The organism is Marinobacterium sp. xm-g-59, from assembly GCF_013283315.1.
In the GTDB taxonomy this organism is placed as follows: Bacteria; Pseudomonadota; Gammaproteobacteria; order Pseudomonadales; family Balneatricaceae; genus Marinobacterium_E.
Genome location: NZ_WBYR01000001.1, coordinates 173,014 through 230,684, shown reverse-complemented (window position 1 = coordinate 230,684; position 57,671 = coordinate 173,014). Strand labels below are relative to the sequence as shown.

Genomic DNA, 57,671 nt, shown 5'->3' with positions numbered 1-57,671 from the left:
ATTTCGTTGTTCTCAATCGGCTGCTCAGCGTCAACCATCATGCCCGCGGCAATGGTTCTATTGGTTAAGCGGTCAATAACAACAAAGGATCCGGTCGAACCATTTTCTAGGTAGGGATCCATCTGAATCGCGCGATCGAGTTGCAGACTGACTTCTGCAATCTCATTAAGCGTCAATGAATCTGCAGGCAAGGCCTCTTGGCTATTCACATCCACTTTGAAATGAATATCAGTGACTCGACCAGAGGATTTCGCTGCTGTTGTTTTAATGAGAAGGTTGTTGCCTACCTTAAGGGGAGATTGGTCCATCCAGATCAGTTTGGCTCTAAAGGCGTTAATGGGCTCGACCTCATCATTCGCCAGCACCAGCGTGTCACCTCGTGAGATATCGATTTCATCTTCAAGCGTCAGCGTGACGGCCATCGGAGCGAAAGCACGTTCAAGATTCCCATCCATCGTAACGATCGATTTAACCTTGGATTGCTTATTACTGGGAAGGACTTTGACCTCTTGACCTACCTCTATGGAGCCTGATGCGATGGTTCCTGCATAGCCACGGAAGTTTAAGTTAGGGCGACTGACATACTGTACGGGGTAGCGAAAAGCCTCAGACGTTGCACGTCCAGTATCTACATCCTCTAGCAACTCCATAAGGGTTGGACCTGAGTACCAGGGAGTGTTGATGGATGGATCGACAACATTATCACCCTGCAGTGCAGATATAGGGCAGAAGTGAATATCGGATAAGCCCAGTTTATCGGCCAAAGCGAGATACTCTGCCTGAATCTCGTTAAAACGATTCTGATCGAACTCTACGAGATCCATTTTGTTGATCGCGACGACAATGTGTTTAATACCCAGTAGGGAAACGATGTAGCTGTGGCGACGTGTCTGTGTCTGAACGCCGTATCGGGCATCGACCAGAATAATCGCCAAATCCGCTGTTGATGCGCCGGTCGCCATGTTTCGTGTGTACTGCTCATGACCGGGTGTGTCGGCAATGATGAACTTACGTTTTGCAGTAGAGAAATAACGATAAGCGACATCAATGGTGATGCCTTGTTCACGCTCGGCCTGAAGGCCATCGACCAACAGCGCTAGATCAGGTTGATCGCCGGTTGTGCCAACACGCTTACTCTCTTTATTGATGGCAGCAAGTTGGTCCTCATAGATCATTTTAGAGTCGTGAAGCAGGCGGCCAATCAAAGTGGACTTGCCGTCATCGACGCTGCCACAGGTGATAAAACGGAGCAGCTCTTTATTCTCGTGCTGCTCAAGGTATGCGTTAATATCACTGGCAATAAGGGATGATTGATGACTCATAATATCTATCCTAGAAATATCCTTCGATTTTCTTCTGTTCCATGGACCCTGCACCGTCATGGTCTATAGCGCGGCCCTGCCTTTCAGAGGTGGTAGCCAATAGCATCTCTTGAATGATCTCAGGCAGTGTTGTGGCTGTAGATTCAACGGCGCCCGTTAATGGATAGCAGCCTAGGGTTCTAAAACGGACCGATTTTTGTTCAGGTACTTCACCGTCATTAAGTGGTAAACGCTCATCATCGACCATGATGGTCATGCCATCTCTCTGAACCACTGGACGCGGCTTAGAAAAGTAAAGTGGTACTAAAGAAATATTCTCTAAGTATATGTATTGCCAGATATCTAGCTCTGTCCAGTTCGATAAAGGAAAGACACGAATGCTCTCGCCTTTATTGATCTCAGTGTTGTAGATATTCCACAGCTCTGGCCTCTGGTTTTTTGGATCCCAACGGTGGTTTTGGTCCCTAAATGAGAAGACGCGTTCCTTGGCGCGAGACGCCTCTTCATCACGACGAGCACCCCCAAATGCGGCATCAAACTGATACTTATTTAGAGCCTGCTTAAGGCCTTGAGTCTTCATGATGTCAGTATGTTTTGCGGACCCATGGACAAAGGGGTTGATGTTCATATCGACGCCCTCCTGATTGATATGAACCAACAGCTCCATACCCGCATCTTTTGCCATCTGATCTCTAAACTCGATCATCTCTCGGAATTTCCAAGTGGTATCGACATGAAGCAGTGGAAAAGGAGGATTGCCAGGGTAAAAAGCCTTACGGGCTAAGTGCAGCATGACTGATGAATCTTTACCGATAGAGTAGAGCATAACAGGGTTATTAAACTCAGCAGCCACTTCACGAATGATGTGAATGCTCTCTGCTTCAAGCTGTTTGAGATGGGTCAAACGATCCGAGCTAATAAGATTCATAGCGCCTCCTTAATTTCGAAAACGCATTATGCATACCAATTTATATAACCCAAAAGAATATATAAAAATTAAGATAGCAGTTTTGGTTATATAAAATTTATCATCTATAAATATTAGCTATATAACTGATTCGGATAATATTACGACTAAATATTATTTTGAGTTATATAGAAAGGTATATATATTCCATTTCGTAATTTATATTCTTATCTTTATAACGGAGCAACCACATGGAATTTGGATACTCTTTTGCTGGCCTTTTGGTTGGTTTCGTTATTGGTTTAACCGGTATAGGTGGTGGCGCGTTGATGACGCCTATATTAATTGTCGGTTTTGGTGTGCCTTTAATAGTGGCTGTGAGTACGGATCTTCTATACGCCGCATTTACTAAAGCGGGTGGCATCATTAATTACGCAAAGAGACAGTTGGTCGAGTGGCGTGTAGCGGCACTGCTGTTGTTGGGGAGTTTGCCAAGCTCATTTTTGACGCTGATTCTTCTCAGTCAGGTTGATTCGGTGGCAACTCTCGAATCAACCATCAACTTAACGCTTGGGATCTCTCTGTTACTCACCTCTATTGCAGTCTTCTTTCGTGAGGCAATTCGTCGTTTTTCAGACAAGCAGTCCGATACGACTTTTGCGCAAACACTTGTAAAGTTGCGTCCCTATCTAACGGTGCTATGTGGTCTCTTTTTGGGTGGGTTGGTCACACTTTCATCAGTAGGGGCAGGTGCGCTAGGAACCGCCATGCTGATCTTGCTCTATCCGCGTTTTTCAATGGGTACGATCGTTGGAACGGACTTAGTCCATGCCGTCGTGCTCACGGCTTTCTCAGGGTTTGGTCACATGCAGATGGGTACAGTGGATTTGGAGCTTTTGGCCTACCTATTAGTGGGCTCACTGCCCGGGGTTTGGTTAGGCAGTCGATTAGGGGCGAATCTATCTCCTAAATTGATGCAGCCGATTATCGGCAGTCTGTTAATGGCGATAGGTATCCGTTTCGTTTTAGCGGTTTAAAAGAATATTTCAGTAAAGGGTTAGGGTAGACGATGTATATCTATAACGACGTTGATCAAAAGATCGTTGATGAGCGTGTTGAACAGTATCGCGATCAAACCAAGCGGTACCTAGAAGGGAACTTGAGTGATGACGAGTTTCTAGCACTCCGTCTGATGAATGGTCTCTATATCCAGAGACAGGCACCTATGCTTAGGGTAGCTATTCCCTATGGAACGATGACCTCGACTCAGTTAAGAGCTTTGGCTGCGATCTCTAGAAAATATGACAGAGGCTATGGTCACTTTACGACGCGTACCAATATTCAATTTAACTGGCCAAAACTTGAAGAGGTGCCTGATATTTTGGCGGATCTCGCAAAGGTTCAGCTGCATGCGATCCAGACTTCAGGCAACTGTATTCGAAATACGACCACTGATCACTTTGCTGGCGTTTCCGCAACTGAAATTTCTGATCCTAGACCCTGGTGTGAGCTGATTCGACAGTGGTCGACTCTGCATCCTGAATTTGCCTATCTTCCACGAAAATTCAAGATCGCCATTACCTCAGGGCCAGAAGACCGTGCAGCCACTCAAGTTCATGATGTTGGGTTGCACCTCATTAAGAACGCTCAAGGCGAGCTAGGCTTCGAGGTATTAGTTGGCGGTGGTTTAGGGCGCACACCGAAAATAGGTAAGGTGATTCGTCAGTTCTTACCCGCTAATGAGGTGATCTCGTACTTGGAGGCAATCCTAAGGGTTTATAACTTAAAGGGGCGTCGTGATAACAAGTACAAAGCTCGAATTAAGATATTAGTTGATGCGCTGGGTGCTGATGCGTTTCGTGATCTTGTCGAAGAGGAGTGGCAGCATCTCAAAGGGAGTGATTTGCAAATTACTCAAGAGGAGATTGAACGGGTCAGTGACTTCTTCACGCCACATGACTACAACGCTCAAGCGGCTGCTGACACGACATTGGATCACTATCTAGAGACCCATTCAGAGTTTAAACACTGGTATCAGAGAAATACGCATCAGCACAAAGTGCCTGGCTATCGTGCAGTGACCGTCTCCCTTAAGCCGCAGTTAGGGGCGCCGGGTGATATCACAGCTTTGCAGATGGATCTGGTAGCAGAGTTGGCGGATCGTTTCTCCTTTGGACAGATTCGCTCAACGCATCATCAAAATCTTCTATTGGCCGATGTTGATCAGAGAAACTTGTACTCCGTTTGGGTAGCGCTCAGTGATGCAAATTTAGCTCGTGCCAATATCGGCACGCTAACCGATATGATTGTCTGTCCTGGGTTTGATTTCTGTTCTTTGGCCAATGCAAAAACCCTGAACATTGCTCAGCAGATTAATGATGCGTTTGATGATGTTGATTATCTGCATGATCTTGGAGATATACGCCTCAATATGTCGGGATGTATTAATGCCTGTGCCCATCACCATGTGGGCCATATCGGTATCCTAGGCGTCGATAAGAAGGGCGAGGATTGGTATCAAATTACACTGGGTGGATCGAGCGAAGCCGATGCATCACTGGGTAAAGTGCTGGGACGCGCTGTCGCTGCTGATGAGGTGGCCGATACGTTAAAACGTCTTCTAGAAACCTATGTGGAACTACGAAAGGGTGATGAGCTGTTTATCGATTGCGTGCGCCGACTAGGCGTTGAGCCATTTAAGGAGAGAATCTATGCCGTTGCTTAAGTATAAAACCTTAGTCAGTGATGACCCTTGGGTTTTTCAGGAAGAGTTATCAGACGTTACAGAGTCATCCATCGTTGTACCATTTACTCAGCTTATTGAACACGTGACGATTGCACAACCTCAGGAACGATTGGGCGTCAGACTCAGCAGTGAGGAGTCACTGGATGATCTGATTCCACGTTTAAATCAGGTATCGCTGGTTGAAATCTATTTTGAAGCGCTACGCGACGGTAGAGGCTTCAGTTTTGCTCGCCTGTTACGTCGTGAAGGTTTCCAGGGTGAGATACGTGCCAGCGGTGAGGTGAGCCGTGATCGACTGGATTATCTCTATCGGTGTGGCTTTGACTCAGTGCTGTTGCAGGCTCCGATCGATGCTGAACAAGCCCAAACAGCCTATCAAGAAATTTCCGTGCACTATCAGGCTGATGCGCGAAACGACCAACCCATCTATAGGCAGACATTATGAGCTTAGATATTAAAAAGGCTAATCAACAACTCGCCGGTGCAACCCCTCAAGCGATTGTCGAGTGGGCACTAGAGCAGGGTGATAACCCGATTATTACGACCAATTTTCGTCCCTATGAGTCGGTCATTCTGCATCTAGTGACCTCCATTAAACCGGATATTAAAGTGCTTTGGGTTGACTCAGGTTACAACACCTCGGCGACCTACCGCTTCGCCGAAAAGCTAATCCAAGACCTAAATCTGAATGTGATTACCTATGTGCCAGCACAAACAGCAGCGCATCGTAATGTGGTCATGGGTGGCATCCCTGACGTGGATAGCCCACTGCATGAAACCTTTACACAGCAGGTCAAAATCGAGCCATTTCAGCGGGCTCTTACTGATCTGAAGCCGGACGTCTGGTTTAACGCCATTCGAAAAGATCAGACTGAGTTTAGACAGTCACTGGACGTCTTAAGCCAATCAAAAGATGGTGTGCTGAAGGTGGCGCCACTGTTTGAGCTGACAGAGGCTCAACTTGAGTCCTATCTGCTAGAACACAATTTGCCGAATGAGCATGACTATTTTGATCCAACTAAAGCGCTAGAGACCCGTGAGTGCGGGCTTCATACGCAACTGTAGAGCCACTCTTATGGAATATTTACCGCTCTTTTTTGATCTTAAAAACCGACCTGTTCTACTGGTAGGTGGCGGCGACGTGGCTTTGCGTAAAGCACGGCTATTAACACGTGCTGGCGCGCTCATTCATCTTATAGCACCAGAGGTGTGTGAAGAGGTGAAAATGCTGGTTGAGCAGAAGGGTGGTCAGGTTGAGCTAGGTAAGTATCGTAAATCTCTACTGCAAGGCAGAGTCTTGGTCGTCGCCGCGACCGATTATCAGTCGCTCAATGAGTCGATCTCTTTTGACGCGCGTTCTGCTAATGTTCCGGTCAACGTTGTAGACAGTCCTGCACTCTGTACGTTTATCTTTCCGGCTATTGTCGATCGATCCCCAATCGTTGTCGGTATCTCTTCGGCGGGTAAAGCACCGGTCTTAGCGAGAAATCTTCGAGCACGACTGGAGACTCTCATCCCTCAAGGCTATGCCGACTTAGGTGCATTGGTGGGACGGTTTAGACAGCAGGTGAAACAGAAATTTTCCACCGTTGATGGTCGTCGCCTATTTTGGGAGAAGATACTGTCAGGCCCTGTCGCCGAAAAGGTATTTGCAGAACAGCAAGATGAGGCTGAGCAGTTACTTAGGTCAGCGATTGAAGCGGCCGAAGATAAAGCACCAATGGGTGAAGTCTATCTGGTCGGCGCAGGGCCAGGGGATCCTGAACTACTGACCTTTAAAGCACTGCGTTTGATGCAGCAGGCCGATGTGGTGTTGTATGACGCCTTGGTCTCACCGGAGGTGGTGGATCTTTGTCGTCGAGATGCCGATTTAATCTTTGTGGGTAAACGCCGTGATCAACATACCTTGCCACAAGAGGGGATTAACGAGCTGCTAGTCAAACATGCGAAACAGGGTAAGCGAGTGGTCCGCCTAAAAGGGGGGGATCCGTTCATCTTCGGCCGTGGCGGTGAAGAGCTTCAAACCTTGTCAGAGCAGGGAGTGCCTTTTCAGGTAGTGCCAGGCATTACAGCGGCCAGTGCCTGCAGTAGTTACTCGGGTATTCCTTTAACTCACCGCGATTTTGCTCAATCCGTTCGATTTGTAACCGGGCAGTTAAAGAGCCGACAAGCAGAATTAGATTTCTCAGATCTATTAGCTACGAATGAGACGCTGGTCTTCTATATGGGATTGCACACTTTGCCAGAAATCTCTGCGGGATTGATGGGTGCGGGTCGTTCAGCCTCTACACCGGTCGCCATTGTCTCTCGTGGTACCTGTAAGGATCAAAGAGTGTTAACCGGTACACTATCGACAATATCCGATCTACAAGAGAGTGCCCAACTTCCCGCGCCATCCATCATCATCGTCGGCGAGGTGGTTAAGCTTCACTCAGAACTGGCCTGGTTTGGTGAGGTTCATCAAGAGGCTAATCATGCTTTAGAGCAGGTACAGCAACTTTCCGCTTAATAGTTTGTAGGTTGGCATGGCTTTTGCTTAACCCACAGTAGATAGGCATCAAAGTTAATGATGCTCGAAACTGTTTAGGTTAGGTGTTGGATTATTCATGCTGAACTATTGTTTTTATTTATGCGTCGCGTTTTGCAAATATTTTGCAAAAGCTAAATCCCAGTTGTTGTTCTCTCTACTGATCTCAATCCCATTAACAGCGACTTCGGCGTCCCATAAGCCAGTGGATCCTAATCGGATAATGATTCTGTTTACTGGCCACGAACAGATCCCTTTTCAGCAAGAGGTTTTTCAGGGATTTATTGATGAGCAGTATCAGCTGCTGTTTGATCAATCTGAGTTATTCAAAAAAGAGGTTTACATCCACCGATTGGATGCTTTCAGAAGTGAGCCGGATTACCTTCGTCACAATATCGATTCCCTTTATAAAAATTACCCTAAACTACCCGCGACGATCATCGCCGAAGGCAATTTTGCCCTGCGAGTCGCTCAGGGTCTCTCCAGTAAGCAACCCAATGCAATTGACGTTGTTAGTGTTAACACCAACATGTCTGCACTTCCCGGTTTTTCGAAAGGGGAGCTGTTTGATCTAGAGAAAACGCTGGATTCAATCCCAAGGCTATTTCCAAACATCAAAGAGTTGGTTGTTCTTGCCCCAGCCTCACGTAGAGTAGAGGTTGAAGATCTATGGGATTTTAACTTTGCTGATCAGTTTGATTTAACCCTACTTGATGAGTCGTTAAGTTTTGATGAGACCCTATCCAGATTAAAACAGCTTCCTGCAGATCGAGTCATTTTATGGGTAGGGCGTGGTGCTGGTTCGGTCTCGGATGATGGATTGCCGGTACAGCTAATTAAACCGATCGTTGATCTTGATGTAGCCCCTTTGATATCGATGCAGAGTTCAAGCCTTAAGGCCGGTGGTTTAGGTGGCTATATGACCCTTTCTAAAGAGCTGGGTCAAAAGATAGCACTATTGGCTTATGGTCAATCTGAAGGTTATGAACCACCTAAAAAGCGCTTCATTCTAGATTACAACGAGCTAGAGCGTTGGCAGGCTGATACGTCCAATCTTAAGGGGCCAGTCACAATCATCAATGAGCCTCTCTCTATATTTACCGAGAGACACGTTCAGACATACATCGGCTTACTCTTATTGATTGTTGCACTGTTGTCAGCTCTGTTTGCCTGGTGGATTTGGCATCAGTTAACCGTTCGAAATCGTCAGCTATCCAAGATAGAGGCTCTAGACAGACAACTCCATTTAGCATTAACCACCTCTAAATTAGCGCTAATAGAGGAGAACGTTAATCATCAGACGGCTCATTGGATAATTGAACCCCCTAATGAGAATGTTGCTCCATTGGTCGGTAAGGCTAGATTAAATGCTACTGAGCCTAGATATCGCAATCAAATTACAGAAGCGCTTACTCAAATAGGATCGGTCGTTGAGTACCCGCTCTTCATAGAGGCGTTGAATAGAACTAAATGGGTTAGAAATTCGACGATTGCGGAGCACACCAATGCAAAGGGTGAACTGATTCGAATTCAGCTGTCACAGGATGTAACGGATATTAAAGAGAAGGAGCTGGCACTTGCAGAGTCGGTCTAACGGACTGAAAAAGTACTGCAGCAGCTTAACGATGTTTCTGAATATGGTGATATAGGACTCTTTCACAGTGACTTGATTAACGGTGTCGTAACGGCGAATGATGTCTTTAGATCCCTTTATGATCTCCCTAAAGATCAGTATCCAACAATTACTCAAGAGGATATCAACACACGTATCGCTGCGGATAGTGGAGAGGATCAGCTTAAAAATCGACTCCACAATTGGCAATCAAATAATTTTCAAAAGATTCAGAGAGAGTTGTTACTCCCCTCTGGTGAGAGGCGTTACCTTGAGTTGAATGCTCGTCCTGAAGTGAAAGAGGGTGTATTGCAGGGGTTTAGCGGCGCAGTCATCAATCGTACAGATGATGTTCTGCTAAGACATCAACTTGAGGTTACGCTTACTGAGCGCAGTCAGGCTGTTAAGCGGTTAGAAGAGACGCTGCAAAAACAGAAACAGATGTTTGCTGTTATTGGTCATGAACTTCGAACACCGGCTGCGGCACTGAATATGATGTTGGAAGCGGACAATGCGGCGATTACAGAGTCACTTGGTGATATTCGCTCTACCAGTCAGCATCTGCTAGCGGTATTGGATGATTTACGATCGGTGGTTGAACCAGAACTGATTCAAGAGAGAGAGCTCTCTAATGCTCGTCCTATAGAGATAGTAGAGCGATCACTGACACCACTTAAAACGATGCTCGATAATCAACAGATTCGATGCTCGGTTAAATCGAATGATATGGCAGGTCATCAATTCAATCTCGATCAGCGGGGTATTCGACAGGTTTTAACCAACTTGGTTAAGAATGCCGTTGTGCACGGGCAAGGAGGTATGGTTCAAGTTCAGGTCGAAGTAATTACTCCTTCATCAGCCGATGAGGGGGCTATGCATCAGCTTCGTATCTCTGTTGAAGATGATGGTCGTGGTATTCCTACCTCTCAGTATGAGTCGATTTTTGAACCCTTTGAAAGAGGCGATACAGATGCGGATGGAACCGGATTAGGGCTCTCAATCTGTCGTGAGATCATTCAAGCGAATGGCGGAACTCTGAATGTAAAAGAGAGTGAGGCGCTAGGAGGTGCTTGCTTCACAATCAATATGCCGGTTGAGCCTAAGCAGTCAGCAACCCCGGATGAGACAGCATCGATGGTTTCACTCGAGGGATTGAGTGTTTTGATGGCAGAAGACAATTTGATGCTCAGAAAGCTTAGTGAAAACTTACTGCAAAAATTGGGGGCTAACCCTGTTCTTGTGGAAAATGGCCAACTGGCTCTAGATCTGTTTAATGAACAGAAATGGGATCTGATCATAACGGATATCTTTATGCCGGAGATGAACGGTTATGAGTTGGTCGAAGCGATTCGTGCGACAGGAAGTGATGTGAAGGTGTTAGGAGTAACCGCCGCAACGGTCGGTAACGAACGAGATCTGTTGTTAAAGGCTGGCGCTGATGTCGTTATGGGTAAACCGATCACCTCTGAATCTTTGCAAAACGCTCTGTTGCAGTTACAGCTAAGGGTGTGATTATATCTAGGCTCTAATCTTTATTGAGTGCGTTTGGCTTGTCTCACTGGTTTGTTTACGTCGTTCGTTGTTCCGATAAAACCCTCTATACAGGGGTAACCACGGATCCCACTAGACGACTCCGTCAACACAATGGTGAACTGGTTGGGGGCGCTAAATACACACGAGCTAGACGACCTGTGGAGCTTATCTGGCATGAGCAACATGCAGATCGTTCAAGTGCCACGCAGCGCGAATACGCAATTAAGCGGATGACTTTACAGCAAAAAACTCAATTAATAGGGTCGTGTCAGTTAGGATGATCTTAGCTAACTGAATGGAATTTTTTTCAGTTGAACTCCAGACCCATGGGTCTAAACTGAATAGTGAAAAGTCTGAAGCTGATATTCAGCGGTTGGCTTACCTGGCCCGGGTTTGAAGGGTATTACGAGTCGAAATATTGCTTTCGGCTAAGCGGGCGGCAACTCACTGTTTAGAAGTTATGGTTAACAGTAGGAGTGTCGCCCGTTTTCATTATGCGTTAGACGAAATAGCTACCTAAAAGATAACTGCTCAGGTAACCGACTAAAAACGCAATCGATAGATAGACGACGTAGCGTGCATAGCTTCCGAAATTTAGGATATCCACTTTAGACATTGCAACGATGCCGGCTGCTGACCCAATTGCCAACAGCGACCCCCCAACACCCACAGAATAGGTTAAGGATAACCACTCGGCTTTAGACATCTCTACTCCAGACTTGAGCAGTGCCGCTGTCAAAGGTACGTTATCGACAAAGGCTGAGAAGACACCCATCGCAAAGTTTGCAACGGTGATGGGTAGGACCTGATAGATGCCTACTAAACTGTCTAGTGTTCCAATCTCTTTGAGCATCCCCACCAATAGCAAAATACCCAAAAAGAACATCAATGTATCGAACTCGATGCGTCTAACGTAGTCCAACAGGTTTTCACGAGTGTCCTCTTCGTAGAGAAAACGGCCCAGCAGAAACATGGTGGATAGTCCAAAAAGGAAGGTCAAAACCGGTGGGATGCCCGCAACAATATTGAGAATAATGGTCGAAATAATGGTTGCTAGAAATATAACTGCAATGACTTTACCGACCTTGTCGTCCTTGCGAGGGGTAGGGGTAATAATCACCTGACCTACCAAGGGTCTAGAGAGCATGGCCGCTAACAGCATGGTGCTTACGAAGGCTGGTACTGAAAGTAGCAGTAGGTCAGTAATCTCTACCTTGCCGGCTAGAAATACCATTAATGTGGTCACATCGCCGGTAATCAGGGATACACCACCAGAGTTGACTGCAAATACAACAAGCACAGAGAGTCTAAGGGTTTTACGTCTCTCTAAACCTAGCGATAGTACCAAGGCAATGGAGACCAGGGTGGCTGTGATGTTGTCACAAAGACTTGAAAAGACAAAGGAGAAGATGCCGACCAGAAAGATGAGTTTGCGTTCACTGATTTGACTGGGTAGTAGCCGATATATAAGCGTCTCAATCAGTCCTTGATGGTTTAAAAAGGCGACAAAAGTCATCGCGGACATTAAAAATAGCCAAAGCCCTGCGATATCTAAAAGGTTTTCATTGAGCATACCTCTGAGTTGCTCAGGCGTAACACCTTGTTCAGGAAACAGGAAGATCAATATCCAAGAGAGCGTGCCTAGAAACAGAGTCGATTTCGCTTTGTTTAGATGAATCACCTCTTCAAACACAATGGCTAACAGTGCAATCAGAGCAAAAGCGATGAGAGTGTAGTGGAGCATAGATAATCCTTATCTGATATTGGCAAAGCTGTGCCTCTAAAGGATCGTCAGTTTACTACTTTAGTTGGATTTGATTATTAATAAATCAACGTATTAGGTGGGTTTTTAAGACTGGTTTTGCATAAGCTTATAGTTGGGTAGAGGAGGATACTCAGCCCCTTGGGCTGAGTATCGGATACCGTTAGGCTTTTTCTGCGCGTGGTTTGCGATTGCCTTTAGGTTTGCTGTTGCGGTCGCGCGGTGGTCCTTTACGACGCGTTGGTTTACCTGACATCTCATCCTGCCATGGGCGAATCGACAACTGCTTGCCGCAGACACGAGCATCGGCAATTTTCTTCAATTGTGCATGCTTAAGATCATTTGGAAGATCAATCGTTGAGAAGTTCTCGCTGATGCTGATACGTCCAATCAGATCACTGCTGATATTCGCTTCGTTTGCGATCGCACCGACGATGTTGCCTGGTTTAACACCTTGTTGGTGGCCAACGCCGATCCAGTAACGGGTCTTACCTTCGTCTGCACCAGAGTCACGACGAGGTTTACGATCACCTCTTTCACCGCGCTCGCCACGATCAGAGCGTTCACGACGTGGGCGCTCTTTAAAGCTGGGCTCCTTCTCATCAAGATAGAAGGGCTTATCTTTATAGATAAGCTGAAGCGCAGCAGCGGCTAGGGCAGAGGCTGTAATACCGCTCTCTGTCACGAGTTCCGTAATCAAGTTATGGAAGTCAGCCGTCTGTGGTTTATCAATCGCATTAACAAGACGCTCTTTTAGGCGCTGTGAACGCAATTGGTTCAGAGCTTTAGCATCGGGAAGTTCCAGTGTTTCAAGTGTTGAACGTGTGTGGCGTTCAATCGACTTAAGCAAACGGCGCTCACGATGAGTCACAAAAAGAACCGCATCACCTTGACGACCTGCACGTCCTGTACGACCAATTCGGTGTACGTAAGACTCAACATCGTAAGGGATATCGAAGTTAATAACGTGGCTAATACGCTCAACATCAAGACCGCGTGCTACGACATCGGTCGCCACGACAACATCAAGTTTGCCAGACTTTAGACGGCCCACAACGCGTTCACGTTGTGCTTGCTGAATGTCACCGTGCAGTGCAGCAGCATAGAAGCCTGCCTGAATAAGCTGTTCTGATAGCTCTTCAGTTGCTGTCTTAGTTCTAACAAAGATCAGTGCTGCGTCGTGCTCATGCATCTCGAGTAGGCGAGTTAACGCTTGGAACTTAGAGAGCCCGCGAACTTCCCAAACGCGCTGGCGAATGGTGCTGGCTGTCTCAGTCTTGCTTTGAATCTTTACGTGCACAGGTTTTTGTAGGTAACGCTCAGTGATCGTTTTGATTTCACGTGGCATCGTCGCCGAGAAGAGTGCGATCTGACGAGTAGGTGGTGTGTGCTCAAGCACCCACTCTACATCGTCAATAAAGCCCATGCGTAACATCTCATCCGCCTCATCCAGTACCAAACACTTGAGTTTGTCTAGGCTAAGAGTACCGCGACGAACATGGTCCATGACACGGCCTGGTGTACCAATAATGACATGCACACCCTTACGTAGAGAGCGAAGTTGTGTGTCGTAACCCTGTCCACCATAGATTGATAGTGTACGCAGACCAGGGATGTACTTAGAGTACTTTTCACAGGCTTCAGCTACCTGGATGGCGAGTTCGCGAGTTGGAGCAAGTACCAATACCTGTGGGTGGATCTTGCTAGTATCGACGTTCTGTAGAAGTGGCAGAGCGAAGGCGGCTGTTTTACCAGTACCCGTTTGCGCTTGCCCTAGAATATCACGGCCATCAAGAAGGGCTGGAATAGCGCCGGCTTGGATAGGAGAGGGTGTTTCATAGCCTACGTCAGAGAGTGCTTCGAGAATAGGCGTGCTTAAGCCAAGATCACTAAATGTGATCGGCTGATCAGTATCAGACATCAGATTTCCTGCTTTTAGGGGATCCCGTTACCCGCGGCCCATAAGTCAAAAGCAGGTGGAGGATCGTTGAAAGAGGCGCAAATTATACAGACTTTAGGCTAATAAGCCAGCTGTTTATTTTTTAATCAACAAAAAGGCCCGCCATGAAAGCGGGCCTGAACATTATGAGCTAGGCATCTCTAGCCCTTTAGAGACAAAGTCAAAGGACTTCATTCGCTCAATATAAGCGGCCACGTTGGGGTATTGATCAGGTTCTATTTTTTGAAATTCAAAGCGATTCGCCCATGGAAAGATTGCAAAGTCAGCAATCGACAGTTGATCACAAACAAAGTCGCGACCTTCCAGTTGTTTATCCAGAACACCCCAAAGACGATGAGCCTCTTTGCAGTAGCGATCAACCGCGTAGGGGATAGGTTCCGGTGCAAATTTATTGAAGTGGTGTGCCTGTCCAAGCATAGGTCCAAATCCACCCATCTGCCACATTAGCCACTGCATCACTTGCCAGTAGGCTTTAGGTTCTGTGGGCATAAACTGGCCACTTTTCTCGGCGAGATAGAGCAGGATGGCACCGGTTTCAAATAGGGAGATAGCCTCGCCATTAGGACCATCATGATCAACGATGGCGGGTATCTTGTTGTTGGGACTGATGGCTAGAAATTCAGGTTTGAATTGTTCATCGTTAAGAATATCGACTCTATGGAGTTGATATTCGAAACCACAGGCTTCAAGCATGATTCGGATTTTATGGCCGTTTGGTGTGCCCCAGGTGTAGAAATCGATCATCTGATTAGCCTCGTGTGAAGTGTTGGTAAATTTTAATCAGCTCCTCTTCACTATAACTAACAATCACCAACTGTTGACCGGGTTTAATCAGATCTGGATCCTGTCCCAGCATCCCCTGTTGGTAGTTGTAAATGTAGATGTCGTTCACCTTAGAGTAGAGGAACTCGCCTAAGAAAGAGGAGCGCTGATTCTCAAGCACTTCGTCAGCAAGTTCTGGAATCTCTGCGATGAGCGTTTGTCCGTTCTCACCACTGAGCTTGATCCCTTCACGGAAGGTGTTGGTCAGGCCGCGCTGCAATATGCCCCAGAGCCCTTGCATGTCGTTGGGGGTTACCGCATGAATGTAGAAGACACTGCCGGCAGCGATGTCAGGATTAGATAGAAGCTCTTTAAGACGAATTTTGTCTCCGGGTGACAGTGTTTTGGTATTGATAACATTGTCTTCAGCGATGAGTTTCATCATCTGATCAGGCTTCACCGATTCAGTGCTGACGAGTGGCTGCTTAACAACCAGAGTTGAGGTTTGTACACCCTGGGTTTGAGCCTCATCAGTTGCCTCCATAGCTGTCTGAATGGTCTCTACTTGAGCAGCCTCACTCTTCATGTTGGGTAGTTCTAGCAGTTGATCACCGGTAACAAAGTTATTCGCTTGTTTAATATCGAGCGCTTCATCTTTGGTCTCTTCAGTCAGTGTTTTAATGACCTTTTTAGCCGCTTTTTCAGTCTCTGCAACGGTCTGTTGTGAGGGGGTGCTTTGTGGTTGCACACTTTCGCCGGTTTGGGAGTCAGTGGTTATTTCCGGTTTGTTCAGGAAAAGGTAAGTCGATACTGCAATGATAATCAGAATAAGAGCGATAATGACGCGTTGCATAGTGGTGTGTCCTTAACAGGCGACTGATTCGAATCAGGGTTGTTATTCGTTATTACAGCAACAATAATCACTTTATTGACCGGTTTAAAGTCTTTCTGCCGGTTTTGAGGTAATGAGTGTGTCTGATCAAGAGATTACAAACGATTTCACATCGTTAATGCTAGGTGAAGGGGTTAAACCGATTAAGGCAGAGGCTAAGGTCTCTGCGCGCGAGCATTTAAGACGTGGTGATATGCAGGCTCTTGAACAGCGTCGACGCGAGGCTGAAGGGGTTGATGAGCGCTTTCGATTTACTGACAGTCAACTGCTGAACCCTTTGGATCCTGTCGAGTGGAAACGCGATGGCGTTCAAGAGGGGGTCTATCGCAATCTTCGTTTGGGTAAATACACTGTCGATGCGCGCCTTGATTTGATTAACAGAACGCTCTCTGAAGCCTGTGAAGAGGTGCCTAATTTTGTAAAGGAGTGTTACCGATTGGGTCTGCGCACAGTCATGATTACCCATGGACGTGGCAAGCATCTGCAGGCACCTCAAAACAGGATGAAAAGTGCACTGACACTCTGGCTGCCAAACATTGATGAGGTGTTAGCCTTTCATAGCTGTCAGCCCCAGCATGGTGGACTAGCAGCGATCTATCTGTTGTTACGTAAGAATGAAGAGCAGCGCCTCGCCAATCTAGAGCGTCATCGATAGTGGCCATCAACGATCGAAAACTGGTTTGGCTTCAGTGTGAGTCAGAAGCAGAGGCACGTCAGGCGATCAATCAGCTCAAGGGTCAACTCTCTCTCAACTCTATGAAGGGGTTGTTAGTCGGTCAGTCGCAAGAGGGTTTTAGTTCGATTAGAGCCGATCGATTAGCGACAGAGCTTGGTCAATCCATTGACTACCTAATCTTCAATGCTTTTGACGGCTTCACACCTAATGCTCTGGCCCAGGGGGCGGGCCTTGTTCGGGCTCCTGGTGTGCTGATTTTGATCACCCCTAAAGCGTCTGTTTGGCCCAATTATGCTGATCCGTTTTTACAAGCCTTGGTGCAGTCTGAAAGCTATTTTTCAAACTACATACAATTATTAATCAATGGTTTAAATCATAGTAGTAATATTATTTGTGATATTGACGCCGTCGAGCTTAATAGTACAACTAGCACTCAATTATCTGAATCAATAGCCCTAACTGCTGACCAACAGGCTGTGGTGAATAACCTGCTCGATGACTGGTCTCAATCGACCTCTACTAGAGTCATTACAGCAGACAGAGGGCGAGGCAAATCCTCAGCTTTGGGCTATGCGTTAAAGCAGTCTGGTTGGGAGTCCAATCAAGTGATTGTGACGGCACCGGATAAGCGCGCCGTTTACTCTCTCTATCAGCAGAGCGATGAGTTTCAGCCGCGTTTCCTCCATCCTGCAGAAGCCTTACAGGAGCTGCGTACCAACCCCGGTATACGAATGTTGGTGATTGATGAAGCCGCCGCGATTGCAACGCCTCTGCTTGATCAGCTGGTTGAAAGTGCCAATCATCTAGCTGTCTCGACAACGGTTAATGGCTATGAAGGATTTGGGCGTGGTTTCTCTCTTCGTTTTCTACAACGTTTGGGTCTACAACGAGAGGGTGTTAACTACTCCCAGCTGACAGAGCCGGTTCGATGGTCTCAAGGGGATCAGCTTGAAGAGACGATCAATGAACTGCTGTTTCTGACCGAAGACGAGGCTTTTAATGCGTTTTTAGGCTTTGATGACGGTGTGTATGGATTAGAACTTGATGGCCTTGTGAGCCATCCTGATCGATTACAGGCGATCTATCAGCTTCTACACCTAGCTCACTACCGAACCTCACCCAACGACCTTCGAGTTCTGCTCGACTCCCCAGGGCAATCTATTTTCGCTTCAGTGCAGGGCGGAGTGTTGGTTGGTGTTGCGTGGATTTCAGCGGAGGGTGAACTATCCGCTGAGCTCTCTGAGGCGATCGCTCAGGGTGTTCGACGGCCTAATGGCAATCTACTTCCGCAAACACTCATATTCTCTGAGGGTGTTGTCACGCTGGGTATTAAACGCTTCTGGCGAATCGCACGTATTGCGGTCGCGCCAGATTTCAGAAGATCAGGGATTGCCGCGGCTATGCTCCGTTTTATTGAAGCGAAAGCGATTGCGTCCCAGATCGACTTCATGGGGGCTAGCTTTGCTGGATACGAAGAGGTGTGGCAGTTTTGGAAAGCTTCTGGCTACAGAGCGATTCGTATGGGTGATCGTATCGATCCGGTGGCGGGTGAGCCCGCTTTGCTGGTTATGAAAGCGTTAAACGACTCCGCTACAGACGATATTCAGTTTATATGCGAGCAGGCGGTTTCTCGTTATCAATTTGAGATTGAGAGAGGGTTGAGGTCGGCAATGCCAGTCGGTTTTGAGTCTTTACCTAAACCGCTTGAGCAGAGAACTTTATCGTCTCATCAGATTGAGTCTCTAAAGCGCTTTGCTCAGGGCAGTGCGCCACTCACACTAGTAAGACCTTGGATTGAGTTGTTAGATAAGGGGTTTGCGCATAACGAGGTTGATCACCTTGAGCTTAAACCGAACAAGCATCAACTCAAGGCTTTACGAAATAGGGTGTCCCAGTTCATCGACTAGGGTCACTTTATCCCCAAGAGAGACCTTTCCAGGCTTTACCAAGCTAATATTTTGGCCAAAGTTGATCTCCCCATTGGGTCCAGAGTGAATTGCCTGCAGTGTGCGGAGCGGTTCCTGATGGCTATCTTTCAATCCAGTGATGGGGTCGCGTGTGACTAAAACACAGCGTTCGCATGGCTTGCGACGTTCAAATATGGCCTCTCCGATTTGAAACCGACTCCAGCTATCTTCAATCCAGGGTATTGAACTGTCGATGACAAGGTTAGGTCTAAATCGAGCCATTTCAAACAGCCCGCCTGATGCATGGTTAAGAGCATCCAGTGAGGCGGTATTGGTCAGTAGAATAGGGTAACCATCACTGAGTATTGGGCCCCACTCATAGCGCTTTTCTGCAAGTTCTGTTGCCTGACTGTCGTTAAACACTAGGCAGACTTTGCGTTCGAACAGGGAATCCAGCGCCCTGTTATTGAGCCTGATTCGTTGTACTGAGGTAACCCGACTCCAAACAGTGACGCTGAGTCTCTCTGTTGAGCTGAAATCACCCTTCGCAATCGTCTTGTTTTTGAAGAGGATAGAGAGAGTCTGACCGTCTGACTCGAGGTTCAGATCCAGCAGAATCGGATCTTTTCTAGCTGTTATAAACCGCCCATCCTCTTCCGCTAGCATGAAACGACGGTCACCAACGATCCCTTTAGTTTCAATATTCGCTTGCTTTAAATGAACGGCCTGACCCGACTTGATCGGGTAGCGGATGATGTCGACGAGTTTCATCTCTGGTTACTCCTTTAGAAGCGTCTCTTTGGCCGAGTTAATGCGAGAGGCAAGCCAATCACTGCCACCGCGATCAGGGTGGGCTTTTTGCATCAATCGCTTATGCGCAGCAAGGATCTCCTCTTTGGATGCTCCCTCTTTAAGACCCAATATTTCATAGGCCTCCTGTTTGCTTGGGTTTCCGGAGGGTTTAGGGCTGTTCTTTTGTTGCTGGCGTCGAGCCCTTAGAAAAGGGAGTAGGCGCAGCAACCAGGGAAACGCACTTTTAACAAAGGGAAGTAGGCCGGCAATCAGAGCGCCTAGCCAGTGCATCCTGCCGGTAATGGCTAAAAAGAGCATCACCAGCGCTAGGGTGATGAGTCCGGCTTGAAGCCAAGCTCTGCGTCGATGCTCTTTGGGTTTAGATCTCACCCAGCCTAGTATCAGCAGAATCAGTATAACGACAGCAATAAAAGAGATTGGATTCACAAGGTCTTGTCTCTGTACTTATATTGGGTTTGAAGATTCGGCATAAATGCTTGGTCCGAATGAGTATAGCCACCGTAACCTGAAAAGTAGATTTAAGGAAGCCATATGAAAGTAACTATCGAGCAGCTCAATCGTGAGCGTCCGGTTATATCTGAATTGCGATTGAAGTCCTTTGAATGTGAACACTATCTGGTTCAATTAACGACTGAGACTGGGCAATCAACCCTGGTTGACGACACTGGGCGCCCTCAGGTGTTTCGATCTCAGCTAGCGGCCAAGATTCCGTTCAAAGGATTAAGGGTTGAAAGGGCGGTGCTAGAGCATCAATCCTATTATGACGAAATGATTGGGTTGCAGGGCGACAAGGTTGAACCTCTGCTGGTTGATATCAGCCTTCCTGATAATGATTACTCATAAAAAAAACGGCACCCGAGGGTGCCGTTTTAGTATCAACTCTGGATTAGCTAATCGCTTTAAGGATTTGATCCAAACGCTCTTTAGCATCACCGAATAGCATGCGTGTGTTCTCTTTGTAGAAGAGTGGGTTATCGACACCCGCATAACCAGTACCCATAGAACGTTTCATGACAATGGTCTGTTTACCGTTCCAAGGCTCAAGTACAGGCATACCTGCGATAGGGCTGTCTGGTACTTCCTGTGCTGCAGGGTTGACGATGTCGTTGGCACCGATAACGATAGATACGTCAACGTTAGGGAAGTCTTCGTTGATCTCTTCCATCTCGTAAACGATGTCATAAGGTACTTTCGCTTCAGCAAGCAGTACGTTCATGTGACCAGGCATACGACCCGCTACAGGGTGAATACCAAAGCGAACGTTGATGCCTTTGTCGCGAAGTTTCTTAGTGATCTCGAATACGGTGTGTTGAGCCTGAGCAACCGCCATACCGTAACCTGGTAGGATCATGACCTCTTTAGCGTTAAGAAGCATGTCTGCCGCTTCATCCGATTCAACCGAGCGAATGTCTTCAGCATTACCCGCAGGGCCTGCTGGACCACCGCTTGAAGCTTTCTGACCAATACCACCAAAGATTACGTTTAGGAACTTGCGGTTCATCGCCTTACACATGATGTAAGAGAGGATAGCACCACTTGAACCGACTAGAGCACCGACGACGATGAGTAGATCGTTACCTAGCATGAAGCCCATCGCTGCAGCAGCCCAACCTGAGTAGCTGTTCAGCATTGAGACTACAACAGGCATATCAGCACCACCGATCGCTGCCACCATGTGCACACCAAATACCAGTGCGATGATGGTCATAACCGTCAATTCAAAGACACCGCCAGTTGCCGCTGTATCCATGTACTGAATCATGAAGTATAAAGCGATCACACCGAGTGCAATGTTGAATAGGTGACGACCTGGTAGTTGAAGAGGGCGTCCGCCAATCTTCCCGCTTAGTTTCAAGTAAGCCATGACGGAACCAGAGAAGGTCATCGCACCGATCAGAATGCCAAGGTAGGTTTCAACGGCGTGAATCGACTGAGCAACACCGGTGAGTGGTGCATGCTCTAGAGCATTCGCCCAACCCACAAATACGGCTGCTAGGCCCACAAGGCTGTGAAGAATCGCCACTAGCTCAGGCATAGAGGTCATTTCTACACGTTGCGCCAGAATGTAGCCAATGATACCACCGACAACAATACCACCGACCAGAAGTCCGTAGTTGTTAGAGACTAGGCCAACGATGGTAACACCGACAGCAATCGCCATACCCAGCATGCCATAGAAGTTACCACGACGTGCAGACTCCTGATGCGCAAGACCGCCCAGTGCCATGATAAACAGGGCGCTGGCTGCAATGTAGGAAGCTGTAATAATTCCTGAAGTCATCGATTATCTCCTTACTTCCTAAACATGCGAAGCATGCGTTGTGTTACGGCGAAACCGCCCACAATGTTGATGCTGGTAATGAACACAGCCAATCCGGCAAGCGCCATCACCACAGGATTGTCACTTGAGATCTGAATTAAAGCGCCAATCACAATAATGGAACTGATTGCGTTGGTGACAGACATCAATGGTGTGTGCAGTGAGTGCGATACGCCCCAGATAACCATGTATCCGATAAAACATGACAATACGAATACGGTTAGGTGGCCAATGAACTCAGGTGGAGCAACAGAACCCAATCCAAATAGAGCGCCACCGGCGATCAGTAGAGGGATCAGGAACGCAAGTGGGTGAGCCGGTTTTTCTACCTCTGGCTCAAGCTCTTGCTTCGCTTTAAGGCCGACGTCCTCTTTAGGTGCAAGCGAGATACGAGGCGCTGGTGGTGGCCAAGTGATGTTGCCCTCTTTGACAACCGTCGCACCACGAATCACTTCGTCTTCCATGTTGATGTCGATTTCGCCGTTTTTCTCTGGGCATAGTTCAGTCAACAGGTTCAACATGTTAGTTGCATAGAGCTGAGAGGATTGCGCTGCAAGACGGCTCGGTAGGTTGGTGTAGCCGATGATAGTGACATCGTGCTTCTTAACCACTTCGTTAGCGACGGTAAGTTTACAGTTACCACCCGCTTCCGCTGCAAGGTCAACAATGACAGAGCCAGGCTTCATGTTAGCGACCATACGCTCAGTGATCAGCTCAGGTGCCTCTTTGCCAGGGATCAGTGCGGTAGTGATAATGATATCCACTTCTGCAGCCTGAGCCGCGAATAGATCCATCTCTGCTTTGATGAACTCAGGGCTCATGGTCTTAGCGTAACCGCCAGAACCGCTGCCATCTTCGTCATCTTCGAAATCGAGCATCAGGAATTCAGCATCCATCGACTCAACTTGCTCTTTAACCTCAGGGCGAGTATCAAATGCACGAACAATGGCACCCATGCCTTTCGCAGCACCGATAGCGGCAAGACCAGCAACACCGGCACCGATAACCAGTACTTTAGCTGGATTGATTCGACCTGCTGCGGTGATCTGACCAGTGAAGAAGCGACCAAAATGCTGCGCTGCTTCAACAACGGCACGGTAACCCGCGATGTTAGCCATTGAAGATAGGGCGTCCATCTTCTGTGCACGTGAAATACGTGGAACAGAGTCCATAGCCAGTGCATTGATACCATGATCAGCCATCTCTTTGAGCATCTCAGGGTTCATCGCTGGGTATAGGAAGCTGATGATGGTTTGATCCTTCTTCATCAACTCAACGCCATTGAAACCAAGTTCAGGGTGGGCTTTAGGTGGGCGAACCTTCAGGATAATGTCTGAATTACCCCATAGCTCTTTAGGATCTTTAATGATCTCTACACCAGCTTTCTCATACTCTTCGTCCGCATAGCTAGCATCTGCGCCAGCGCCGCTTTCCATCGAGATGTCGAAACCCAGCTTTTGCATTTTAACTGCAACGTCTGGAGTGAGGGCGACGCGTTTTTCGCCTTCTTCGTTCTCGCGGGGTACACCGATTCTCATCGATTTCACCTCTCTTATAGTATCCACCCGAGGATGGCTGTTGATAACCCTGGCTCAGCATAGAAGCTAAGCCTATATAATATGGCCATTCCATAACTAAATAGAATTAACCTAAAACTAATCTTTATAATCTACTACGAAAGTTATTAATAACCAAACTGAATTAACTTATACGGATTATTAAAATTTTTCAGGATGCTTAAGATTTAGCTTAATTCTCCTCTTATTGGGATGTAATTTGATCAACAAGAGGTAATAAAAAAGGAGCCGAAGCTCCTTTTAAATAGACGCACTGTTCGAAAACAATGCTTACATGATGCGCATGCCTGGCTGAGCGCCGGCATGGGGTTCTAGTATCCAAAGATCCTTTCCGCCAGGTCCAGCTGCTAATACCATCCCCTCAGACATTCCAAACTTCATCTTACGCGGTGCAAGGTTAGCGACCATGACGGTCAGTTTGCCTTCTAAATCTTCGGGCGCATAAGCTGATTTAATGCCTGCAAAGACATTGCGTGTCTCATCGCCTAGATCAAGCGTCAATCGAAGGAGTTTGTCAGCACCTTCAACATGCTCTGCTTTAGCGATGCGAGCGACACGAAGATCTACCTTGGCAAAGTCAGGAAACTCGATGGTCTCAGCAATGGGCTCTTTACTAGGCTCAGCCTTTTTAACAGGCGCAGCGGCTTGTAGATTCTGTTTTGAATCTTCGATGACCGCCTCGATCTTTTCAGGCTCTACACGCTGCATAAGCGGCTTAAACTTGTTGATCTTATGGTCCAGTAGAGGTGTTTGAATCTCATCCCAAGCAAAGCTTTCAATATTAAGGAAGCCTTTAGCTTGTTCAGATACCTCTGGAAGAACTGGAGTTAAGTAGCTGATGATCACTCGGAATAGGTTAATACCCATGGTACAGCAGGCTTGAACCTCTGCCTCTTTACCTTCCTGCTTAGCCAATACCCATGGCTCAGCTGCATCAATATACTGGTTGGCTTTATCGGCTAATGCCATGATTTCGCGCATCGCTTTGGCGTACTCGCGCTTTTCATAAGCATTTGCAATCGATTCACCAGCGGTAATCGCTTCGTTATAGAGCTCTGGTTCAGCCAACGTGCTATCCAGTTGGCCATCAAATTTCTTAGTGATAAATCCTGCACAACGGCTCGCAATGTTGATGACTTTGTTCACTAGATCGGCGTTAACACGAAGACGGAAGTCCTCTAAGCTTAAGTCGATGTCATCAATACCTGAGCCCAGTTTCGCTGCAAAGTAGTAGCGTAGATACTCTGGACGTAGGTGTTTCAGGTAGGTCTCGGCCATAATAAAGGTGCCACGAGACTTAGACATCTTCTGTCCATCGACCGTTAGGAAACCATGGCAGAACACGCCTGTCGGTGTTCTAAATCCAGCACCATGCAGTTCAGCAGGCCAGAATAGGGTGTGGAAGTAGGCGATGTCTTTACCGATGAAGTGGTAGAGTTCAGCGCTGCTATCTTCTGACCAGTACTCATCGAAATCGACACCATTTTTATCCGCCCAATTTTTAAAGCTCGCCATGTAGCCGATTGGAGCGTCCAACCAAACGTAGAAATATTTTCCAGGGGCGTCAGGAATCTCAAAACCCCAGTAGGGCGCATCACGTGAGATATCCCACTGTTGAAGACCAGATTCGAACCACTCATTCAACTTGTGTTTCATCTGATCTTGAACGTGCGTGTCGACCCAGCCTTTTAGGAATGATTCGAAATCTTCAAGCTTAAAGAAGTAGTGTTCAGACTCTTTCTCGATCGGTTTTGCACCTGATACAGCAGAGTAGGCATTTTTCAGTTCAGTCGGGGCATAGGTTGCACCACACTTTTCACACGAGTCGCCGTACTGATCTTCCGCACCACATTTTGGACAGTCACCTTTGATGAAACGATCGGGAAGGAACATCTCCTTTTCAGGGTCGTACGCTTGTGTGATGGTACGACGAGCAATGTGACCTTTATCTCGTAGACGCGTGTAGATCAGTTCAGCAAACTGCTTATTCTCTTCCGAGTGCGTCGAGTAGTAGTTATCGAAGTTGACCAAAAAACCTGAGAAGTCACGCTGGTGCTCTGCACTGACTTTGTCGATCAACGCTTGAGGTGAGATACCCATCTGATCCGCTTTCAGCATGATCGGTGTACCGTGAGCATCATCTGCACAGACGTATGTACATTGATGGCCGCGCTGCTTTTGGAAGCGAACCCAAATATCGGTTTGGATGTATTCAACTAGGTGGCCCAGGTGAATAGGTCCATTAGCGTAAGGCAGGGCACTGGTAACAAGAATCTTGCGATTAGAATCAGTCATCTAGGTTAATCACTATCTACTACGAAAAAATTGAGCGTCGATTTTACGCGTTTACTTCGATTGATTAAAGGTCTCAGGTTTGGTCACTACTCAATGCACTGTTACACTGCGCCCCAATTACTCTTTTTAGACGTTTAAAGGCACCCATTGCATGTCATCTTTACCGGTTATTGATCCTGCCCTCTACGAACAGCAACTTGCTGAAAAAGCAGAAACAATGCAGCAGTTATTCTCAGAGTTTGATCTTCCCGAGCTCGAGCTGTTTCGCTCCCCACCAGAGAACTACCGTATGCGAGCAGAGTTTCGAGTTTGGCATGATGGTGATGAGATCGACTACGTGATGTTTGAACCGGGAGATAAGCGCAAACCGGTCAAGGTGACAGAATGCAAAATGGTCGATACGCGCATTGAATCGATGATGTTCGATTTTCTCGAGCGTTTAAAAGGTGACGTTGAGCTGCGTAAACGTCTATTTCAAATAGATTTCCTAGCGACCTTAAAAGGGGAGCTGTTGGTCAGCATGCTCTACCACCGCGCGATCGGAGAAGAGTGGATTGAGGCGGCAAAACCCCTTCGTGAAGAGTTTGGCATTGATATTGTAGGCCGTTCACGTAAAAACAAGATTGTGTTGGATCGTGATTTTGTTATTGAAACGATTCAGATCAATGGTCAGCCCTTCACCTACAAACAGACCGAAAACAGTTTCACCCAACCCAACGCTAAGGTGTGTGAACAGATGATCGAGTGGGCGTTGGATGCAACTCAAGATGCTAGGGGCGACCTGGTGGAGTTCTACTGTGGTAACGGTAACTTCAGTCTGCCGCTAGCGCAGAACTTCGATCGAGTTGTCGGTACTGAGATCTCTAAAGAGTCGGTACGCAGTGCGCAGTACAACATTGAGGTAAATGGTGTTGAGAACGTCTCTATTTTGCGCCTCTCTTCAGAAGAGTTTACTGAGGTACTTCAAGGCACTCGTACTTCTCGTAGAACCGAAGGGTTGGATCTGACCAGCTTTGATTTTCAAACCGTACTGGTTGATCCGCCTCGTGCAGGTTTAGATGCAGAGACCGTTAAGCAAGTGCAGACCTACCCGGCGATTGTCTATATCTCCTGTAACCCTGAAACCTTAAAAGAGAATTTAGAGATACTGTCTCAGACTCACGACGTGCAGCGTTTTGCTCTGTTTGATCAGTTCCCATACACCCATCATGTCGAATGTGGCGTATACCTTACTAAGAAGGTCTAGTTAATCGATCCTCTTTTTGAAATAATCCTACTAAATTACTTGGTTATTATGTTTGGGTGGTACCGTGTCTCAGAAACTTGAAAATCTTGCGGGTGTTAAAAAAATTGTCGCGATCTCCTCTGGTAAAGGCGGAGTGGGTAAGTCGACGGTCACAGCTAACCTGGCAGCTGCTCTATCTGTACAGGGTCTTCGTGTCGGCGTGTTGGATGCTGATATTTACGGTCCCAGCCAAGCAATGATGTTTGGTGTACCTGCAGGTACTCGCCCGAAAACAGCTGAAGAGAAGTACTTTATTCCCGTCGTCGCGCACGACATTCAGACTATGTCGATCAGTTATTTGATCGATGAAGATACACCTATGGTGTGGCGTGGTCCCATGGTAAGTAGTGCGCTTCAGCAGCTGTTGATGCAGACACAATGGGATGATTTGGATCTTCTGCTGATCGATATGCCGCCTGGTACAGGTGACATTCAATTGACGCTGTCGCAAAAGGTACCGGTCGATGGTGCCATCGTCGTAACCACGCCTCAGGATATTGCGCTGCTTGATGCCAAGAAGGGCATTGAGATGTTCCGTAAGGTCGATATTCCAGTGCTAGGCATCATTGAAAACATGAGCGTGCACGTCTGTTCAAACTGCGGTCATGTTGACCCCATTTTTGGGGAAGGTGGCGGTGATAAGATGGCAGAGCAGTATCAAACCAAGCTCTTGGGTCAGTTACCTTTGGCAATGCCAATTCGCGTGCAGGCCGACTCGGGCACACCCATCGTCATTGCCGAACCTGAATCTGAGTATGCCAGCCTCTATCAAAGGGTTGCGGCTTCCGTCAGTGAAGTGCTTGCCAATCACACACAGGCTGAGGCGCCTTTCATCAACATCATGGATGATTGATGTGTAAAGAAAAGGCTCTATTTCTGGAGCCTTTTTTGCTATTATTTCGCGGTTTTCTTTTTAGGTGATAAGTAATGGGTATCAAAGCCGATAAGTGGATCCGTCGCATGGCGGAACAGCAACAGATGATTGATCCGTTTGAGCCGGGTCAGGTTCGTGAAGTGAATGGTGAAAAGATCGTCTCATACGGTACGTCTAGCTACGGCTATGATGTTCGTTGTGCTGACGAGTTTAAAATCTTCACCAACATCAACTCATCGGTTGTCGACCCTAAAGACTTCAACAGCGAGAGCTTTGTTAATGTGAAGTCGGATGTCTGTATCATCCCGCCAAACTCCTTTGCACTGGCTCGCACTGTTGAATACTTCAAGATCCCCCGTGATGTGCTAACAATCTGCTTGGGTAAAAGTACCTACGCACGTTGTGGCATCATTGTGAACGTCACACCGCTCGAACCAGAGTGGGAAGGTCACGTGACACTTGAGTTCTCTAATACCACGCCGCTGCCTGCTAAGATCTATGCCAACGAGGGTGTAGCTCAGATGCTCTTTATTGGCGGTGATGAAGTGTGTGAAGTCTCCTACGGTGATCGTGGTGGTAAATACCAGGGTCAAACGGGTGTGACCTTACCACGCACTTAATATGCAAGAACAAGTCGATAGTATTAAAGCCTTTTGGGATGATCTTGCGATTACCCTAGATGCCCTTCAACACGCCACGCTCGAGCAGCTCGCTGAGCAAGGTGAGCGTGTGCTTATGGATTACAGACCGACACTGAAAGAGATCGACTCTAACCTGACGTTCCATTTTGAGCGTAATCAAGAGGATGGTCCTGTTCAGTTGGTCTTTGGTTGTGATGGCTACCCAGAGTCGATTCACAGTGTGTTAACACTGGTCGGTGCTGCGCCTAAACTGAATGGCTTCCAAGTACGCGCCTTCAATGAGCGTCATGATCCTGTGCCACGCACCGTCGATCTGGGCGGAGAGCTCTGTGAGATCAACGACTACTGGTATTCACTGCGCACCATCAATGGCAAGTTAGAGCTCGCAATCTACATGGAAGATGCACCGACCGTGCTCGATATGGATCCGCGAGTTGAGGCAGTCATGATTCTACTGGATGCGCTGATTGGTGAGTACGAGATTATGGTGCGAATTTGGGCCTTGGATTGGTATGAACTTCCAGCCTGTCCACGTGATTTTGGGCTATCGCCGCTATCCCAGCTCAGATCTGAATTTGATCAGATTAAATCTGACATTAAACCCATTGGTATCAATCTGCACTAATATGAGTGACAAGTTGACCGAACTGCTTGATGACCTTCGCGAAGCCTATCTCAAAGAGATGGAGGCTAACGGCCACAGCTACCCCTTTAAAACGGCTCACCAGCTTGCTCATAGGCGTTTAGCCTTGCCAGCTGACGAGTTAGTAGAGCTCATTCTATCAGCGCCACGCCTGTTGGCTTCACGTGCCGGTGATCTGATCGAGAGTGAAGAGGAGGGTGCAAACCCGACCATCGGAGCGATCATCAGTGCCAATCTTGTGGCGGCGGGTATGGATGGTCTAATGATGGTTGCGACCAAGCGCGACTGGTTAGAGCGTGATGAGCATGGCGATCTGTTGGTTGATGCGCATGAACTGGACCTCTGCAAACCCGTTTTAGGTGTCGATTACACGAAAACCCCTAAAGAGTTCGTTCCGCAAAGTGGACGGAGTCAGCTCTCTGATCTGTTCGCTGCGGCTGAAACAGCCTTCGAAAGTGCGCTGAGCAGTGAGACGATGGATGCCTATCAGCTCAGTCTTAAAATTGCGTCGGACTATGCTGTTTTTGCTCCAGATGATTTGGCACCGCTGTTGGCCGAAAACCCTTTAATGTTGGGGTTACGAAACGATGGATTGGTGGATCCCGAGATGTTCAATCAAGATCCACCCGCTGGCATGATTCTTAGTGCACATCTGACTGAGATGATGGTAGCTCAAATGGTGGATCATGCCATTGAAAAGGGCGCCATCGGAATGGATTCAGAAGGTCAGCCTCTATTTGTCGATGATGAAGAGCCACCGACACTGCATTAATAAGGTTGGGTTAGATTGGCAGTTTTCGGCTGAGCAGCGCCGCTGCTAAAACCATAATCGCAGATCCAGCAAGGCAAGCCACTAGCCCCGCAACGCCTAATCCAGTCCACTGAAACAGTGCACCCGATAGCAGGGTGCCGATCAAGCGCCCCATGGCATTAGCCATGTAATAGAACCCCACATCTAACGAGACACCGTCTGCTTTGGCATAGCTAACAATTAAATAGCTGTGAACGGCTGAGTTGAGGGCAAAGATCAGCGCAAACAGCGCTAAACCCACCATTATGACCCAGGTGGGCTCGACCTCTGCGAAGAGTAGAGCAGCAATCGCGGTTGGAACTAGGGTTAACAGGGCTGCTAGTGTGACGGCTCGGTCACGACTGGGTGGGTGCTCTCTGTTATTCAGCAGTTTTGGCGAGGATGCTTGAATAATACCGTAGCCAATAATCCACATTGCCATAAACGCCCCAGTTGCCTCTTCACCCCAGTTAAGGGTATCGGCAAGAAAGACGGGCAGTGCAATCACAAACCAGATATCTCGTGCACCGAATAGAAAGAACCGGGCAGCAGAGAGTCTATTAACGGAGTCACTTTTAGAGAAAATCTCTCTGAATTTAGGTTTGTAGCTCGCTTTACCTAACTCCTTTTTTAGCAGCAGTAGAGAGCTGATCCAGACAATCAGTAAGACCGCTGCCATCGCGGTAACCGCCCCTTGAAACCCTAGCCAGACCAGCAGGGCGCCACCCATAAAGAAGCCCACACCTTTTAGCGTGTTTTTCGATCCTGTAAGCAGTGCGACCCATTTAAATAGAGAACTTTCGGCGTTTTCAGGAACCAGTTGCTTGATGGCACTTTTCGCACTCATTTTATTCAGATCTTTAGCAATGCCGGAAAGCGCTTGGGCGGCCATCACCCAGGGAATGGTGAGATAGGCTGAAGGAACTGCCAGCATGGCTAGTGCGCCAATCTGTAAGGCGAGCCCAATGTTCATGGTCCTATTCAGGCCAATACGAGCTCCGAGCCAACCACCAACTAGATTGGTGACGACCCCAAAGAGTTCGTAGAAGAGGAATAGAAAGGCGATCTGAAGAGGAGAGTAACCGAGTTGGTGGAAATAGAGCACCACCAACATACGAAGGGCGCCATCCGTGAGGGTGAACGCCCAGTAATTACCCGTAATTAGCAGGTACTGACGGACAGCACCATTCATACACTTAACCTTCTAGCCAGCTATCAAGAGACTCAATGTCTGCAGGGCTAAGTGTACCTAGAGTAGATTTCATTTCTGTGACAAGCGCGATGTGATCGATACGCGCTTCAGCGTAGTCTGTTTTAGCAGCGTAGAGTGCGGTTTCAGCGTTAAGTACATCAACGATGTTACGTGTGCCGACTTCAAACCCTTGTGAAGTTGCTTCTAGAGCTTTTTCACGAGATTCCAGTGCGACTTTGCGAGCTTCAACGGTTTTAACACTCGCTTCGATGTCACGCAGTAATTTGCGGGTGTCGGCTTTAACCGTTTTAACTTCACCTTCGTAAGCGAAAAGTGCTTCGGTGTGTTTGTAGGCGTACTTGTCTTGGTTCGCAGTCGTTTCAAAACCGCTAAAGATCGGAATGCTTAGCGTTAGTGATGTGTTGTAATCACCACGTGTTTCATAAGCAGTATCACCGCTCAGTGCGTTGTAACGGAATGATAGAGTTGGCAGGTGAGCAGATGCATAGGCTTCTGCTTCATAGCCGGCTGAAATCTCTGACAATTTCTTCAGACGAAGGGCGATATTACCCGCCAACGCTTTCTCTACCCACTCTGATTCTGACCCTTCAGTAATGCCCTCGATAGGGTAACTCGCTTTAATCTTCTTAAGATCGACACTGCTAACGCCCGTCATCTTCTCCAACGAATCGAGAGCACTTTCGACACCGCTCTGTGCTGTAAACAGGGATGCGCGCGCATCATCATAAGAGGCGCGAGCTTCTAGCACATCGGTAATCGCAATTAAGCCCACTTCGAACTGTGCGTTCACCTGATCTAGACGGCGTTTTAGTGCGCGCTCCTGCGCTTCAGCGACCTCTAGACCGTTTTTGGCTTTAAGAGCACCAAGATAGGTCGAGACAAGGCGGAACATCAAGCCCTGATCAGCAGCCTCTATAGAGAGCTGAGTGATCTCTGGCAGCTGATTGGCTGCTTTATAACCGTACCAAGCGGGCATACTGAAAAGAGTCTGATCGATCGTCAGAGTCATGCCTTTAGTCGTAGAAGAGTTGCCTGAAGGGTTCGATGTAGATCGAGTAGCGGTCATACCAACCGTTGGGTAGAGATTAGACAGTGCGATGTCATACCCAGTCTCTGTTGCTAGTGCAGATGCGCGACTCTCTTGGTAAGAGGCGTCATTTTTAAGGGCGCTGTTGTAAAGATCGGTCAAAACACCAGCCTGTGTTGACGCTGAAATCAGGGTGGCAATCGAAATCGCAAGTGACTGCTTTGCAAAGCGAGCGTTCATAAAAGATCCTGTTAAATTCGTTAAATGGTCATTGAAGGCTATATTAGCAACTTCTAAATTAATAACAAAGGTCTGTACATAAAAAAACCGGATACGAGATCCGATTTAGTGTAGTTCAGTTAGACCTGATTAGGCGAGTGCTTTCGCGATTCGCTCAATCGCATCGGCCAGTATCTCTTTGCTAGTTGCAAAGGAGAGGCGCATATTGCCCGGCGCGCCGAATGCAGAACCAGGTACCAGTGCGACACCAGCTTCCTGAAGTAGGTATTCAGCCAGTTCAATATCATCGTTGATGTCTGAACGTGCATCGATGACACCTTGGAAGCTTGGGAATGCGTAGAAAGTGCCATCGGCAGGGATGCACTCAACACCCTCGATTTTGTTCAGTTCTGAAACGACAAATTCATGGCGCTCTTTGAAAGCAACAACCATCTCAGCAACACAACCCTGATCGCCTTCCAGTGCAGCACGGGCCGCTTCCTGTGCAATCGAACAAGGGTTAGATGTCGATTGCGACTGCACCTTTTTCATTGCACCGATAAGTTTAGCGGGACCTGCGGCATAACCGATACGCCAGCCCGTCATAGAGTAGGCCTTAGAGACACCGTTTAATACGATGGTGCGATCGTAAAGCTCTGGTGCTGCATTAAGAATGTTCACAAAAGGTTGGTCATTAAAACGAATGTGCTCATACATATCATCCGTCGCAATCAGAACCTCTGGGTACTCTTTCAGTACGTCAGCTAGTGCTTTCAGCTCATCAAGCGTGTAAGCAACGCCTGTTGGGTTTGAAGGGCTGTTAATAACAACAAGACGAGTCTTGTCCGTTAGAGCCGCTTTTAACTGCTCAGCAGTCATTTTAAAACGCTGTTCCTGAGTCGTTGGAACAATGACCGGCACACCGTCAGAGACCAGAACCATATCAGGGTAAGAGACCCAGTAGGGTGCTGGGATTACTACTTCATCACCTTCATTGATCAATGCCAGTGATAGGTTGAAAAAGCTCTGTTTACCGCCTGATGAGACCAGAATCTGGTTTGGCTCGTAAGAGAGGCCGTTGTCTTTTGAGAACTTCTCAATAATCGCTTTTTTAAGCGCTGGTGTACCATCGACAGCGGTGTATTTGGTCATACCCTTGTTAATGGCTGCAATAGCAGCGGCTTTGATGTGTTCAGGAGTATCAAAGTCAGGTTCACCTGCACCTAGGCCAATAATGTTTTGACCAGCAGCACGAAGCTCAGCAGCACGGTTAGTGACAGCCAGGGTAGGTGACGGCTTAATGTTGTTGACGCGGTTAGAGAGTCGAACGTCCAATCGAAGTATCCTCAAAAAACGAAATGTTCGTGTGGCTTTTATAAAGCGTTGCACATTATATAGGAGTTTGAGTTCCGTTATAATCCCCTGAAACCCTTATAACTCCGCGTTTTTTAATATTTTAGGTCTGATGAATGAAAACTCCGTTTAAAGTCTCATCCAAATTTGAACCTGCAGGCGATCAGCCAACGGCGATTGCTGGTCTAGTGGATGGTTTGGAGTCCGGTCTTGCGTCGCAAACTCTATTGGGTGTGACCGGTTCGGGTAAGACCTTTACCGTTGCCAACGTCATTGCTGAAGTTCAACGACCTACGATCATATTGGCGCACAATAAAACCTTGGCGGCCCAGCTGTACGGTGAGTTTAAGGAGTTTTTTCCAAACAACTCAGTAGAGTATTTTGTCTCCTACTACGACTACTACCAACCTGAAGCCTATGTTCCATCGTCGGACACCTTCATCGAAAAAGATGCGTCGGTTAACGATCACATTGAGCAGATGCGACTCTCTGCAACCAAGGCTCTGTTAGAGCGAGACGATGCCATCATCGTGGCCACCGTCTCAGCCATTTACGGATTGGGTGACCCTAAATCCTACTTGGCGATGATGCTCCATTTGGACCGGGGCGATCGAATTGATCAGCGCGGGTTACTGCGTCGACTGGCGGAGCTCCAATACACACGAAACGATATTGATTTGCACCGTGGTACCTATCGCGTCCGAGGGGATGTGATCGATATCTACCCAGCAGAATCGGATCGTGATGCGCTTCGCATTGAACTGTTTGACGATGAGATTGAAGAGCTCGCCTGGTTTGATCCGTTAACCGGTGAAGTATTGCGTCGCGTGCCGCGTGCAACGGTCTACCCTAAAACCCACTATGTTACTCCGCGCGAGACACTGCTTGAGGCGGTCGAGCATATCAAAGAGGAGTTGCGAGAGAGGCTCAAGCAGCTTCGCGACAACAACAAGTTGGTGGAGGCGCAGCGGTTAGAGCAACGCACGCTCTATGATATTGAGATGATCCTCGAGCTAGGTTACTGCTCAGGTATTGAAAACTACTCGCGTTACCTGTCAGGCAAGCCTGCCGGTGCACCGCCACCGACACTGTTCGAGTACCTTCCAGATAATGCGTTGTTGGTGATCGATGAGTCTCATGTCACCGTTCCGCAGTTGGGTGCTATGTATCGTGGTGACCGTTCACGAAAAGAGACGCTGGTTGAGTACGGTTTCCGCTTACCCTCAGCGCTGGATAACCGACCGCTTAAGTTTGAAGAGTGGGAGCATCTAGCGCCCCAAATGATTTTTGTCTCTGCCACGCCCAGCAAATATGAAGCGGCTAATGCTCAAGCGATTGTTGAGCAGGTGGTTAGACCGACGGGCTTAGTCGATCCAGTGGTTGAAGTGAGGCCGGCTCAAACGCAGGTCGATGACTTGCTTGGGGAGGTACGGAAAACCGTCGCTAAAGGTGAGCGAGTTATTGTAACTGTGCTGACTAAGCGGATGGCCGAGGATTTAACAGAGTATCTAGCGGAACATGATGTCAAAGTGCGCTATTTACACTCTGATATCGATACCGTGGAGCGTGTTGAGATCATACGAGATCTTCGAATAGGGGAGTTTGATGTACTTGTTGGTATCAACCTGCTGCGTGAGGGTATCGACATGCCGGAGGTCTCTCTAGTGACGATTCTTGATGCCGATAAAGAGGGCTTCTTACGATCGGATACCTCTATGATTCAGACCATTGGGCGGGCCGCGCGTAATGTAAATGGTCGTGCGATTCTCTATGCCGACCGAATTACCGGATCTATGCAGCGCGCGATGGATGAAACCGCACGCCGTCGTGAAAAGCAGATCGCATTCAACGAAGAGCACGGCATTACGCCAAAAGGTATTCAGAAGTCCGTTGCTGACATCATGGAAGGGGCAACCATTCCTGGTAAGAAGGTGGGTAAACAGTCAGCTCGTAAAGCGGCTGAACCAACGCCAGAGTACCAACTCTCTGCCAAAGCGATGTCGCCTAAAGAGCTCTCTAAAGCGTTGTCGACATTGGAAGATAAAATGTATGAAGCCGCTAAGAACTTGGAGTTTGAGAAGGCGGCTCAGTTGCGCGATCAGCTAGAGCAGTTGAAGCACTCGGCAATCGATACCGGACAAGACTAGCCTCTAAAATATTGGATCGGTCTGTTGGAGCGGTCTTGCAAAGGCCGCGATGGGTTAATCATCTCATCTTCGACAAGACTCCAACAACCAATAAAAAACCCCGCAAAAGCGAGGTTTTTATAACACAGAGACCGACTATCGCTTAGCGATACCCTCTTTACCAGGGAAGTCAGGTGCACACTCTCGTGCGTTCGGCATCTTCAGCCAAAGTCGTAGGAGATGACGCTTCTTATCTTCCTCTTCGTAATCTTCAAAGCCAGTACGAGAGTGGAAAATTGTATAGTTATTAGCAAACTGAATATCACCCGGTTCCATCATCATATCCAAGCGGATATCGGGGTCATTCAAGATCGAATCAACCAGATCAAAGGCTTCTACCTCTACTGGTGACAGTGGCAGTCCAGCTTTCTCTTGTGCAATTTCAATGTACTGGCGCAGATGCATCGCACTCAGTTTGCCTTTGTAGTAACTGAAAATTGGTACCGGGCCGGCATCACCATTATTGATGTGCTCCATTAGGAAATGGCGGTGCAACAGGCCAAGGTACTCGGTATGGTTTTCTAGAATCTCATTGAAAAGAGTAATGGCGCTAGACAAGCTGCTCATGCCGCCGGATTTGGCTTTGCGAAGACTTAATAGTCCGACAACGTCAGAGAGGTCTGCGTGGTAGGGTAGATACTCATTGGTTTCATAAACACGGACCGATTTAGGATCTTTTGCACCGATATCTTTCACGTGGCCGATCATATCGCCTTTGATGTTCTGTGATACAGGGATACCCATATGAAGGCCAAGGCCGTAGTAGATAATTGCGGTCTCTTCGTCAGTGTAACGCTCAATAGGTAGGCCGCGGATAAGTATGAAGCCTTTGCCATCCTCAAGCTCGGTATTGAAGTAGTTGATCTCTTCCGCAAGCTCGGTGATCGGGAAATCTTCTTTAGTGAAGTTAGGTGTAGTTAGGCCTTTCGCTTTGACTGCGGCAAGTCCTTTTTCAAGAATGGCGATTGACTCATCGGACCAGTGGTAGATCCAAGATCCATCATCTTTTATATCTTTGCCTTTCCAAGCTGATGGGCCTTCGAATTTCTCTTTAAGAATGACTGACACTCTAAATTCCTCTGTACGAAATAGTATTAATTATTGTGATAAAGCTAAGGCCAATAGATTAGGCCAAGTATTAGAAATAACTGCTGTTACAATTATGATTGTTTAAGTCTATAACAATATTCAACTTTTGTATGGGGTATAAGTTGGAGCGGTCTTGAAAAGGCCGCGATAGGGTATCGTCTCATCTTCGATAAGACTCCAACAGAAGAGCACAAAAAAGCCCCGCTGATGCGAGGCTTAATGTCTGGTACGACCGGGCAGATTCGAACTGCCGACCCCTACCATGTCAAGGTAGTGCTCTAACCAACTGAGCTACGGTCGTATTTGGCTGCGTATTTTATGGTGTGAAATTTATTCTGCAAGTAGTAAAGTGATGGATGCAGATTATTTTTTTATAACTTTCCCTTTTTTACATGATTCAACTATTCTGAATCTATAAACACTGATACTAGAGGTCTGTTTTGGATAATGTGAATGATTCTCGGCGACCTGCCGAGTTGTCTGATGGTTTAATTGTTGTAGCTTTGGGGGCATCTGCTGGTGGCCTTGAGGCGATTACAGCCCTTCTAAGAAGCTCCCAACCCAATAACATTTAGCCTTTGTTATTGCCCAGCATATGGCGCCTCAGCATCGCAGTCTGTTGGTTGAGTTGCTCTCTAAAAACTGTGATTACGAAGTGGTTGGCGCTGAAGATGGGGTCGAGATTAAACCCAGCACTGTCTACGTTAATACTCCCAATACCGATATCTCAGTGGTTGATGGTCGATTACATATCTCGTTACCTTCTGATGATGTGGGTGCTAAGCCCTCTATCGATAAGCTATTTAAATCGCTAGCTATCAACTACGGAAGCCGATCCATTGCCGTGGTTCTCTCGGGTACCGGCTCTGATGGTACGCAGGGATTCCGTGAAGTGCGTGATGCAGGTGGTATTACGATTGCTCAACAACCGGATACGGCTAAGTACAATGGCATGCCAAATTCAGCGATCCGTGCGCGTTTGGCTGATCTAATCCTTTCCCCAGAAGAGATTGCTAATTACCTATCCGACAGTCACCACCGTCCTGAGGTGTTGAAGTCTGTTGGTAAAGATGAAGAGACGGTTGTCTCAGTCGACACTCTTATTGAGCGTATTTTGACAGAGACTGGCCTGGATTTCCGTCAATACAAACGCGCAACGCTTGAGCGCCAACTTCAGCGCCGTATGTCAGCGTTAAGGCTCAACTCTATCGATGATTATTTTGCGCATGTAGACAAAGACCCTGATGAGTTGGAGGTAGTTCAGCGTAGCTTTCTGATCTCTGTCACCAGCTTCTTTCGTGATGAAGAGGCGTTTGAAGCACTTGGTAAAGTTCTTGATAACATCATTAAACAAGCAGAACAGAGTGGTTCCATTCGTATTTGGGTTCCTGCTTGTGCTACCGGTGAAGAGGTCTACACCATCGCCATTATGTTGGCGGAGCGTCTAGGGGCAACTCTAAGAGGATTTAACGTTAAAATCTTTGCTACTGATATCAACGAGCTCAATCTAGATGTCGCTAGGCAGGGTGTCTATGTCGATGCTGCGGTAGAAAACCTTACACCTGAAGTGTTAAGTACCTATTTTGATCTAGAGGCTAATAAGTATCGGATTAAAAAGTGGGTTAGAGACATGTGTATGTTTGCTAGGCATGATCTAGTAAAAGACCCCTCTTTCCTCAGAATGAATCTTGTAAGTTGCCGTAACTTAATGATTTATTTGAATAACCCTCTGCAGGATCAGTTGGTCAATAATTTCCACTACGCTCTTAACCCTGGTGGCTACCTATTCTTAGGAAAGTCTGAATCCATAGGTTCAACGGGTGACAAACTGTTCGATTTTGTAGATAAATCGAACAAGCTCTACAAGCGTAAACCAGGTGCCGTCTCTTATGGTCGCTTCTCTGGTGCATTGGTGAAAGGTATTAACAATACGGTTCAGTCATTAAAAAACACCAATAATCCAACGCCAGCTCACCGGATAGAGGAGAAGGTCTTTTCAGCACTGATCGACAGTTTTGCCCCTCCTAGTATCCAGTTGAGTGATCAGTTCCAACCAATTAAGTACTTTGGGGATATCTCTCCCTACCTAAAAATCAATCCAGGTAAAGCTAACTTTGACATAGTCAGTCTGTCACATCCTCAGATACAGACCGAGGTTCGCGCTTTGATCAATAGGGTCTCCCGTGGCGAGCAGGACAAAATTGATCACATCGTGCGATTTAAGTTTCCTGATGATGTTACCTCTACCGTTAATATTTCGGTTCAACGCGTGGTTGATAACATCAGTGAAACTCAGGCCTACCTCATGAGTTTCAACCGTATTGTAGAGACTCCTGCCGTCAGCACCGATAATCCACCTAAGGCTTCTGCGGATGCGGGAGTGGTTGAAGAGTTAGAAGAGGAGTTACAACGTACTCGCGATCACCTTCAGGCTGTTGTTGAAGAGCTTGAGACATCAAATGAAGAGCTTCAGGCTCTAAATGAAGAGCTGCAAGCGTCGACCGAGGAGCTGCAGGCTTCTAATGAAGAGTTGGAAACGACTAACGAGGAGTTGCAAGCCACCAACGAAGAGTTAACTACCGTTAACGACGAGTTACAGGCTAAATCGATTCTGTTGACTGACAGTAATGAAACCCTAGTGAATATTCAGCGTTCATTGGATATGGGTTTGATCGTGGTGGATACTGATCATCGCGTCGCTCGATTCACACCGCAAGCCGTTCGACTCTTCGGTATTTTGCCGGACGATGTAGGCCATAAGTTGACTAAGCTGCCTCGTCACATTGATGTTCCAGATTTTGAAAAGCTTCTGGATAATGTCATCCAGACAGGCTCTCCTGTGCGCCGGGAGTTGGAAAGTAAGGGTGAAAAATACCTTATGAACATCAGCCCATATCGCCGTGATCAAGGAATTATTTCGGGGGCTGTATTGACCTTTACCGAAACCACCAAATTGAGTGAATCGATTGATCATGCCTCTCTCGTAGATGCCATGTTAAATGAGGTCGGTAAAGTTATTTCAGAAGGCGTTATGATCCTAGCACCAGGCTTTGCAAAGATCCTGCATGTATCTCAGCGCTTAGAGCAGATCACAATGCGTAACTCTGATGTTCTCTTAAGAGATTCTGAAACCTTCCTAGATATCGTTGATCATGGTGATAGGGAGCGTGTCGCTAATCACTACAAGGACAGTGAGACGCAAGGCTGGGACATGACCTACAAGATCAAACGTCGAGATGGCTCAATCGTCAAAGTTCATGACGTTGCTAAACGTGAAGAGGTTGATGCCCATGAGCACGATATCATCACTTCAATCATTAGGGTTATTGACTAGTGCTTGACTAATTAACCCTATGATTCTAAAAATGAAAGCCTCGGCAGTGCCGGGGCTTTTTTATAACTAAAAAAAACAGGGTTTTACCATGAAAAAAACACTTCTACTCGCTGCAGCTTTAGTTTCAACTTCAGCGTTCGCTGACACTCAACGTCTCGCAATTCATGTTGATGAAAACGATCCTAAAGTAATGAACTTAGCACTAAACAATGCGCAAAATGTTAAAGCTTACTATTCAGCGAAAGGTGATGATGTGATTGTTGAACTGGTTGCCTATGGCCCTGGTTTAAACATGTATCTTGAAAATTCGCCGGTAAAAGAGCGTCTGGAAACTCTAGGTATGGATGAGAGTTTCAAGTTTTCGGCGTGTAATAACACTTATACAAAAATGAGCAAGAAAGCTGGCAAGGATTTGGTGTTGCTGAGTGAAGCCAAAAAAGTACCCTCTGGCGTCGTGCGTTTGATGGAGCTTCAGAAAGAGGGTTATGCTTACTTACGCCCTTAACGCTAAGGGGCTTCGGCCCCTCTATTGAGATTTCACATGCAGCTTCTGATTGCTGATGACAGCCCAACGTTTAGGGCGCAGCTTGAATTTGTAGCCAGACAAATTGGCCATAACCCTAGTGTTTTTGAAACCGGTGACCAGTTGTGGGAGCACATTCAATCACATGGGCTCACTCCCTCTCTACTACTACTCGATTGGGAGATGCCAGGTCTGCCAGGCCCAGACCTCTGTGAAAAGATACGCTTAGCTTATCCCCATCTAGCAAATCACATCATTCTTGTAACCAGTCGAGACGAGACAACCAGTCTTGTTGATGGTCTCTCTTCAGGGGCCGATGATTACGTAACCAAACCGATTAATCGTGATGAGCTAGCGGCTCGCTTGTCCGTTGGGCAGCGAAATATTCTGCTTAGACAGCAGTTGCTAACCATTAATGAGCAACGCATTGCCGCTGAAAAGCTTTCCTCTGTAGCACAGCTAGCCAGCGGGGCGGCACATGAGATCAATAACCCCTTAGCGTTTGTGCGATCTAATTTGGATTATGTTTCGAGTCAAACATCACTACTATCAACACTGAATGAGCTGCTTAACTCCTCTGAGACCAGCTTGCCTCAGTTAAGAGATTGGTTTAACAGGCACCACTTCTCTGAATTGATTGATGAACTCGAAGAGGTTTCCCGTGAGTCACTGCAGGGGGTAACCAGAATACAATCGATAGTCGAGGGGTTGCTCAGATTCAACTCCGAACAGGGTTTGCAGCGACAGTCTGTTGATCTGAATAGTTTGCTGACTCAGCTTCTACCTAAAGGAGCTACATTGTCGCTTCCTGAAGCCTTGTTTGTTGTGGCCGATCCAAAACAGTTAGAGAAGATGTTTGCCGCTGTAATAGAGAATGCTGTGTTGGCGTCTCAAGAGGTGAGCACGATCAGGATACAAGGTCGCTTAGTGGGTGGTGAGATAGAGATATCGGTTAAAGACAGCGGTGTTGGCATGAGTGATGAGCAGAGAGCGAGAGCCTTTGATCCCTTCTATACCACGCGATCTATTGGATCTGGATTAGGGTTGGGGTTGAGTTTGGCGCAGGGTATTGCACGACAACACAATGCTGAATTAACGCTAGACAGTCAGTTGGGCATAGGTACTACCGTGATCTATCGTTGTCATGCTGCCTAAAGAGATCTATCGCGGCCATGATGAGTTTGGCACTGTCATTGTTTTGGATGATGGAAACTGTCGCTATTTGAGCTTTGGTGAAACCGATGAGCAGAGCTGTATCCTTAAACAGTCTCCAGAAGTGCCTCAATATGCCTTTATAAGGGCGATGATCTATCCTCTTCTATATCTTTCTCCTAACCGTGCTCTCTCGCTAGGTTTGGGAGCGGGCTCTCTGAATGGGGCGCTTCACTCCATTTTGCCAAATGTGAAACAGGAGATTGTTGAGATCAGTCCTGAGGTGGTTGAGGTTGCTCACAGGTACTTCTATCTGCCTCGGTCTAAACGAATCAACATTGAGGTGTCTGATGCCTATGAATATCTGCAAAGACCAGTAAAACGTAAGTTTGATCTGATCACTGCGGATTTATACACCTCTGAGGGATTAAATGAGATTCAAGTTGAAGCGGTGTTTATCGATGCGGCAGTGGCACGATTAAGTCAAAAGGGTTGGTTGGTGCTTAACTGTTGGAGTGATCATCGTGAAGTGGAGATTTTAGACAGGCTGCGTGAACGATTCGATACTCTTTTTAGTTGTACTACAGGCGATGGTAACTGGGTTCTTTTTGCGACGAACGGGCCCGTTGATGTTAGCAGCTCTCAGATGAAGAGTCGGATTAAAGAGCTGAGTTCACGTGCTGGCTTTGCTGTAAACACCATCGCTAAACGAGTCAGACAAATCGTCTAAATGCTTGTTTTTTCTATCCTGATTGAGACAATGGGAGATCTTAATCAGGGAGAGTGAATGGATCAGTCATACGCCAGTCAAAACCGACCAGAACCGGGTTTGGTTATGCTTCACTCAAACCGTCAAGAGACTCTGAAATCAGTCTTGGTTGAGTGGCTTGCCAATCATCCGTTGGATCTTTTCGATAAAGAGGAGATGCTGGTTCAAAGCAACGGTATTGGACAGTGGATTAAGTTTGCCCTAGCTGAAGATAGAGAGCAGGGCGGTGTGGGTATTGCCGCTAACATCCAATTCTCTCTACCCTCTATGTTTATCTGGCGCGCTTATCGAGCGGTACTGGGTGAAGAAGCCGTTCCTAAAGTCTCTCCATTTGATAAACCACGCTTAAGCTGGCGTCTATTCAGATTACTCAATCGCTTACCTCAAACCGCACCTTTCGAACCTCTCATTCAGTTTCTGAAGGACGACTCTGATCAACAGAGGCGTTGGCAGTTGGCACAGCAGTTGGCGGATCTTTACGATCAATATCAGATCTATCGTGGCGATTGGCTGAACCATTGGGCAGAGGGTGGTGAGCAGGTTACTGACGCCCAAAATCGTTCATTACCCCTTGCGGCGGATGATTGCTGGCAGTCGCTTTTATGGCAATTCATCTGTGACGATTTGGGTTTAGAACAATCACTCTCGCGGCCTGTTGTACACCAACGCTTTTTGCAAATCTGCTCAGAAGGTCATGTTGATCGGACAAAACTGCCTAAACGATTGATCATATTTGGCGTCTCGTCGCTGCCTAAACAAGCCCTAGAGGCGATTGATGCCTTATCACAGCATATCCAGATTCTTTTCTGTGTTCTTAATCCTTGTAAGCACTACTGGGCCGATATCATTGATGGTCGCGACCTGTTAACGGCTAAGAATCGAAGACAGTTAGAAAAACCTGCAGAGGATCTATTCGCCATTGAGCATCCATCCCAGCCACTGCTAGCGGCCTGGGGTAAACAGGGGCGCGATTTTGTTCGTCTGTTGGATCTCTATGATGAGAGTCACTCTTTCCAGAGTCAGTTTGGTTTAAATCGAATCGATCTATTTGAAGATGAAGCCACACCTAACAGTTTGTTGCACCAAATACAGCATGACATACTCGAGCTAGAGTCACCTCAGTTCGAACCTAGGGTATTAGCCAGTGGTGATCAAAGTTTGCGTTTTGTTGAAGCTTACAGCGCACAACGTGAGGTAGATATCCTGCAAGATCAATTGATCAGTGCGTTGAGGGATGATCCAAGCTTGCGACCACGCGATATCTTGGTGATGGTACCGAATGTCGATGATTATCGTGCTCAGATCGAAAGCGTGTTTGGCCGACTTTCAACCATTGATGAACGCTTCATCCCCTTTAGCATTAGTGATCAAAGTCGCTCTTCAACCCACTCCATGATTGGTGCGCTCGAGCGTCTATTGACACTAAACACCCAACGCATGGGCGTTACGGTCCTATTTGAGTTGTTAGATGTGCCCGCAATACGGCGTAAGTTCCAATTTGACACTGAGTCTTTAGCGACACTTCAAGAGTGGATCAATGATGCGGGTGTTCGATGGGGATTAAATGCACAACATCGATCCCTATTGGGTGTCACTACTGGAATAGAGCAGAACTCTTGGTTGTTTGGTCTGCGCCGATTGCTGACCGGTTATGCCTTAGGCGAATCTGACGGGGTTCGAGGCGTGGTACCTCTTACGTCAGTTAAAGGGGTCAGTGCCAATGCTGTAGGATCGCTGGCACAACTGTTAAGGGTGTTTTCTGAGTGGGCCAGTTTTATCGAGAATCACCATACACTTGATCTGTGGGTGGAACGAATCGAGCGCCTGATGACGCAGATATTCGATTGCATCGAACCTGATGAACAGATGATTGAGTCGTCGCTGTTGACTGAACTTAAGGCGATACAGGAGCGAGCCGCCTCAGCTGAGGTGTCAGAACCTGTCCCGCTCCATCTATTCAGTCAGCTTCTGCTTGATGCTTTGGATGCCCCAGATCTTAACCGTCGGTTTATGTCCGGCGGCGTCACTTTTGCGACTCTCATGCCAATGCGTGCGATTCCCTTTAAACGGATCTATCTACTGGGTATGCAGGACGGTGCTTACCCTCGACCCCAGGTTAGAAACGACTTTGATTTAATGGCGCGCTCGTCACTCTTTAGACCAGGTGATCGTTCTCGCAGGGACGATGATCGATACCTCTTTCTTGAAGCCTTGCTATCAGCGAGGGAGTCGCTTTCAATCAGTTGGGTAGGGCGCAGTGCGGTGGACAATAGTGAACGACCTCCCTCGGTCTTGGTCGCTCAGCTGCGTGATTTTATTGATGCGCATTGGGTCAATCCTGACAAGGCAGTAAAGGTATTAGAACTGTTAACCGACAAACACCCTCTGCAGCCATTCGCACAGGACTATTTTGATCAAAACTCTGCCTTAATCACCTTTGCTCATGAGTGGCAGGCAGTGCATCAGCCTGATTCAGAGCTGAGCTCGGTTGCTGCATCGGTTGAGCTAGATCTGCAGCTGTCCATTGACGAGCTCAATCGTTTTTACAAAGCACCTGCCCGATACTACTACCATTCACTGATTGGAACCTCACTGCCACTCCCGAAAGAGCAGTCACAGGAGAGTGAACCCTTCGTGATCTCTAAGCTTGATGATCATCTGCTCAAATCGGCGGCATTAGAACTGCTCGGATACCCCAACAAAGAGGATCGTGAGGTCAAGATAGAGTCTGTTGTCGATCGGTTAAAAGATCTGGGCACCTTGCCCTGGGGTGGTTACGCGGAAAAACCAGTTAGGGCCATAAAGAGCCACCTTGGATCGATCTGTCGACATCTTGATTGGCTCACCGATCGATACGACTGGCAGCAGCAGGACAGTCTTAAGCTTCATCTTGCGTTGAGCGGTGCCACCATTACCGGTGAAACTGGTGCTCTGTATCAGCTAGAAAAGCAGTGGGCCACTGTGGTTAAGCTAAGTGGTGCAGCCATTGAGAAAGGAACGGTCAAACAGGATCGCATGTTGGGCAGTTGGCCAAAACACCTTCTCTTAAATGCCTGCTTAGGGCCTACGACCACTTATTTCATTGGTCCTGATGCTGTGACCTACCTTAAAGTGGTTGAGTCTCATGAAGCGACCCGGTTGCTTGAAGCCTTAGATCAGGCGCGTCGAGAGATGCTTGAAAGCCCTAAACCGATCGCGGCTAGAACCTCGCTGGTTCTGTTAAATAAGGGCGAGTCACAGGCGGCCACTCAGTTTGAGGGTGAGTTCACCTTTAATGAACGGCAACGTGAGCCTGAATTGGCTCAACTCTGGGAGAGTTATGAACAGATTAAAGAGGCTGGATTAGCAGAATTCGCGGCGCGCCTCTACTCGCCACTGATTGATTACAGTGATATTTGGCGCGAGGGTAGCCGATGATCCCTATGCCACTGAACCCACTAGAGTTCCCATTCTCAGGCGCATCCTTGATCGAAGCGAGTGCGGGAACTGGTAAAACCTATACCTTGGCGGCCCTCTATGTTCGCTTGGTGCTTGGTCATGGCGATGATCGCGCTTTCCAAAGAGAGCTGCTACCACCCGAAATTTTGGTCGTAACCTTTACCAATGCCGCGACACTCGAGTTGCGAGACCGTATTCGCAGTAACTTAAGCACGACTGCTCGGGTGTTTAGGGAACTAGAGCAGAGTGACGATCACTTTACCTCTGCGTTAATCCAGAGTTATCCCCCTGAGGAGTGGGAAGGCTGCGCATTGAAATTGGAACGCGCCGCTGACTGGATGGATGAAGCGGCAATCTTCACCATTCATGGTTGGGCACAACGCATGCTGACAGCGCATGCGTTCGACTCAAATACTCTGTTTGATCTACAACTGGGTGATGATGGCTTGGCCCAACTCGAAGAGGCGTGTCGAGATTACTGGCGTATTCACTGTTCCGTGTTAGAGCCCAGAGTGGCTGAACAGATAGGGACTCTCTTGAAGTCACCAGAGGCTCTCTACGGTTGGATCTATCGATCACTGTCAAGCGATGCCAAACTGCACTGGAAAGGGGAACCTCTTGATAAGAGTGTTGATCCTCGCACTGTCGCTCAGTCCATCAATGAGTGGCTTAACGACTTAGAGAGCTGTAGCACTAAACTGCTGACTATTTGGCGCGACAATATTGATGAGATTGAAGCATCACTGAGAGGCCAGTTTGAGGCTAAACACTTTAATGGTGGGCGAGTTAAAGAGCCTGGTTTCAGTGATCAGCTTCTGGCGATGCGACAGTGGGCCATTGATGGAGAGGTGCCTGACAGTCCGGATTCACTGATTCAATATTTGACCTTTGAAGGCAAACTAAACAAAGGCAAGCCTCTGCCTGATCACCCAGCAGTGGATCTACTCTCTGCCTATACAGACCGTCTTCAGCGTCGTCCAAAACTCGAACCCATTTTACTGCACGCCTTACACTGGGTATCAGAGCGTTTTACGCTGCTCAAAGAGAGCACAGGTGCCCTCGATTTTGATGATCTTTTAGTCCTTCTAGAGAGGGGGCTTAAAGGGCCACTGGGGAGTAACTTAGCTTCCAGAGTCCGTACACAGTATCCAGTCGCGTTGATAGATGAGTTTCAAGATACCGACCCACTGCAGTTCAGTATATTCAGTACGCTTTATCAAAATGTTGATGATTGCGCGTGGATCATGATTGGAGATCCAAAACAGGCCATCTACAGTTTTAGGGGGGCTGATATTCATACCTATCTCGAGGCGAGAGAGGGGAGCCAAGATAAACTCTATACCCTTGGCACCAACTATCGTTCGAGTGAATCGGTCATTTCTGCGGTTAATGGACTCTTTGTCGATGCTGATCTCAAAGAGAAGGGGGCTTTTCTCTTCAGAGACGCCAGTGGTGTGAATCATCTGCCGTTTTATCCGGTTAACGCCAACGGCTTAAAGAGCAGCCTAACCTCAAATAATCAGAGGCTCGATGGTCTACATCTGATCTGCTTGGACGATGGCGAGAGCGTGAATAAGCCTCGTTATCATCAAACGCTGGCCACTCATACCGCAAGCAAAATCGCCTCGTTACTGAATCGGTCAGATTCGGGCGAACTATCAATGGGTGATGAGCCTATACAGCCTGACGATATTGCCGTGCTGGTAAGAAATTTCACTGAAGCTAAAGTGGTAAGAACAGCACTCGATCAATCGGGTATCTCTTCAGTCTATCTGTCTGATAAAGAGAGTGTGTTTGAGTCACAAGAGGCGGAAGATCTTTGGCGAATTCTAAATGCTATTGCTCATCCACGGTCAAAATCTTTAATCATGGCCGCGTTAGCCTCGCCGGTCCTCTGCCTAACACGTGACCAACTCTTACATCTGAATCAATCTGAGTCTGAGTGGGTCGATATCAGTCAGATCTTTGTTGAGCTCAATCAGATCTGGAAGCGAACTAATATTGCGGCCGTCATTCGAGCTCTGATCACCGAATTTGATCTACCTCGTAAATTGAGAGCGACTCGAGGCAGTAGGGTAGAGAGAAGTTTAACGAATCTATTGCACCTGGCTGAATTGCTTCAAAAACAGGTATCGGTTGTGGATGGTGAGCTGGGTATTATTCGTTACTTAGGCGAGCAGATCGTCAATCCGAGTGGTACAGGTGAGGAGCAGCTCATTCGCATGGAATCGGACTCCGGGCGAGTTCAAGTGATCACCATGCACAAATCCAAAGGGCTAGAGTATCCGATTGTATTTATCCCCTTTGGTGTCAGCAGCCAGTCCGTAAAGGTGAGTGATAAGGGCTTAACCTATCGTCTTAATGGGCAAAAAGTTCAAGAACTGAATAAAGATACTCAGAAGCAAGAGAAGCCATTCAGTGAACGGGAGATGCTTGAAGAGGAGGTGCGGCTGATGTACGTCGCACTCACTCGAGCAAAATATGCCTGTTGGATAGGCTTGGGTGCTGTTGACGGTTTTGAGAAATCCGCAATGGCAAGCCTTCTTGGAATCAACGAGGCACTTCCTAAAAAACCGTCCAAAGAGGATCTCTACGGCGCACTCAGCCAGGCCATTCTCAATGTGACCCAGCGAGATGGGTTTTTTCTGGAATCGGTCTCTGATCAAGTTGAACAAAGAGAGGTTAAAACGGATCGTCTGTTCTCACCCGAATGCCAACATTTATCTCTACCCGTTAATCGTGAATCTTGGTGGATGACCAGTTACTCTGCCATCGCAAGTCGCACTCAATCTCATGCAGTCGACTCTAAGATCGAAGAGAATTTGTTGGATCAATCGATTGCTGAAATGGAGCCGTTCGATCATTTAATTCGCTTTGATCAAGCCAAGACCGGAACCATTCACGCCTTTGAGCGTGGTGCGATTCCAGGTAATTTTTTGCATGAAGTATTAGAGCGAGCAGCAGAGCAGGGTTTTTCTCAAACCGCGACCCATTCCGATCTCATAAAGAGTGCTGTTTGCATTGAGCAACAGCCAAGTCGATGGCATCAGAGTGGATTGATGATAGAGCAATGGCTTGAATCGATGCTAACCGCACCCATTGATCTTGGCTTTGAGCTGACACTTGCAGGCTTATCTCACTACCAAGCTGAGATGGAGTTTATCTTCAGTGCCCATCATCTCTCTGTCGCGGAACTGGATCAGCTCTGTATTGAGTCAATCTATCCTGAGTTAGAGCGGCCGAGATTGGAACAGCAGACGATCAATGGCCTGTTAAAAGGGTTCATTGATCTTACATTTGAAGTGAATGGGCAGTACTGGGTATGTGATTATAAATCCAACTGGCTAGGACCTGATGCCTCCCATTACACTGAGTCTAAGATGCAAGAGGCGCTGGTGGAGCATCGTTATGATCTGCAGTTGATGATCTACCTGCTCGCCCTGCATCGACAGCTGTTGGCCCGCGATGTTGAGTATAGAGAGAATCCAGTCAAAGGATTTAATGAGAAAGTGGGCGGGGCGCTCTACCTCTATCTTCGTGGTGTACCCGAGGGAGAGGGGTGTTTAGCAATCAAGCCAACCTATGAACAGATCGAGCGTCTGGATCGGTTGTTTAAACAGGGAGCAGACAGTGCAGCAAGTTGATTTATGGTCTGACTCAAACACTGATTTGAATCTAGATCAGATCTTAGAGCTTTGGTTGGAAGCAGGTTGGATTCGTTCTATTGATATGGAACTCGCACTTCACCTATCGGAACTGTATGACAATCAATCGGCATGGGCGGGTTTAGCCTTAGTCTTAGTCAGTCATCAGCTAGGGCGTGGGCACAGTTGTGTCGATGTTCACTCCCTCTATAAGGATCCCGATCGTTACCTAGCACTTCCACCGGAGTTTGCAAAATTAGCCGGTATACCTTTACCCAGTGAGCTGTTTAAGCGACTAACAAAGAGTGAGTGGCTTACCGCAGTTCATCAGAGTCCGTTGATGGGTCTGCCTGATGAGAATACCCCCCTAGTATTTGAACATGAGCGTCTCTACTTAAGGCGCATGTGGCAGGTAGAGTCTCGTGTTGCAGAGCGGTTAAAACAGCGTCTATCGAAACCCTCCAGCAACACGGACTCGTTAGAAAAGTATCTGAACCAACTGTTTCCGAACGATGATGCCAGCATTGATTGGCAGCGAGAGGCCTGTGCAAAGTCTGCAATTAAGCGTTTTGCAGTTATTACCGGTGGTCCAGGTACCGGTAAAACGACGACAGTGGTTAAATTGCTGGCGCTACTTAAACGTCTAGCGGATGACCAAGGTGATACCTTTGACATTGCACTTGCAGCGCCAACTGGCAAAGCGGCGGCACGTTTGTCATCCTCAATTGGGAGTGCGCTTGAGCGCCTTCCAGAAGGTTTTGGAGAGGGGTTACACGCTCAGGTTGATACGGTCCACCGACTCATTGGTGTCTCTTCGACTGGTCGAAGAAATCGTTATTATAAGGGTCACACTTTGGCGGTTGATCTGTTAGTTGTAGACGAAGCATCCATGTTGGATATTGAGCTGTTCGATGCGCTACTTGATGCATTAAGTGATCGCACACAGCTTATTCTGCTCGGCGATAAAGATCAGTTAGCCTCAGTTGAGGCTGGATCTGTCTTGGCAGACCTCTGTCGTGTTGAGAGTGACACAAACCCAGAAGGCTTTGTTAGCCAGCTTAAAATCAGTCACCGCTTCAACAGTGAGTCTGGCATTGGTCAGCTTGCAAAAGCCGTCAACCAGGGGTCTTTAACTGACTATCAAGCTGTTTGGCGACAGACCTACAGCGATATTCACTATCAAACGGGAGCTAACCTGCGTAAGCAGATCGCTGATCGAGTCTTAAGTAGCGATCCACAGATACCGGGTTATACGAGCTACTTAGGAAAACTCACTCAGCCATGTTGTGACCCACTTGAGGTGCTTAGGCTGTTTGACCACTTTAGGTTATTGACCCCTCTGCGTCGTGGACCAGAGGGTGTTGAATCGCTTAACCATATTTGTGAGACCCTATTAGCCAGCAAAGGGCTAATCGATCTGAGTCAAGAGTGGTATATCGGCCGTCCAGTAATGGTTACTGCCAATGATTACGCGGTAGGTTTAGCGAACGGCGATGTGGGTGTCTGTTTAGAGCGAGAGGGTAAGCCTAGCGTGGCGTTTATCAACGAATCCGGAGATGCGGTACGATGGATCGACCCCCTTCGTTTAGAGTCGGTAGAGACGGCCTACGCCATGACGGTGCACAAATCACAGGGCTCAGAGTTTAAACACGTCGCGTATCTGTCACCTAGTCGAGCGAACCCTGTATTAAGTAGAGAGCTTCTCTACACCGCGATTACACGAGCCAGCGCTCAATTTACACTGATAGAGATGAACAGCAGTGTGACACAGCAGACCATTAGTACACAGACCGATAGGGCCAGTGGGCTTTATCATCGCTTAACCGATTAAAGAGCTGACTCAATCTCTTCTAAAGAGGGAATAGCATCCGCTGTTCCTGGGCGTGTCACCTGTATCGCCGCACCGGTAACCGCAAAGTGAAGTGATGCCTTCAGATCCCCCGTTTGGTCATAGCGCGCGAGGAAAAGCCCCAGAAAAGTATCACCGGCCCCTGTCGTATCAACGGCGTCGACAGCGGGTGAAGGCATTATAAATTCATCCTCTGAGCCTATATATCGAACACCACGACTACCCAGTGTCACTAGAATATGTTCAACGCCGCACTCTTTAATCGGGCGGTTCAATGCGCGCTCTAAATCCTTGGCCTCAATCTCATTGACGACCAACATATTGATTAACGGGAGCATCACTAGGGTCTTATCTGCGTCGAAGGGGGCTGCTGAATAGCAGAGCTTCATCCCTTTAGCCTTTGCGCATTTCATGAAGTGTTCAGTTTGCGAGGTCTCGTTTTGACAGAGCGCCCAATCAGACGCGGTTGCATCCTTTAAGCCCTCATCTACCATCTGTTCGGTAATAGCAAAGTTAGCACCTGGGTAGACAAGGATTTGATTCTCAGCCGACTCTTCATCGACCATAACAATGCCATGACCTGTTGGCGTTTCCGACATAAATAGGTGGGTCGTATCGATATTTAACGCTTCTAATTGGTCGAAGTATCGTTTATCTGCAGGGTGCATCGCACCTATATGCTTAACGCGACCACCCGCTTTAGCAATGGCAACACTCTGGTTGGCACCCTTGCCACCCAACCCCTGTGTAAAGTTATTGGCTGCGAGTGTTTCACCCGGCCTAACTAGGTGGGGCAGTGAGTAGAAGTAATCTATGTTGACTGAGCCTAGGTTGTAAATGGCCATTCACGAATCCTTAATGAGTTCAGCCAACGATATCTAAAAACCTACTTAGTGCAAAGCTTTTGAGTCAATGCAGCGACTCGGCGACCAAAAATTAGGATCACAGAGAAGGCAATCGGCCAAGCAACCAGATAAGCGTAGCCCCAACGAGCCATAAAACCTTCATCTAAACCGGTATTCACCGTGGTAATCACAAAGGTCATGATCGTTACCATCACCAGAGACATTAACACTGATTGAACAAGAGGAGCGCGTTTTTTAGGAAACATAGATAAGCCTATTAATTAGTAAATTCTAATATTGGCAATGATACGGGATTAGCTTGTAAATATTAAGAGCAGAATTCTACATATCTAAGAGATTAAGACCTACTTAAACAGTTAAATGCTCAATAGCTTTAATTTTCAAGATAAGAGAAAATATAGGCTAATAGATACAAATGGAGCCTAAGGGTGGAAAACCAAGAAACCCCGTCAACCTACCAACAACTGCGTACCGATATTTTAGAGGGCAATATAGAGCCTGAATCGAAGTTATCGATTGCTGTCTTAGCTAACCGTTATGGATCCAGTGCGGCTCCGGTTCGTGAGGCACTCTCAAGGCTCGCCGCAGAGGGGTTGGTAACTCGTCGTGGTCAGCGTGGTTATTGGGCTGCACCTATTTCAGCGGATGAGTTTGTTGAGGTGAGTCGTCTGCGGGAAATGCTTGAAGTGGATGCTTTTAAGCAGTCGATCAAGCTAGGTGATCTCGATTGGGAGGCGGCCATTGCAGGAGCACGCCACCGCGAATTAGCGGTTAAGTCACAGTCTGCTGGGCAAGAAGATGATCAGGTACTTGCGCGTACTCGTGAGAATCGCCGTTTTCACATGGCACTCATTAGCGCCTGTCCCTCTGAGTGGCAGTTACGCTTCATCTCGACGCTGTATGACCAGGGTGAACGCTTTCGCCGTTTGGCATTAACCAGCCAGCCATTGAATCAACCATCAGGTAAAGATGAGCACGAAGAGCTAATGAATGCCGCATTTGCGCGAGACATTAAAACGGCTACAGAGCTACTCAGACTCCACATCCGTTCATCCAATGAGAAGGTGATGAATACGCTCTTTCCAGAGCGGTAGAGACCAAAAAAGCGCCCTAGGGCGCTTTTTTTAGATCATCACGCAGAATCAATCTTTTGGCACTAGAAGCTGTACACCAGCCGCTGTGTTTGAGATTGGAGCGATCAAGACGTTAACCAACTCGTCTACAGGGCCAGAACAAGCCCCACGCATTGCTAACCACATAGCCAACTCGACGCCTTGAGCACCGGCAATTTCTGTAAGTTCATCATTGGTGTAGTGGGTCAGTGACTCTGGATCAGTGACCAGTTTATCCATACACATCTGGTCGAACTCAGTATTTAGGTAGCCTGCGCGTTCACCATCTAGCTGGTGCGATAGACCACCTGTACCAAGAACAACAACCGTCTGGTCGCTATCCCATGAGCGAATAGCATCACCAATCGCTTTACCAAAAGCATATGAGCGTGATGGTTTAGGCATAGGGTGACGTTCACAGTTAATGGCGATGGGAATCACCTTAGTGCCTTTGTAGGTATGGCCTGGGTATAGGACAGACATAGGAACTGTCGCGCCGTGATCCACTTTGATATCCTGACAGACAGTCGGATCAAAGTCGTTTTCGATCAGGTGGTTAACGATGTGCCAAGATAGATCTGATTCACCGGTTAGAGGTGGGATTGGTTTGATACCCCAGCCTTCATCAGCGTTGTGGTACTCGTCTGCACAGCCGATAGAGAAGGTTGGCTTTTTGTCTAAGAACATCTCTAGACCGTGATCGTTGTAGAACAGTACAGCGATGTCTGGCTTGTTCTCGTTGATCCATTCGCGAACTGGTACATAAGCAGCAAATAGGTCTTTCCAGTAAGGGGTGTCCTCAATGCCGCGATCAACCGCAACACCAATAGCAGGAACGTGTGATGTGCCAATAGCACCTAAGATTTTAGCCATTCGTTTTGCCCACTCCCTGACTGTCTAAATAAGCTTGGAACTCTTCAGTCGTCTGGCCGGTCATGATGCCGCCAACGTCCTGTACGTTAAGGCCAAGCGTGCCTGCAAATTTTGCAAGGTAGTAGATACTGCCGCCATTACGTAGTAGAGCGATGATGTCGCGCTTCAGGATCGCCTCTTTCTGTGCAGGGGTCAGCTTAAACTTATCGCAGTAAGCCGCTTCGTCTTGACGAAACTCTTCGCGACAGCTCTCCTCGTTGAAAGAGAAACACATCTTATTAAGGTTGTAGCCGAGTTTTGCTGCTACGCCATCAAATTTATATGTTCCTTCAATGATCGGTTCAATCATAAGAACTCCTTATCGTTCCCAGTACAAACGCATTGGGTTATCGATCAATAGTTTACGCTGTAGCTCTTCAGTTACGGCGATCTGTGGAATCACATCAACCAGTGCACCATCATCAGGTGTGTGTGATTTCATGTTCGGGTGCGGCCAGTCTGTACCCCAAAGTACGCGATCTGGGAAAGCTTCAACGAGTGCACGCATGAACGGCACAACGTCAGAGTAGTCCGGTGCCTGTAGCGTCAAACGCTCAGGACAGCTGACTTTCGTCCACACCTTATCGTTGTTACGCATTAGATCCATGAAACGCTGGAAGTCAGGGTGATCAACACCATTAGCCACGTCTGGGCGACCCATGTGGTCAACCACGATGGTTGTGTTTAGCTCGTTAAGGAACGGGATTAGATCTTCTAGATCTGGCGCTTCAAAGTAGACAACGATGTGCCAGCCTAATGGTTTGATCTTCTCAGCGATCGATAGGAACCACTCTTTAGGGGTTGTATCGACTAGACGTTTCACGAAGTTAAAACGAACACCGCGGACACCCGCTCTGTCCATCGCTTCAAGTTCTTCTACCGTGATCGCTGGGTTAACGACCGCTACACCGCGTGCTAGATCGCCCGCAGTCTCAAGTGCGTCAACCAGTGCTGCATTGTCTGTACCGTGACAAGAAGCCTGAACGATCACGTTACGACTGAAACCAAGGTAATCACGCAGAGCAAAGAGTTGATCTTTTGATGCATCGCAAGGTGTGTATTTACGCTTGGGGTGGTAGGGGAATTTATCCGCAGGACCAAATACGTGGCAGTGAGCATCCACAGCACCAGCAGGCGCTACAAAGTCAGGCTTTTTAGGGTTGTCGTGAAACGGGCGGTAATCTGCATCCATGATCTTTATTCCTAATTATTCAGCGAAAACTTCGCCATCAAATAGTTTTCGCGCTGTGCGTAATAGTGCAGCGCTTTTCGGTTGGCCATCCTGATCGATATCAATAACAACCGTCATTTCTCCGATCGGGTGCTCAACGGCTAAGGTTTTTCTATTGCCTTCAGGTAGGGTGGCTACTGAAGCGGCAGGAGAGTTCGGCAAAATAGCTGCGGTAGCAACGCTGACTGCACCCAATACACCGATAGAAGCGTGGCAACGATGCGGGATAAAGGTACGAGTCGATAGAGCACCACCGTCTTTCGCTTCACTGACCATGCTCATCTTAGGTACAGACTTCTCAGTCACATCGCCAAGATTCATCATTGGGCCCGCTTGTAGGCGTATCGCTTCAAGCTTGGCGCGAAGGTCGCTATTAGCTTCTAACTCTTCACGAGACTCGCTGCCACTAATTCCCATGTCTGATGCTCGCATCACGACAACCGGCATGCCGTTATCGATTAAAGTGCACTCGACACCGTCGATCAGATCAACCGCATTACCTGTAGGAAGAAGCGCACCACATGAGGATCCTGCAGTATCAAGGAACTCAAGTGGCACAGCAGCGGATGTACCAGGTACACCATCGATCTTCGAGTCGCCCTTATAGGACACCTGACCGTTTGGTGTGGCTACTGTCGCAATAGCGATCTGACCTGTGTTCTCCATAAAGATGCGAACCTGAGTCTCATCGCCAGTCGCTTTCACTAGACCGCGTTCAATGGCAAACGGGCCAATGCCCGCAAGGATGTTGCCGCAGTTCTGTGCATCGGTAACAATCGCTTGATCAACAAATACCTGCAAGAAGAGGTAATCGACATCCGCGTCGTCACGTTGCGAGGCACTAACCACTGCAACTTTTGAAGTCAGTGGGTCAGCTCCACCCAAGCCATCAATCTGGCGTGAATCTGGAGAGCCCATCATGCCAAGAAGAAACGCGTCTCGTGCGGCAGTATCTGAAGGTAGGTCGCTTTTTAAGAAGTAACCGCCTTTGGATGTACCGCCGCGCATCCACATGCAGCTAATGCCATTAGACATACTTAAGGCCTTTCTCTTCTAGGCGAGGGCGCATGTTGTAGATATCAAGACCTAGTTCACCATTGGCCATACGAACGCGCTTCTCCTCTTCGCGAGCTTCACGCGCTAGGGCCTCTTTAAGAACCTCTTCGGCCTCGTCGCGGCGAACAACACATACGCCGTCATCGTCAGCAACGATGATATCGCCTGGGTAGATCAATGCTTCAGCACAGACCAGAGGGATGTTCACTGAGCCTAGAGTCTCTTTGATGGTGCCTTTGGCGTAAACCGCTTTAGACCAGACTGGGAAATCCATCTCTTTAAGGATCGCAGTATCACGAACACCGCCGTCAATGATAAGGCCCTGTACGCCGCGCGATTTCGCTGAGGTCGCCAGTAGGTCACCAAAGAAGCCATCAACAGAAGGTGAGGTGGGTGCAAACACCATGATGTCACCAGGTTTACACTGCTCAATAGCCACGTGCATCATCCAGTTATCACCGGCAGCACCAGAGATTGTCACTGCACTGCCTGCAATAGAGCGACCAGAGTAGATTGGGCGCATGTAGTGGGCTAATAGACCACGACGACCCTGAGCTTCATGAACGGTTGCAACGCCCAATTTAGCTAGTCCTGCGATTACTTCTGAATCAGCACGTTCAATATGTTGAACAACTACGTTCTCTGCCATGTTCCTCTCCTTAAACCTTCAAGCGACTGAATACACGTTGAGCGTTACCCGAGAAGATCATCTCTTTCTGCTCAGCATTCACTTTGGTTGTCGCATCGATGTATTGTTTAGTGTCATCGAAGTAGTGACCTGTCTCAGGATCGATTCCACGAACCGCACCAATCATCTCAGACGCAAACAGAATGTTTTCAGTTGGAATAACGTC

Annotated in this window: 48 protein-coding genes and 1 tRNA gene (2 of these 49 only partly in view); 25 read left to right on the top strand and 24 right to left on the bottom strand. The window is 47.7% G+C overall.

Annotated features, from left to right (window positions below):
• Positions 1-1,322, bottom strand: the 5' portion of a protein-coding gene (gene cysN / locus XMG59_RS01070; RefSeq protein ID WP_173480854.1) for a sulfate adenylyltransferase subunit CysN. The gene continues 334 nt to the left of window position 1, outside the view; 1,322 of the gene's 1,656 nt are visible here — the first part of the coding sequence; the start codon lies at positions 1,320-1,322; its stop codon lies off the left edge, out of view.
• Positions 1,323-1,332: 10 nt separating this feature from the next.
• Positions 1,333-2,250 (bottom strand): sulfate adenylyltransferase subunit CysD, encoded by a 918-nt coding sequence (gene cysD, locus XMG59_RS01065; RefSeq protein WP_173480855.1) that lies wholly within the window; start codon positions 2,248-2,250, stop codon positions 1,333-1,335.
• Positions 2,251-2,480: 230 nt separating this feature from the next.
• Between cysD and XMG59_RS01060 the strand changes: the two genes are divergently transcribed.
• The 8 genes from XMG59_RS01060 to XMG59_RS01025 all read left to right on the top strand — a co-directional run bounded on the left by XMG59_RS01060 (position 2,481) and on the right by XMG59_RS01025 (position 10,928).
• Positions 2,481-3,266, top strand: coding sequence for a sulfite exporter TauE/SafE family protein (locus XMG59_RS01060; RefSeq protein ID WP_173480856.1), 786 nt, complete (start codon positions 2,481-2,483; stop codon positions 3,264-3,266).
• A gap of 32 nt (positions 3,267-3,298) precedes the next feature.
• Entirely contained in the window at positions 3,299-4,954 is a 1,656-nt protein-coding gene (locus XMG59_RS01055; RefSeq protein WP_173480857.1) for a nitrite/sulfite reductase, read from the top strand.
• On the top strand, positions 4,941-5,420 hold the full coding sequence (locus XMG59_RS01050) for a DUF934 domain-containing protein (RefSeq protein WP_173480858.1): 480 nt from the start codon (positions 4,941-4,943) through the stop codon (positions 5,418-5,420). The genes XMG59_RS01055 and XMG59_RS01050 overlap by 14 nt, the downstream gene beginning before the upstream one ends.
• Entirely contained in the window at positions 5,417-6,040 is a 624-nt protein-coding gene (locus XMG59_RS01045) for a phosphoadenosine phosphosulfate reductase family protein (protein ID WP_173480859.1), read from the top strand. Before XMG59_RS01050 ends, XMG59_RS01045 begins: the two co-directional genes overlap by 4 nt.
• Before the next feature lie 10 nt (positions 6,041-6,050).
• Positions 6,051-7,484 (top strand): siroheme synthase CysG, encoded by a 1,434-nt coding sequence (gene cysG / locus XMG59_RS01040; RefSeq protein WP_173480860.1) that lies wholly within the window; start codon positions 6,051-6,053, stop codon positions 7,482-7,484.
• 241 nt (positions 7,485-7,725) lie between these two features.
• On the top strand, positions 7,726-9,096 hold the full coding sequence (locus XMG59_RS01035; protein WP_173480861.1) for a hypothetical protein: 1,371 nt from the start codon (positions 7,726-7,728) through the stop codon (positions 9,094-9,096).
• Between the two features lie 72 nt (positions 9,097-9,168).
• On the top strand, positions 9,169-10,626 hold the full coding sequence (locus XMG59_RS01030; protein ID WP_173480862.1) for a hybrid sensor histidine kinase/response regulator: 1,458 nt from the start codon (positions 9,169-9,171) through the stop codon (positions 10,624-10,626).
• Between the two features lie 23 nt (positions 10,627-10,649).
• The gene (locus XMG59_RS01025) at positions 10,650-10,928 is read left to right on the top strand and encodes a GIY-YIG nuclease family protein (RefSeq protein WP_371743706.1); all 279 of its coding nucleotides are present in this window, start codon (positions 10,650-10,652) and stop codon (positions 10,926-10,928) included.
• A 218-nt stretch (positions 10,929-11,146) separates the two neighbouring features.
• Here XMG59_RS01025 and nhaD read toward each other — a convergent pair whose 3' ends face one another.
• From nhaD to XMG59_RS01005, 4 genes are all read right to left on the bottom strand, one after another.
• Positions 11,147-12,391: a sodium:proton antiporter NhaD gene (gene nhaD / locus XMG59_RS01020; RefSeq protein WP_173498072.1), complete on the bottom strand. Its 1,245-nt coding sequence runs from the start codon at positions 12,389-12,391 to the stop codon at positions 11,147-11,149.
• A gap of 181 nt (positions 12,392-12,572) precedes the next feature.
• A complete protein-coding gene (locus XMG59_RS01015; protein ID WP_173498071.1) occupies positions 12,573-14,330 on the bottom strand; it encodes a DEAD/DEAH box helicase in 1,758 nt (585 codons plus the stop codon).
• A gap of 162 nt (positions 14,331-14,492) precedes the next feature.
• Positions 14,493-15,113, bottom strand: a complete 621-nt coding sequence (locus XMG59_RS01010) for a glutathione S-transferase family protein (protein WP_173498070.1) — start codon at positions 15,111-15,113, stop codon at positions 14,493-14,495.
• 4 nt (positions 15,114-15,117) lie between these two features.
• Positions 15,118-15,984, bottom strand: a complete 867-nt coding sequence (locus XMG59_RS01005; protein ID WP_173498069.1) for a hypothetical protein — start codon at positions 15,982-15,984, stop codon at positions 15,118-15,120.
• A 118-nt stretch (positions 15,985-16,102) separates the two neighbouring features.
• Here XMG59_RS01005 and smrA point away from each other — a divergent pair, with 118 nt between their 5' ends.
• Both smrA and XMG59_RS00995 read left to right on the top strand, forming a co-directional pair.
• A complete protein-coding gene (gene smrA / locus XMG59_RS01000; RefSeq protein ID WP_217363655.1) occupies positions 16,103-16,678 on the top strand; it encodes a DNA endonuclease SmrA in 576 nt (191 codons plus the stop codon).
• Positions 16,678-18,606 (top strand): GNAT family N-acetyltransferase, encoded by a 1,929-nt coding sequence (locus XMG59_RS00995; protein ID WP_173498067.1) that lies wholly within the window; start codon positions 16,678-16,680, stop codon positions 18,604-18,606. The genes smrA and XMG59_RS00995 overlap by 1 nt, the downstream gene beginning before the upstream one ends.
• Here the strand turns inward: XMG59_RS00995 and XMG59_RS00990 are convergent.
• Positions 18,574-19,377 (bottom strand): MOSC domain-containing protein, encoded by an 804-nt coding sequence (locus XMG59_RS00990; protein ID WP_173498066.1) that lies wholly within the window; start codon positions 19,375-19,377, stop codon positions 18,574-18,576. The genes XMG59_RS00995 and XMG59_RS00990 overlap by 33 nt on opposite strands.
• 6 nt (positions 19,378-19,383) lie before the next feature.
• Positions 19,384-19,845, bottom strand: coding sequence for a DnaJ domain-containing protein (locus XMG59_RS00985; protein WP_173498065.1), 462 nt, complete (start codon positions 19,843-19,845; stop codon positions 19,384-19,386).
• A 105-nt stretch (positions 19,846-19,950) separates the two neighbouring features.
• On the opposite strand from XMG59_RS00985, the gene XMG59_RS00980 reads away from it, so the two are divergent.
• Positions 19,951-20,262, top strand: coding sequence for a DUF6482 family protein (locus tag XMG59_RS00980; protein WP_173480871.1), 312 nt, complete (start codon positions 19,951-19,953; stop codon positions 20,260-20,262).
• Between the two features lie 43 nt (positions 20,263-20,305).
• Here the strand turns inward: XMG59_RS00980 and XMG59_RS00975 are convergent, their stop codons facing one another.
• The 3 genes from XMG59_RS00975 to metG form a co-directional block, all read right to left on the bottom strand.
• Complete coding sequence (locus XMG59_RS00975; RefSeq protein ID WP_173480872.1) at positions 20,306-21,700, bottom strand: NAD(P)(+) transhydrogenase (Re/Si-specific) subunit beta; 1,395 nt, start codon at positions 21,698-21,700, stop codon at positions 20,306-20,308.
• Between the two features lie 11 nt (positions 21,701-21,711).
• Complete coding sequence (locus tag XMG59_RS00970; protein ID WP_173480873.1) at positions 21,712-23,277, bottom strand: Re/Si-specific NAD(P)(+) transhydrogenase subunit alpha; 1,566 nt, start codon at positions 23,275-23,277, stop codon at positions 21,712-21,714.
• A gap of 309 nt (positions 23,278-23,586) precedes the next feature.
• Complete coding sequence (metG, locus tag XMG59_RS00965; RefSeq protein WP_173498064.1) at positions 23,587-25,611, bottom strand: methionine--tRNA ligase; 2,025 nt, start codon at positions 25,609-25,611, stop codon at positions 23,587-23,589.
• A gap of 151 nt (positions 25,612-25,762) precedes the next feature.
• Here metG and trmA point away from each other — a divergent pair, with 151 nt between their 5' ends.
• The 5 genes from trmA to XMG59_RS00940 all read left to right on the top strand — a co-directional run bounded on the left by trmA (position 25,763) and on the right by XMG59_RS00940 (position 29,826).
• Positions 25,763-26,857 carry a tRNA (uridine(54)-C5)-methyltransferase TrmA gene (trmA, locus tag XMG59_RS00960; RefSeq protein WP_173480875.1) on the top strand — a complete coding sequence of 365 codons (1,095 nt, stop codon included), beginning with the start codon at positions 25,763-25,765 and terminating at the stop codon, positions 26,855-26,857.
• A 64-nt stretch (positions 26,858-26,921) separates the two neighbouring features.
• Positions 26,922-27,749, top strand: a complete 828-nt coding sequence (gene apbC / locus XMG59_RS00955) for an iron-sulfur cluster carrier protein ApbC (protein ID WP_371731518.1) — start codon at positions 26,922-26,924, stop codon at positions 27,747-27,749.
• A gap of 74 nt (positions 27,750-27,823) precedes the next feature.
• Positions 27,824-28,390: a dCTP deaminase gene (dcd, locus tag XMG59_RS00950; RefSeq protein WP_173480876.1), complete on the top strand. Its 567-nt coding sequence runs from the start codon at positions 27,824-27,826 to the stop codon at positions 28,388-28,390.
• Position 28,391: 1 nt separating this feature from the next.
• Positions 28,392-29,036, top strand: coding sequence for a hypothetical protein (locus XMG59_RS00945; RefSeq protein WP_173480877.1), 645 nt, complete (start codon positions 28,392-28,394; stop codon positions 29,034-29,036).
• Position 29,037: 1 nt separating this feature from the next.
• Positions 29,038-29,826 carry a hypothetical protein gene (locus XMG59_RS00940; RefSeq protein ID WP_173482452.1) on the top strand — a complete coding sequence of 263 codons (789 nt, stop codon included), beginning with the start codon at positions 29,038-29,040 and terminating at the stop codon, positions 29,824-29,826.
• 10 nt (positions 29,827-29,836) lie between these two features.
• Here the strand turns inward: XMG59_RS00940 and arsJ are convergent, their stop codons facing one another.
• The 3 genes from arsJ to XMG59_RS00925 form a co-directional block, all read right to left on the bottom strand.
• Positions 29,837-31,036 carry an organoarsenical effux MFS transporter ArsJ gene (arsJ, locus tag XMG59_RS00935; protein ID WP_173484496.1) on the bottom strand — a complete coding sequence of 400 codons (1,200 nt, stop codon included), beginning with the start codon at positions 31,034-31,036 and terminating at the stop codon, positions 29,837-29,839.
• Positions 31,037-31,040: 4 nt separating this feature from the next.
• Positions 31,041-32,324 carry a TolC family outer membrane protein gene (locus XMG59_RS00930; RefSeq protein ID WP_173494419.1) on the bottom strand — a complete coding sequence of 428 codons (1,284 nt, stop codon included), beginning with the start codon at positions 32,322-32,324 and terminating at the stop codon, positions 31,041-31,043.
• Between the two features lie 129 nt (positions 32,325-32,453).
• Positions 32,454-33,638 carry a pyridoxal phosphate-dependent aminotransferase gene (locus tag XMG59_RS00925; protein ID WP_173484498.1) on the bottom strand — a complete coding sequence of 395 codons (1,185 nt, stop codon included), beginning with the start codon at positions 33,636-33,638 and terminating at the stop codon, positions 32,454-32,456.
• Between the two features lie 134 nt (positions 33,639-33,772).
• Between XMG59_RS00925 and uvrB the strand changes: the two genes are divergently transcribed.
• Positions 33,773-35,803 carry an excinuclease ABC subunit UvrB gene (gene uvrB / locus XMG59_RS00920; RefSeq protein WP_173482455.1) on the top strand — a complete coding sequence of 677 codons (2,031 nt, stop codon included), beginning with the start codon at positions 33,773-33,775 and terminating at the stop codon, positions 35,801-35,803.
• A gap of 135 nt (positions 35,804-35,938) precedes the next feature.
• On the opposite strand, the gene XMG59_RS00915 is transcribed toward uvrB, so the two are convergent.
• Both XMG59_RS00915 and XMG59_RS00910 read right to left on the bottom strand, forming a co-directional pair.
• Positions 35,939-36,910, bottom strand: coding sequence for a TauD/TfdA family dioxygenase (locus XMG59_RS00915; RefSeq protein WP_173495540.1), 972 nt, complete (start codon positions 36,908-36,910; stop codon positions 35,939-35,941).
• Positions 36,911-37,155: 245 nt separating this feature from the next.
• Positions 37,156-37,232 (bottom strand) — tRNA-Val (locus XMG59_RS00910).
• Positions 37,233-37,514: 282 nt separating this feature from the next.
• Here XMG59_RS00910 and XMG59_RS12245 point away from each other — a divergent pair.
• From XMG59_RS12245 to recD, 7 genes are all read left to right on the top strand, one after another.
• Positions 37,515-40,265 (top strand): CheR family methyltransferase, encoded by a 2,751-nt coding sequence (locus XMG59_RS12245; protein WP_371731519.1) that lies wholly within the window; start codon positions 37,515-37,517, stop codon positions 40,263-40,265.
• A gap of 88 nt (positions 40,266-40,353) precedes the next feature.
• The gene (locus tag XMG59_RS00900; RefSeq protein WP_173484500.1) at positions 40,354-40,770 is read left to right on the top strand and encodes a DsrE family protein; all 417 of its coding nucleotides are present in this window, start codon (positions 40,354-40,356) and stop codon (positions 40,768-40,770) included.
• Positions 40,771-40,806: 36 nt separating this feature from the next.
• Positions 40,807-41,943, top strand: a complete 1,137-nt coding sequence (locus XMG59_RS00895) for a sensor histidine kinase (RefSeq protein ID WP_173498063.1) — start codon at positions 40,807-40,809, stop codon at positions 41,941-41,943.
• Positions 41,933-42,670: a spermidine synthase gene (locus tag XMG59_RS00890; RefSeq protein WP_173480887.1), complete on the top strand. Its 738-nt coding sequence runs from the start codon at positions 41,933-41,935 to the stop codon at positions 42,668-42,670. Before XMG59_RS00895 ends, XMG59_RS00890 begins: the two co-directional genes overlap by 11 nt.
• A gap of 57 nt (positions 42,671-42,727) precedes the next feature.
• Positions 42,728-46,126: an exodeoxyribonuclease V subunit gamma gene (recC, locus tag XMG59_RS00885; protein ID WP_173498062.1), complete on the top strand. Its 3,399-nt coding sequence runs from the start codon at positions 42,728-42,730 to the stop codon at positions 46,124-46,126.
• Entirely contained in the window at positions 46,123-49,791 is a 3,669-nt protein-coding gene (recB, locus tag XMG59_RS00880) for an exodeoxyribonuclease V subunit beta (RefSeq protein WP_173498061.1), read from the top strand. The genes recC and recB overlap by 4 nt, the downstream gene beginning before the upstream one ends.
• Complete coding sequence (gene recD, locus XMG59_RS00875; protein WP_173498060.1) at positions 49,778-51,622, top strand: exodeoxyribonuclease V subunit alpha; 1,845 nt, start codon at positions 49,778-49,780, stop codon at positions 51,620-51,622. The genes recB and recD overlap by 14 nt, the downstream gene beginning before the upstream one ends.
• Here recD and XMG59_RS00870 read toward each other — a convergent pair.
• Both XMG59_RS00870 and XMG59_RS00865 read right to left on the bottom strand, forming a co-directional pair.
• Complete coding sequence (locus XMG59_RS00870; protein WP_173498059.1) at positions 51,619-52,485, bottom strand: ribokinase; 867 nt, start codon at positions 52,483-52,485, stop codon at positions 51,619-51,621. The genes recD and XMG59_RS00870 overlap by 4 nt on opposite strands.
• A 41-nt stretch (positions 52,486-52,526) precedes the next feature.
• Positions 52,527-52,751 carry a DUF2798 domain-containing protein gene (locus XMG59_RS00865; protein ID WP_173488886.1) on the bottom strand — a complete coding sequence of 75 codons (225 nt, stop codon included), beginning with the start codon at positions 52,749-52,751 and terminating at the stop codon, positions 52,527-52,529.
• A gap of 183 nt (positions 52,752-52,934) precedes the next feature.
• Between XMG59_RS00865 and XMG59_RS00860 the strand changes: the two genes are divergently transcribed.
• Positions 52,935-53,600 carry a GntR family transcriptional regulator gene (locus XMG59_RS00860; protein WP_173488885.1) on the top strand — a complete coding sequence of 222 codons (666 nt, stop codon included), beginning with the start codon at positions 52,935-52,937 and terminating at the stop codon, positions 53,598-53,600.
• 48 nt (positions 53,601-53,648) lie between these two features.
• Here XMG59_RS00860 and XMG59_RS00855 read toward each other — a convergent pair whose 3' ends face one another.
• The 6 genes in view from XMG59_RS00855 to XMG59_RS00830 are tightly spaced (at most 12 nt apart) and all read right to left on the bottom strand, a layout consistent with a single transcriptional unit that may run on beyond the window.
• Positions 53,649-54,491: a class III extradiol dioxygenase family protein gene (locus XMG59_RS00855; protein WP_173498058.1), complete on the bottom strand. Its 843-nt coding sequence runs from the start codon at positions 54,489-54,491 to the stop codon at positions 53,649-53,651.
• Positions 54,484-54,840, bottom strand: a complete 357-nt coding sequence (locus tag XMG59_RS00850; protein ID WP_173498057.1) for a protocatechuate 3,4-dioxygenase — start codon at positions 54,838-54,840, stop codon at positions 54,484-54,486. Before XMG59_RS00850 ends, XMG59_RS00855 begins: the two co-directional genes overlap by 8 nt.
• Before the next feature lie 9 nt (positions 54,841-54,849).
• Positions 54,850-55,725, bottom strand: coding sequence for an amidohydrolase family protein (locus tag XMG59_RS00845; RefSeq protein ID WP_371743717.1), 876 nt, complete (start codon positions 55,723-55,725; stop codon positions 54,850-54,852).
• Positions 55,726-55,737: 12 nt separating this feature from the next.
• Entirely contained in the window at positions 55,738-56,796 is a 1,059-nt protein-coding gene (locus tag XMG59_RS00840; RefSeq protein ID WP_173498055.1) for a 4-oxalomesaconate tautomerase, read from the bottom strand.
• Positions 56,789-57,466 carry a 4-carboxy-4-hydroxy-2-oxoadipate aldolase/oxaloacetate decarboxylase gene (locus XMG59_RS00835; RefSeq protein WP_173480898.1) on the bottom strand — a complete coding sequence of 226 codons (678 nt, stop codon included), beginning with the start codon at positions 57,464-57,466 and terminating at the stop codon, positions 56,789-56,791. Before XMG59_RS00835 ends, XMG59_RS00840 begins: the two co-directional genes overlap by 8 nt.
• 10 nt (positions 57,467-57,476) lie before the next feature.
• Positions 57,477-57,671: the end of an amidohydrolase family protein gene (locus XMG59_RS00830; RefSeq protein ID WP_173480899.1), read on the bottom strand. The gene runs 813 nt beyond the window's last position; the window shows 195 of its 1,008 coding nt (coding positions 814-1,008); the start codon falls outside the window, past its right edge; it ends in the stop codon at positions 57,477-57,479.

Excerpts from the sequence above, each read along its gene's own strand:
- XMG59_RS00900 (WP_173484500.1), top strand. The coding sequence starts at position 40,354 with ATGAAAAAAACACTTCTACTCGCTGCAGCTTTAGTTTCAACTTCAGCG.
- XMG59_RS00930 (WP_173494419.1), bottom strand. The coding sequence starts at position 32,324 with ATGAACGCTCGCTTTGCAAAGCAGTCACTTGCGATTTCGATTGCCACC.
- XMG59_RS00970 (WP_173480873.1), bottom strand. The coding sequence starts at position 23,277 with ATGAGAATCGGTGTACCCCGCGAGAACGAAGAAGGCGAAAAACGCGTC.
- XMG59_RS00850 (WP_173498057.1), bottom strand. The coding sequence starts at position 54,840 with ATGATTGAACCGATCATTGAAGGAACATATAAATTTGATGGCGTAGCA.
- recB (WP_173498061.1), top strand. The coding sequence starts at position 46,123 with ATGATCCCTATGCCACTGAACCCACTAGAGTTCCCATTCTCAGGCGCA.
- XMG59_RS00865 (WP_173488886.1), bottom strand. The coding sequence starts at position 52,751 with ATGTTTCCTAAAAAACGCGCTCCTCTTGTTCAATCAGTGTTAATGTCT.
- XMG59_RS01010 (WP_173498070.1), bottom strand. The coding sequence starts at position 15,113 with ATGATCGATTTCTACACCTGGGGCACACCAAACGGCCATAAAATCCGA.
- XMG59_RS00895 (WP_173498063.1), top strand. The coding sequence starts at position 40,807 with ATGCAGCTTCTGATTGCTGATGACAGCCCAACGTTTAGGGCGCAGCTT.
- XMG59_RS00990 (WP_173498066.1), bottom strand. The coding sequence starts at position 19,377 with ATGAAACTCGTCGACATCATCCGCTACCCGATCAAGTCGGGTCAGGCC.
- XMG59_RS00870 (WP_173498059.1), bottom strand. The coding sequence starts at position 52,485 with ATGGCCATTTACAACCTAGGCTCAGTCAACATAGATTACTTCTACTCA.
- recC (WP_173498062.1), top strand. The coding sequence starts at position 42,728 with ATGGATCAGTCATACGCCAGTCAAAACCGACCAGAACCGGGTTTGGTT.
- XMG59_RS01035 (WP_173480861.1), top strand. The coding sequence starts at position 7,726 with ATGATTCTGTTTACTGGCCACGAACAGATCCCTTTTCAGCAAGAGGTT.
- XMG59_RS01055 (WP_173480857.1), top strand. The coding sequence starts at position 3,299 with ATGTATATCTATAACGACGTTGATCAAAAGATCGTTGATGAGCGTGTT.
- arsJ (WP_173484496.1), bottom strand. The coding sequence starts at position 31,036 with ATGAATGGTGCTGTCCGTCAGTACCTGCTAATTACGGGTAATTACTGG.
- dcd (WP_173480876.1), top strand. The coding sequence starts at position 27,824 with ATGGGTATCAAAGCCGATAAGTGGATCCGTCGCATGGCGGAACAGCAA.
- XMG59_RS01060 (WP_173480856.1), top strand. The coding sequence starts at position 2,481 with ATGGAATTTGGATACTCTTTTGCTGGCCTTTTGGTTGGTTTCGTTATT.
- cysD (WP_173480855.1), bottom strand. The coding sequence starts at position 2,250 with ATGAATCTTATTAGCTCGGATCGTTTGACCCATCTCAAACAGCTTGAA.
- cysG (WP_173480860.1), top strand. The coding sequence starts at position 6,051 with ATGGAATATTTACCGCTCTTTTTTGATCTTAAAAACCGACCTGTTCTA.
- trmA (WP_173480875.1), top strand. The coding sequence starts at position 25,763 with ATGTCATCTTTACCGGTTATTGATCCTGCCCTCTACGAACAGCAACTT.
- XMG59_RS01005 (WP_173498069.1), bottom strand. The coding sequence starts at position 15,984 with ATGCAACGCGTCATTATCGCTCTTATTCTGATTATCATTGCAGTATCG.
- XMG59_RS00890 (WP_173480887.1), top strand. The coding sequence starts at position 41,933 with ATGCTGCCTAAAGAGATCTATCGCGGCCATGATGAGTTTGGCACTGTC.
- metG (WP_173498064.1), bottom strand. The coding sequence starts at position 25,611 with ATGACTGATTCTAATCGCAAGATTCTTGTTACCAGTGCCCTGCCTTAC.
- XMG59_RS00980 (WP_173480871.1), top strand. The coding sequence starts at position 19,951 with ATGAAAGTAACTATCGAGCAGCTCAATCGTGAGCGTCCGGTTATATCT.
- nhaD (WP_173498072.1), bottom strand. The coding sequence starts at position 12,391 with ATGCTCCACTACACTCTCATCGCTTTTGCTCTGATTGCACTGTTAGCC.
- XMG59_RS00940 (WP_173482452.1), top strand. The coding sequence starts at position 29,038 with ATGAGTGACAAGTTGACCGAACTGCTTGATGACCTTCGCGAAGCCTAT.
- XMG59_RS00975 (WP_173480872.1), bottom strand. The coding sequence starts at position 21,700 with ATGACTTCAGGAATTATTACAGCTTCCTACATTGCAGCCAGCGCCCTG.
- XMG59_RS00855 (WP_173498058.1), bottom strand. The coding sequence starts at position 54,491 with ATGGCTAAAATCTTAGGTGCTATTGGCACATCACACGTTCCTGCTATT.
- XMG59_RS00835 (WP_173480898.1), bottom strand. The coding sequence starts at position 57,466 with ATGGCAGAGAACGTAGTTGTTCAACATATTGAACGTGCTGATTCAGAA.
- XMG59_RS00840 (WP_173498055.1), bottom strand. The coding sequence starts at position 56,796 with ATGTCTAATGGCATTAGCTGCATGTGGATGCGCGGCGGTACATCCAAA.
- uvrB (WP_173482455.1), top strand. The coding sequence starts at position 33,773 with ATGAAAACTCCGTTTAAAGTCTCATCCAAATTTGAACCTGCAGGCGAT.
- XMG59_RS01045 (WP_173480859.1), top strand. The coding sequence starts at position 5,417 with ATGAGCTTAGATATTAAAAAGGCTAATCAACAACTCGCCGGTGCAACC.
- XMG59_RS00945 (WP_173480877.1), top strand. The coding sequence starts at position 28,392 with ATGCAAGAACAAGTCGATAGTATTAAAGCCTTTTGGGATGATCTTGCG.
- XMG59_RS01050 (WP_173480858.1), top strand. The coding sequence starts at position 4,941 with ATGCCGTTGCTTAAGTATAAAACCTTAGTCAGTGATGACCCTTGGGTT.
- XMG59_RS01015 (WP_173498071.1), bottom strand. The coding sequence starts at position 14,330 with ATGTCTGATACTGATCAGCCGATCACATTTAGTGATCTTGGCTTAAGC.